Genomic DNA, 57,671 nt, shown 5'->3' on the forward strand with positions numbered 1-57,671 from the left:
TTATCCTATTACTTAGTAAAAGTTGGAATATAAGTTGTAGAGCCGTATACGAGACCCGTACGTACGGTTCAATGGGAGGGGCGAGATTTTATTCTCCCTCTACCCTATTCTGGCTGCAAGAAACAGGTGGCGTTTGCAGGCTGATTATATTATAATATGAGTCACAAGGCGAGGAATGTGGATCGTAGTTTTTATGAAAGGAAAGAATGAAAATGACATACATTAAAACGCTTAATATAAAATCTTTCCGGGGAATATCTTCTCTGCAGTTAGATGATCTTTCACAGATTAATATTTTGACAGGCGATAATAATTCTGGAAAGACAAGTTGTTGGAAGTGCTGCAAAGCTATAGTGATCCCCAGAATTTCAAGATTTGGGGGATGTTGCTGCGGAGAAATAATCCGGGAACGGCTGACCCGCTTCTGTATTCCTATTATGAAGGTTTTTATGATCTTTTCAATATTAACAGCGAAGAGAAATGTATTGAATATACTGTTGAACAGAAAGGCTCAGGGTCAGAAATAGTAGACAGAGAAAATATAAAGCTTCGTGCTAAGATTACGGAAGAGGAATTAACTGAATCAGAATATTGCAAGATTCAAGGTATTGCTTTATCTCACCAAAAAGCAAGCGGCGAATTGGAGGAGTTTACGCATAATGTGAACAAAATGGAAGTTGAAATAATGATTAATGATAAAGCTGTGTCATCAGGCTATGTGTTCGAGGGACAGCGTCGGATTGAAGGGGGCAGCCAGATGTCGTTGGCAAAGCCGGAGCATAATGTGGTGTATATTTCGCCATCCCGGCATACAGGTGCAGAAATTTATCTTACAGACATATTAAAATATCCGGAATTATATGAGGAAATGCTTGAAATATTACGTGATTATGACAAAAATATTATCAGTATCAACTATGATAATGACAAGCGGTATTCCGGAAGAGGAATTTATAAAATCCTTTCAAAATCCTATAAAGAAGCCCTACCGCTTAATGTATATGGTGATGGCATGAAAAAAGCAATTCTTTTGATGAGTGCTGTTCTGAAAGCCCAGAATGGTATTTTGCTGTTGGACGAATTTGAGACAGCTATTCATACCTCAGCCATGGACAGGACATTCCGGTGGATACTCGAAAACTGTCTGAAACTGAATGTGCAGGTGTTCCTGACGTCTCACAGCAGAGAAGCAATCGATAAAGTATTGAAATGTTCCGAAAATGTGAGAAAGCAGACGGCACTTTATACGCTTTATAAAGAAGAAGACAGGATTTCCGTAAGGCGGCTGACAGGAGATAAGGCTTTGGAAGTGCAGGATGAAATGGGATTGGAGTTGAGATAAGATGAACAGTAATGTTATTGCTATTTAGAGGGCACGCATCCGCGTGTCCTCGTGCCGTTTTCGGCACGATAGTCAAAGTGTCTTTTTGTGTCGTCAGCTCAAAACCTGGCTGCTGTAGATAATCAGATATCCCAGCCCGTTTCTCGCTGCCAGAAATTCTCCGATTACCACGCCCACCAGGCACAGCCCGATGTTGACCTTCATGTTGCTGATGATCGTGGGGACGGAACCCGGCAGCACGACTTTGAACAGCGCATGGCGGCGGCTGCCGTGGAGCGTGTAGATCAGTTTGATTTTCTCCTGATCAACGGTGGTAAAACCGGTGTAAAGATTCATGATGCTTCCGAAGATGGCCACGGACATTCCCGCCACGATGATGGTGGTCGGCGTTGCGCCGAGCCAGACGATGAGAAGCGGCGCCATGGCGGACTTGGGAAGGCTGTTCAGCACGACCAGATAGGGCTCCAGAATCTCGGAAAGCCTGCGGCTGCACCAGAGGAGCACTGCCGCGAGGACACTGAGTACGGTCACAAGGAGAAAACTTGCAATGGTTTCATACAGTGTCACTCCAATGTGGAGAAAGATGGAGCGGTCCAGAACCATTTCCCAGAAACACAGGGCGATCCGGGAAGGACTGCTGAAGATAAAGGAATCAATGATTCCGGTATCCGAGCAGACTTCCCAGAGAACGAGAAAGAGGATGAGGATCAGGATTCTGGCTGTCAGAATGAAGTACCTGCGGCGCTTCATCCGGCGAAGATACTGTTTCTGTCCGGGAGTTATTTTAGTCATCTTGATTGAGCTCCTTCCATATTTTGTTGAAAAAGGTCTTAAATTCCGGGGCATTCCGGCGGTTCAGCGGCGTGTCGTTTTCCAGATGGAAAGAAACCGGGACCACACAGGCGATAGACGCGGGACGCCGGGTTAGAACGATGACTCTGTCGGAGAGGCTGACTGCCTCGGACAGATCGTGTGTGACCAGAAGGGCGGTTTTCCCGGAGTTCCGGATGATCTGGCCGATATCATCACTTACCTTCAGGCGTGTCTGATAGTCCAGGGCGGAAAAAGGCTCATCGAGCAGGAGCAGTTCCGGATCCAGAATCAGAGTGCGGATCAGGGCGGCTCTCTGGCGCATTCCTCCGGACAGTTCGGAGGGCCGGGATGCGGCAAACTGTTTCAGCCCGTACTGGGCGAGCAGCTCATTTGCCTTTCTGCGGGATGCGGCGTCAACTTTTCCGCGGATCTCCAGGCCCAGAAGTACATTGCGGTAAACGGTGCGCCATTCAAACAGATGGTCATGCTGGAGCATGTAGCCGATATTTTCGTGATTGTCGGAGAGCGGTTTTCCTGCGAGCAGGATCTGGCCGGATTCGGGCCGCATCAGTCCTGCAATCAGCGAGAGCAGTGTGGATTTGCCGCAGCCCGATGGCCCGACGACAGCAGTGAAACTTCCGGGTTCCAGGGTAAAAGAAATATCGGACAGGGCTTTTGTCTCCCCGTCCAATGTGTGGTAGGAATAGTTTATATTTTTCAGTTCCAGAATTGGTTCCATAGGGTACCTCCCATCCTTTTTTGCATTTTTCGGTTCGTGCCGCAGGAGACGGGATGTTACCGGTATTACCTGCAGGCGTTGACTGTTCTATAATGATAATGTATGAAAATAAGTCAGATCCGGTTACAGCAGGCAGCGCTGTGTTTCCTGCCGGTGCCGGCTGCCGGGGGAAAAACGGCTATGCAAAATACTGCCGTTTTTGTTGTGCGGAACATGAAAAAGAAGTATAATGAAAGCAGGTGAAAACGGACGTAAAAATATCGGAAAAAGGAGGGATATTTATGTCAGGATACAAAATTGTTACAATCGGCCGTCAGTTTGGAAGCGGCGGGCGGGAGATCGGACAGAAGCTCGCGAAGCGGCTGGAGATTCCTCTTTATGATCACCGTCTGGTGAGTATGGCGGCGAAGGAGCTGGGGATCAAACAGTCAGTTGCGGCGAAGGTGGACGAGGAAAGTCTGAATGCCTTTCTGTCGGGATATCAGGTAAATACGACGACTTACTCCCAGTTTATTAATGCAGCTTCCTACATCTATTCGCTGAATGAGGATGTCTATGAAAAACAGAAACAGATCATCCTGACACTGGCGGCAAAAGGCCCGTGTGTGATTATCGGACGCTGTGCAGACTATATTCTCAGGGACAGCTATGAGTGTGTCAACGTCTTTATCTGTGCCAGCCGGAAAGACCGGATTGCCCGTATTATGGAGCGGTATGATCTGACGGAGCGCAAGGCTGCGGCGAAAATCCGCAAGACGGACCGGGACAGAAAATATTATTATGAGGATCACACCGGATATGACTGGGGCAGCATCGATTCCCATCAGGCGCTGCTTAACGTCAGCCTTCTCGGGCAGGAGAAGATCGTAGATATCCTGGAAAAAATGTACCGCGGATAAATACTAAGGGCAGACAGGAGGAATCATGTATGCAGTACATCAGCCATTACCGGTCACCCCTGGGAGGAATGCTCCTGGCGGCGGATGAACAGGGACTTACAGGACTGTGGTTTGAAGGGCAGAAATATTTTGCCCTTCATCTTATTGATGGAGAGACGGAGGAGAGAGAGATTCCGCTGTTCGGAGAGGTAAAGCGGTGGCTTGATATTTATTTTTCGGGGAAGGAACCGGATTTTAAAGTCCCGCTCCACCTGCAGGGGACCGCTTTTCAGAGAGAAGTGTGGGAGATCCTCTGCGGCATCCCGTACGGAAAAACGGTAACCTACGGGGAGATTGCCGGGAAAGTCACACAGAACCGGAGAAATTTACAGATATCTTCGAAAACGCCTTCATATGCATCCGCGCGGACATCTCCCCGTGCTGTGGGCGGTGCTGTGGGACACAATCCGGTTTCTGTCATTGTGCCCTGCCACCGGGTCATCGGGGCGGATGGAAGCCTGACAGGATATGCGGGCGGCACGGACAGGAAGGTGAAGCTTCTGAAACTGGAAAATGTGGATTTGAATTTGCTGAATGAGGAGAAGAACAGATGAGACTTGGAATTAATTTTACACCGAAACACAGAACCCCGGAGGAGTGGGGAGATATCCTCGTTGCGGAAGGATTTTCCGCAGCGTCATTTCCAACCGACTACCGCGCAAAGCAGTCCCTGATCGACGCTTATGTAAAGGCGGCGCAGGAGCGGGATATCCGGATTGCAGAAGTGGGAATCTGGGATTCTCCCTTTTCTCCGGACAAGGAGAAAGCAAAAAAGGCACGTGAAAAGTGTCTGGAGCAGTTCCGGCTGGCAGAGTATATCCATGCAGACTGCTGTGTAAATGTATCCGGCGCAGCAGGGCCGGTATGGTGCGGATGTTACAGAGAAAATTTTTCGGAGGAGCTTTACGGGAAAAATGTAGAGTTTATTCAGGAACTGTGCGACCGGGTAAAGCCGGAACATACCTGTTTTGCCCTGGAACCCATGCAGTGGATGGTTCCGGATTCGCCGGAACAGTATGTAAAGATTCTCAGGGACGTGGACCGGGAAGGGTTCGCGGTTCACATGGATATTGTAAATTTTATCAAAGATCCTTATACTTACACTCATCAGGAAGAACTGATCCGGAGGACGTTTGCCCTCCTTGGGGACAGGATTGCAAGCTGTCATCTGAAGGACTGTACCATGGAGGAAGGACTGACCGTGAAGATCCGAGAGGTGCTTCCGGGAACAGGAAATGCAGACATTCCGGTCTATCTGGAGGAAATCAAACGGTTGGATAAAGACATGCCGGTGCTTCTGGAGCATCTGCCGGAACTGGAGCAGTACAGAAGCGCTGCAGAATATGTGAGGCAGCTGCTCTGAATCCTCTTTATGTGAGAATTATTTTTATAGAGACAGCACAGGAGATATGGCAATGAATGTACAGAAAGTAAACTATCAGAAAGAGCTGGAAAAACTGCTGAATAAGATCACGGAGGAAGGAAGAACGCCGTCGCTTCTGCTGCACAGCTGCTGCGCGCCATGCAGCAGCTATGTGATGGAGTATCTTTCCGAATATTTTTCGATTACGATCTTTTATTATAATCCCAATATCTATCCGGAGAGCGAGTATACAAAACGGATTCTGGAGCAGCAGAAACTGATTGGGGACATGCATTTTACCCATCCGGTTTCCTTCCTGGCGGGGAAGTATGACAGGGAGAGATTTTACCGGATGGCGGAGGGAATGGAACATTTAAAAGAGGGCGGCGCGCGCTGCATGAAATGCTATGAACTGCGGCTTTCCGAGACGGCAAGGCAGGCGGCGGCAGGGGGATTCGAGTATTTTACCACCACTTTAAGCATCAGCCCTCTGAAAAACGCACAGAAACTCAACGAGATCGGCCTTGCTGTGGGCGAAAAATACGGTGTGAAATATCTGGTTTCGGATTTTAAAAAGAAAAACGGATATAAGCGTTCCGTGGAGCTGTCGAACGAGTACGGACTGTACCGCCAGGATTACTGCGGGTGCGAATTCTCCCTGGCACAGCGTGAGCAGGAACGTTCATTTTCCGCCAGGTGACCGCTGCGAAAAATTAACGTTTTACATTTTAAAGTAGACATGTAACACTTTAGTGTGTTAAACTAAGGAGAAAATGCAGAGCACGGGATACTCCCGGGCCTGCTTTTTTGAAAAGACAATAAGGAAGGAAAACAGGAAATGGCACAGTTATGGGGAGGCCGTTTCACGAAAGAGACGGACCAGTTAGTGTATAATTTTAACGCTTCGATCTCCTTTGACAAGCGTTTCTATGCGCAGGATATCCGGGGCAGCATCGCCCATGTGACTATGCTTGCGAAGCAGGGCATCCTCACAGAGGATGAAAAAGAGAAGATTATAGACGGCCTGGAGGGAATCCGCAGAGATGTGGAGAATGGAAGCCTTCCGATTACGGAAGAGTATGAGGATATCCACAGTTTTGTGGAGGCGAATCTGATCGACCGGATCGGGGATGCGGGCAAGAAGCTCCACACCGGACGGAGCAGAAATGACCAGGTTGCCCTTGACATGAAGCTGTATATCCGGGATGAAATTGTGGAGCTTGACGGGCTTCTGAAGGATATGCTGAATGTTCTTCTGAAACTGATGGAGGAGAATACGGAGACTTATATGCCGGGCTTCACCCATCTGCAGAAAGCCCAGCCGGTTACTCTGGCACACCACATGGGGGCATATTTTGAGATGTTCAAAAGAGACCGCTCCCGGATGAAAGATATTTATAAAAGAATGAATACCTGTCCGCTCGGAGCAGGGGCCCTTGCGGGGACGACCTATCCGCTGGACAGGGAATATACGGCGGAGCTTCTTGATTTTGACGGACCTACGCTCAACAGTATGGATTCTGTCTCTGACCGGGATTATCTGATCGAGCTGTTGTCCGCCATGTCCACTGTGATGATGCATCTGAGCCGGTTCTCGGAGGAAGTGATCATCTGGAACTCCAACGAGTACCGTTTCGTTGAGATCGACGACGCCTACAGCACGGGAAGCAGCATTATGCCCCAGAAGAAGAATCCGGATATTGCGGAGCTTGTCCGGGGCAAGACAGGACGTGTCTACGGTGCGCTGATGGGACTGCTGACTACGATGAAAGGCATTCCGCTTGCCTATAATAAAGACATGCAGGAAGACAAGGAGATGGTGTTCGACGCCATTGACACCACCAAGGGATGCCTGGCACTGTTCACGGGGATGCTTCAGACGATGAAGTTCAACAAATCCCGGATGGAGGACAGCGCAAAACACGGGTTTACCAACGCCACGGATGCGGCAGACTATCTGGTGAATCACGGAGTACCGTTCCGGGATGCCCACGGAATTGTGGGGCGGTTGGTGCTGTACTGTATCGACAAAGGAATCGCCCTGGATGACATGAGCCTGGAAGAGTTCAAAGCGATCTCGCCGGTGTTTGAGGAAGATATCTATGACGCCATCAGTATGAAGACGTGCGTAGAGATGCGCAATACCCTGGGGGCGCCGGGAAAGGCGGCGATGGAGAAAGTGATCGCCATCGAGAAGGCTTATTTGGCAGGAGAATAAAGAGATAAATTTCAGAAAGAAAAAGGAGAAGAGAAATGGATCAGAAATTGAAAGTAGGAATTCTTGGAGCAACAGGCATGGTAGGACAGAGATTTATCGCTCTGCTTGAGAACCATCCCTGGTTTGAGGTTGTGACTGTGGCGGCGAGTCCGCGTTCCGCAGGAAAGACTTACGAGGAGGCTGTTGGAGACCGCTGGAAAATGGACACTCCCATGCCGGAAGCAGTAAAGAAGCTTGTGGTGCTCAATGTAAACGATGTGGAGCATGTTGCGTCTACCGTTGATTTTGTGTTCAGCGCAGTAGATATGTCGAAAGAAGAGATCAAAGCCATTGAGGAAGAGTACGCAAAGACAGAGACTCCGGTTGTGTCCAACAACAGCGCGCACCGCTGGACTCCGGATGTGCCGATGGTGGTGCCGGAGATCAATGCAGATCATTTTGATGTGATTCCGGACCAGAAGAAGCGTCTGGGAACAACAAGAGGATTCATCGCGGTAAAACCGAACTGCTCCATCCAGAGCTATGCTCCCTGCCTGGCGGCATGGAAAGAATTCGGACCGAAAGAGCTTGTAGTGACAACCTATCAGGCGATTTCCGGAGCCGGAAAGACCTTTAAGGACTGGCCGGAGATGGTTGGAAACATCATCCCGTTTATCGGCGGAGAAGAGGAGAAGAGCGAGCAGGAGCCTCTCCGTGTTCTGGGCAAAGTGGAGAACGGACAGATCGTGAAGGCAGAGCTTCCGAAGATCACCTGCCAGTGCGTGCGTGTTCCGGTACTCAACGGACATACAGCGGCAGTGTTCATTAACTTTGAGAAAAAGCCGACGAAGGAGCAGCTCATCGAGAAGCTTGTGAACTTCAAAGGATTTCCGCAGGAAGCAGGACTTCCAAGCGCACCGAAGCAGTTTATCCAGTATCTGGAAGAGGACAACCGTCCCCAGGTGACACTGGATGTGGATTATGAGAACGGCATGGGCGTTTCTATCGGCCGTCTCAGAGAGGACAGCATGTATGACTTCAAGTTCATCGGCCTGTCCCACAATACAGTGAGAGGTGCGGCCGGCGGAGCTGTTCTCTGTGCGGAGGCGCTGACTGCGAAGGGATATATTGCGAAAAAGTAAGAATATTCTTGCAAAATATAAAGGAGGATGCTGAAAATGGGAATGACAATGACACAGAAGATCCTGGCCGCCCATGCGGGGCTTGACTCTGTTGAGGCAGGCCAGCTGATCGAGGCAAAGCTTGACGTGGTTATGGCGAATGATATCACCGGACCGATGGCTCTGCCGATCTTAAAACAGATGTCAGATCATGTATTTGACAAAGACAAGGTGGTGTTTGTACCGGATCACTTTACACCGAACAAGGACATCAAATCAGCGGAGAACTCCAAGGCGATCCGTGAGTTTGCAAAAGAGCAGGGGCTGAAATGGTATTTTGAACAGGGCAAATCCGGCGTGGAGCATGCAATCCTTCCGGAGGCCGGAGTGGTCGTGGCCGGAGAGTGCATCATCGGCGCAGACTCCCATACCTGTACATACGGCGCGCTGGGCGCGTTTTCCACGGGAATGGGAACCACGGATGTTGCCACAGGAATGGTAACCGGAGAGATCTGGTTTAAGGTGCCCAGCGCCATCAAGTTTGTCCTGACCGGAAAGCCGGGAAAATATGTGAGCGGAAAAGATATCATCCTTCACATTATCGGTATGATCGGTGTGGACGGTGCCCTCTATAAATCCATGGAGTTCGTGGGAGACGGCATTGCAAACCTGTCTATGGACGACCGTTTTACCATGGCGAACATGGCCATTGAGGCGGGAGCAAAGAACGGGATTTTCCCGGTGGACTCTCAGGCGGAGGCCTATATGAAAGAACACTCCGAAAAGCCGTACACGATCTATGAGGCGGATGAGGACGCGGTGTACGACCAGGTGATCACGGTGGATCTCGCAGAAGTCCGTCCCACAGTGGCATTCCCCCATCTTCCGGGAAATGCAAAGACCATCGATGAGGTGGAGGCAATGGAGCCCATCAAGATCGATCAGGTTGTGATCGGTTCCTGTACAAACGGCCGTATGGAAGACATGCGTAAAGCTGCGGCGATCCTGAAAGGGCATACGGTTCACCCGGACGTCCGCGTCATGGTGATCCCGGCAACGCAGAAAATTTACAAGGAATGTATAAAAGAAGGACTTCTGGATATCTTTGTAGATGCAGGCTGTGCAGTCAATACGCCGAGCTGCGGACCGTGTATGGGCGGCCACATGGGCGTTATGGCGGCAGGGGAGAAATGTGTGTCCACGACAAACCGCAACTTTGTGGGACGTATGGGACATGTGGACTCCCTGATCTACCTGGCTTCCCCGGAAGTGGCAGCGGCAAGCGCGATCGCGGGATATATTGCAAACCCGGAGAAACTGGCAGATATTGAGAAAGCAGGTGAGACGAAATGAAAGCAAAAGGACATGTTTTTAAATACGGAGACAATGTAGACACAGACGTTATCATTCCGGCAAGATACCTGAATTCTTTTGATCCGCAGGAGCTTGCAAGCCATGCGATGGCAGATATCGATCCGGATTTCGTGAAGAAAGTTCAGCCGGGCGACATCATCGTGGCGAATAAGAATTTCGGCTGCGGCTCTTCCAGAGAGCATGCACCGCTCTGCCTGAAGACCGTGGGCGTGAGCTGCATCATTGCGGAGACGTTTGCCAGAATATTCTACCGGAACGCCATCAATATCGGGCTTCCCATCGTGGAGTGCCCGGAGGCGGCAAGGGGCATCGACGCCGGAGATGAGGTGGAAGTGGATTTCGACAGCGGAAAGATCTACAATCTGACCAAGGGAACCGAGTTCCAGGGCCATCCGTTCCCGGAGTTCATGCAGAAACTGATCGCCGCGGGCGGACTGGTGAATTATACAAACAGTAAAAAGGAATCATAAGAGGTAATTATGGAAAACGGGAATGAGAGAGGACGGGGAGCCGCCCTCCTGCCGATCGGCGTATTCCTCATTATCTTTCTGGGCGCCGGCATTGCATTCGGGGATTTCTATGCGATGCCGGCAATTGTGGCTTTTCTTATCGCCCTGTTTGTGGCGTTTGTGCAGAACAGAGGCTTAAGTTTTGAAGAAAAGATGCGTGTGATTGCCCGGGGAGTGGGAGAAGAAAATATTATCACGATGAGCCTGATCTTCCTGTGTGCGGGCGGTTTTTCCGGCGCAGTTACAGCGGCGGGCGGTGTGGACAGCACAGTAAATCTGGGGCTTACTCTGCTTCCGTCCAATTTTGCAGTGGCGGGACTTTTTGTAATCGGATGTTTTATCTCGGTTTCCATGGGAACTTCCATGGGGACGATCTCCACACTGGCGCCGATTGCGGCGGGAATCAGTGAAAAGACAGGATTTTCCCTGGCAGTGTGTATTGCGGCGGTGGTCTGCGGCGCAATGTTCGGGGATAACCTGTCCATGATCTCTGATACCACGATTGCAGCGGTAAAGACCCAGGGCTGCGAGATGCGTGACAAGTTCCGGGAGAATTTCCTTATCGTTCTTCCCGCTGCAGTGGTTACGATTGTGTTATTCTGGGCGGTGACGGGAAATGCCGCTTTCCATCAGACGGGGGATCTCTCCTACAACCTGTGGGAAGTCCTGCCCTATATGGTGGTGCTGGTGGGAGCACTGGCAGGAATCAACGTATTTCTCGTGCTGATCGGAGGAACGGTGCTCTCTGTGATTGTCGGCGTGGCAGCTGGAAATATTCAGATCACAGAGATGTTTTCAGTTGTGGGGGACGGGGTTACGTCCATGTATGACATTACCGTGATTTCCATCATCGTGGCATGTATCGTATCTCTGGTGAAGGAATATGGCGGAATCCAGTTTGTTCTCACCAGGATTAAGAGCAGAATCCGCGGAAAGCGGGGAGCAGAGGCGGGAATCGCACTGCTTGCCGTTGCGGTGGATCTGTGTACGGCAAATAACACGGTGGCGATTGTGATGGCAGGTCCGATTGCCAAAGAGATCAGCGACGAATACGGGGTGGCGCCGAGGCGTTCGGCCTCCCTGCTCGATATGTTTACTTCCGTAGGACAGGGGCTGATCCCCTATGGCGCGCAGCTCCTCTCGGCAGCCACCCTGACGGGCCTGACGCCGTTTGATATTATACCTTGGCTGTTCTACCCCATGCTTATGGCGGTATGCGGAATTGCGGCGATTCTGGTCAAGGGCAGACGCGGCAGATAGCGGAAAATGCGTTGCGCGGACAGCAGAATATGTGATATAATTTTGGCGCAGCAAAGTGATGAAAGAATTAAAGAGGGTAAAATGATGAATCTATTATACAAAAGCACACGAAACGCAGAGAGAACGGTCACGGCTTCCCAGGCTGTCTTAAAAGGTCTGGCAGAGGACGGCGGACTCTTTGTACCGGAGTATATTCCGAAACTTGATGTCTCCATGGATGAGCTGAAGGACATGTCCTATCAGGAGACGGCATATGCGGTTATGAAACAGTTCCTTACCGACTATACGGAGGAGGAACTCAAAAGCTGTATCGAGAAGGCTTATGACTCCAAGTTTGACACCGAGGTGATTGCACCGCTTGTAAAAGTGGGGGATACTTATCATCTGGAACTTTTCCACGGAGCGACAATCGCGTTCAAGGACATGGCGCTTTCCATCCTGCCCCACCTGCTTACAACAGCGGCAAAGAAGAACGGTGTGACCAACGAGATTGTGATCCTGACGGCAACTTCCGGGGATACGGGAAAGGCGGCTCTGGCAGGATTTGCAGATGTGCCCGGGACGAAGATCATCGTCTTTTATCCGAAGGGAGGCGTCAGCCGTGTGCAGGAGCTGCAGATGGTGACCCAGAAGGGGGAGAATACTTCTGTTGTCGCGATTCACGGGAATTTTGACAACGCCCAGAGCGGAGTGAAAGCTCTCTTTGAGGACAGAGAACTGGAGAGAGAACTCAATGAGAAGGGATATCAGTTCTCCTCTGCAAACTCCATCAATATCGGACGCCTTGTTCCCCAGGTGGTGTACTATGTATATGCCTATGCAAAACTGCTTCAGAATGAGGAGATCGCGGACGGCGAGAAGATCAATGTCACAGTGCCGACCGGAAACTTCGGAAATATTCTTGCCGCCTACTATGCGAAGCAGATGGGCGTGCCGATTGCAAAGCTGATCTGTGCTTCCAATGAGAACAAAGTGCTGTTTGATTTCTTCCAGACAGGCGTTTACGATAAGAACCGGGAGTTTATCCTGACTTCCTCCCCGTCCATGGATATCCTGATCTCCAGCAACCTGGAGCGTCTGATCTATACCATCGCGGGCCAGGATGCGCAGAAGGATGCGGAGCTGATGAGACAGCTGAACACAGAGGGGCGCTATGAGATCACCCCTCAGATGCGGGAGAAGCTGTCCGATTTCGTAGGAGGCTACGCGACGGAAGAGGAGACAAAGGAAGAGATCCGCACAACCTATGAGCGCACAGGATATGTGATGGATACCCATACTGCGGTTGCAGCGTATGTCTGTGCGAAGTACAGAAAAGATACGGGGGATAAGACGAAATGCCTTGTGGCGTCAACGGCAAGTCCGTATAAATTTGCCCGCAGTGTGATGACGGCGATTGATGAGAAGTATGCGGCGGAAGATGAGATGGAGCTGATCGATGAACTTCACAAAGTGTCCGGGACAGAGATTCCCCGTGCCATTGAGGAGATCCGGAACGCGCAGATCCGCCATACGAGAGAATGCGATGCCGAAGCGATGAAGGATGAAGTGAAAGAAATCCTGGGTGTGTAGGGACGCTGCTGTGCATAAAAGGAAAGGGGCTGTGAGAAAATGAGAACAGAAACAGGAGGACTGGCGGGGACAGAATGTGAAAAGCTGATCGGGACGGCGCTTCTTGCCCGCGAGAATTCCTACAGCCCTTATTCCCATTTCCGAGTGGGAGCTGCGCTTCTGTGCAGGGATGGGACCGTGTGGACGGGATGCAATATCGAGAACCGCGCCTACGGACCGACAAACTGCGCAGAGCGGACGGCGTTTTTCAAGGCTGTGTCAGAGGGAAAACGAGATTTTTCTGCAATCGCCATAGTGGGCGGAAAAGAGGAGACGGTCTGGTGCTATCCATGCGGTGTCTGCCGTCAGGTGATGGCAGAGTTCTGTGACCCGGATGAGTTTCAGATTATCTGCGGAAAGTCGGTCCGGGAATACCGGATATATACCCTTCGGGAGCTGCTTCCCAATATGTTCTGATGACAGCCGGCAATTACAGGCCGGAGTCAGAAGAAAAATTGTATAACAGGAATAAAAATGCAGGATGAACGAAAAAATCCTGCATTTTTTATGTCTGAAAATGCAGAAAACTTGAAGATAAAGAACGGAAAATGAATCGTTTTAAAAAGAAACTTTCAAATAGAATGGAAAAATGATAAATATTTCGGTTGATTTTTTCCCGGATATTCTGTATAATGGATTTATGTTGGAAAATTTGCCCTAGATTTCCACGTATACTATAGAAAGAAAGAGGTAGAGCGTAACATGTCTAATATTGATTTAACTCAGTACGGTATTACCGGAACAACAGAAATTGTTTACAATCCTTCCTATGAGCTTCTCTTCGAAGAAGAGACAAAGCCGGGTCTTGAAGGTTATGAGAAAGGCCAGGTCAGCGAGCTTGGCGCTGTGAATGTCATGACAGGTATCTACACAGGACGTTCCCCGCAGGACAAATACATTGTAATGGATGAGAATTCCAAAGACACTGTATGGTGGACATCTGATGAGTACAAGAACGACAACCATCCGGCTACCCAGGAAGCATGGAACTCTGTAAAAGACCTTGCAATCAAAGAACTCTCCAACAAGAGACTTTTTGTAGTTGACGCATTCTGCGGTGCAAACAAGGATACACGTATGGCGATCCGTTTCATCGTGGAAGTTGCATGGCAGGCACATTTTGTAACAAACATGTTCATCCGTCCGACAGAGGAAGAGCTGAAGGACTTTAAACCGGATTTCGTTGTATACAACGCTTCCAAGGCAAAGGTTGAGAACTACAAAGAGCTCGGATTAAGATCTGAGACAGCGGTAATGTTCAATATCACAACACGCGAGCAGGTTATTGCAAATACATGGTACGGCGGAGAGATGAAGAAAGGTATGTTCTCCATGATGAACTACTATCTGCCGCTGAAGGGAATCGCTTCCATGCACTGCTCCGCAAACACAGATATGAACGGCGAGAACACAGCGATCTTCTTCGGACTTTCCGGAACAGGTAAGACAACACTTTCCACAGACCCGAAGAGACTTCTGATCGGTGATGACGAGCACGGTTGGGATGACAACGGAGTGTTCAACTTCGAAGGCGGTTGCTATGCAAAGGTTATCGACCTGGACAAAGAGTCTGAGCCGGATATCTACAATGCAATCAGACGTGACGCTCTTCTTGAGAACGTTACAGTTGCTGAGGATGGAAAGATCGACTTTACGGATAAGAGCGTAACAGAGAATACCCGTGTATCCTACCCGATCGACCACATCGAGAAGATCGTTCGTCCGGTTTCCGCTGCACCGGCTGCAAAGAATGTAATCTTCCTGTCAGCTGATGCTTTCGGCGTACTTCCGCCGGTATCCGTACTGACTCCGGAGCAGACAGAGTACTACTTCCTGTCCGGATTCACTGCAAAACTTGCAGGTACAGAGCGTGGAATCACAGAGCCGACACCGACCTTCTCCGCATGCTTCGGACAGGCATTCCTTGAGCTGCATCCGACAAAATATGCTGAGGAGCTCGTTAAGAGAATGAAAGCGAGCGGAGCGAAAGCTTACCTCGTTAACACAGGCTGGAACGGAACAGGAAAACGTATCTCCATCAAAGATACACGTGGAATCATCGATGCGATCCTTGACGGTTCAATCCTGACAGCTCCGACAAAGAAGATCCCGTACTTCAACTTCGAAGTTCCGACAGAGCTTCCGGGCGTTGATCCGGCAATCCTTGATCCGAGAGATACTTATGCAGACGCTTCCGAGTGGGAGGCTAAGGCAAAAGATCTGGCAGCTCGTTTCATCAAGAACTTCAAGAAATACGAGAGCAACGAACTTGGAAAAGCACTCGTTGCAGCAGGTCCGCAGGAGTAAGATCCTGACAGGGATGCCGAATAGGGCATACCGGTAATATAGAGCAAAAAATCTTAGCACCCGGGTGCTGATCAGTTAAAGTGGTCAGCGCCGGGTGCTTTTTGACAGTTCAGATTTATTTCCATTACGGAGGCAAAGTTCACAGATTCTTCGTCTAAAAATCTCTGAAAGAACATAAAGTGGACACATTTTCTGTTTACCATAAATTAAATAACACGGGGGGAGCAGTCTGCATGGTCAGTGATGACGGACAGGTAAGGAGGAAATGGTACACATGAGAAAACGGCGCTTTACAGCGGGACTGACAGCGGCTGTAATGATTCTTTTTTCAGCAGCCGGAAATGTATATGCAGATGAGGGGGATACAGCGGAGCTGGAACAGCAGAAAGCGGAAGCCCAGGCGGAGGCGGACAGTCTGCAGAGCCAGCTGAATACACTTCTGGAAAAGATGACAGAACTGGAAAATGCCCTGATCGACAAGGGCGAGGAGATCCAGCAGGCGCAGACAAATCTGGCGGCTGCGGAGAAAAAGCGGCAGAAGCAGTATGAGGACATGAAGCTCAGGATCAAATATATGTATGAGAACGGAAATGCCACGCTGATTGAGATGATCCTGGAGTCCGGAGATTTTACCCAGATTCTAAGCCGTGCGGAATATGCGCAGAAGATCAATGAATATGACAGGAACATGCTTGAAGAATATGCCCGTACAGTTCAGGAAATCAGTGATTTGCAGGCTGCACTGGAACAGGATATGACGACTCTGGAAGAGACGGAGACTTCCTATGAGGAACAGCAGAGCCAGCTCACTACTCTGATTGAGGAGAAGAGCAGCGAAGTAGAAAATCTGGATGTGCAGATTCAGGAAGCTGCCAGACTGGCAGCAGAGAAAGAGGCGGAGAGGGAGGCGCAGGCAGCAGCGGCATCCCGGGAGACGTCTTCACAGGAACATTCGGATAATTCTTCTTCCGGAAGCAGCCAGACATCTTCGACAGCGGATTCTTCGCCCGGTACAGACTCCGGAAGTGTCTCTTCCGGAAGCAGTTCCTCTTCCGGCGGCTCTGCCTCCTACAATGCCAGTGCAGCATCCATTATCGTCAATGCAGCCTGGTCCCAGGTAGGGGTAGCAGAATACATATACGGCTCCCAGAACCCGGGCGTTTCCTTTGACTGTTCCGGACTGACCCAGTGGTGCTATGCCCAGGCGGGAATCTCAATTCCGAGAACTTCCTCCGAGCAGCTCGCTGCAGGGACAATCGTAACCGACCCGCAGCCGGGGGATATCTGCTGGACCCAGGGACATGTGGCAATCTATATCGGCAACGGGCAGATGATCGAAGCCCAGAAGCCCGGCACACTGGTGTGCGTCAGCTCCGTGCGCGCCACTTATTACGTGCGGTACTGAAAAATCTGTCTTTCGTGTATAGATAAATTTCGTCCCCGGGAGGGATGTCGTGACGCAGGACCGTTCCGCTTTACCTCAAAGATTTGAATGGATGTAACGAAAAAAGCAAATGTACGTGCAGTGGCACTTCATTTGCTTTTTTCTAACATCCAGAACAAATGCTTTTCGGAACGCTCTCACTTGAAGTCCAGCTTTCACGACATCCCTCCCGGGGACTTACTTTATCCAAACCGGAAAGAAGGTTTTTCCGGTAAGATATGCTTGCCGGGAAAACCAGTCTCTTTCTGTATGGATGAACGTAATCCCGGAGAACGTATCATATAAGCAGTCCTTCAAGCGGGAGCGTTCCGAGAATCGTTGGTTCTGTCTGTTAGTCAAAGGATATGGGAGTGCCAATGCACGAGCATATTCTTTGACTAACAGACATTCCAACAGTCGAGGTAGAGCGGAGCGGGTCTGCATTATGATACGTTCTCCGGGATGGATGTCATCTATACACGAAAGATAGATTTTTTCATTATCTACAGGAAAATCTCCTCTTTCTTGTCGCTCTGGCATTTCTTTTTCAGATACCACTCCAGCGGGCGGAGTTTGAGCGGGTTGGCTGCGCGGGCATTCTGTCTGCAGCTGCGGACACATTTCATGCAGCCGATACATTTTTTCTTGTCCGTTTTTTTCGGATCTTTCATGGAGATCGCCCCTGCAGGACAGGCTTTGGCACAGGATTTGCACTCGGTACAGAGACTTACGTCCACGCCCGGGAAAAGGGAATTTTTGCTGTATTTCTTATAAGGACTGTTTCCCGGAACCTGAATCTCAAAGCTGTCGAAAGAATCAGCTTTCCTGATCCTGCGGTTCAGTTCGATTCCGTATTCTCCGATGATTTTCAGATCAGATTTGTTGGGGCGTCTTGCACCTGCAAGCGGGTAGAGGGAGTGCTCTACCGGGAATGCTGCGGCGCCGATCACCTTGAAGCCATGGCTTTCAACGGTTTCCTTCAGTTCCAGAAGCGCATCGTCGTATGCCCGGCATCCGTATGTGACAATGATAGCGGCGGGGGTGTGGTTTCCGCTGATGTTTTCCAGGTATTCCGTAAAAAGCCTGGGAATGCGTCCTCCGTATACGGGAGCGGCAAACAGGGCAAAATCATTATCTGCAAATTTCAGAACAGGTTTTTTTTCTTTATAAACAGAGAAGTCGTGGGAGACGGATTTCAGGTCGATGCTGCGGGCTGCCTCCATGATGACTTTCCGGGTTGTGCCCGTGGGGCTGAAATAGACAAGTTTTAATTCATTCATCTTCATAATGTAAAAACTCCTTTGTATGTAAAATCGGCGGCAAAAGGGCTGCCGCAAAGATAATATAACTATACCATATCCCAGAGGAAAATGCACGACAAACAAGTGAAAAGACCGGACTTGAAAAGACCGGGCTAGATAAGACCGGGCGTAATGAGAGATGTAAAATAGACGCGGTAAAGTAATCTGAAAAAAAGCAGGATGGATATTGTATTATTTGTATTATTGTGTATAATACAAATAAGGAGGGATGCTTATGATTATTCGGATCGATATGATGAGCGATACGCCGATCTATGTACAGCTCAGAAATGAGATCGTTAAAGGGATCGGGAAAGGCGAGCTTGCGGTAGGCGAGAATCTTCCCACAGTGAGGCAGATGGCGGCGGACCTGGGGGTGAATACCATGACGGTCAGCAAGGCGTATCAGGCGCTGAAGGCGGAGGGATTTATCGAGACGGACAGAAGGCACGGCGCGGTCGTGCGTCCCGTCACGGATACCGGGGGACGTTTCCGTGAGAAGCTGGAGGATGAACTGGAACTTTTATGCGCGGAAGCGAAGATAAAAGGTGTGGAGCGGGAGGAGTTTTTAAGGCTCTGCGACGCGGCTTTTGCGGGGATGGAGGCGTGAGTTATGGGAACCGTGATTGTGATTTCGCTGATTTTTCTTGTGATGGATGTGATGGTCGTCGGCATCTTTTATGCTGTGTACGGGAGAAAGTGGAAATATGAAAACGGGATGCTCCTCTGCGTCCATATTCCGGCTTCCGCTGCAGAGGGGGAAGAGATCCGGGGTTTTATGGAAGATCTGAAGAAAAGGACCCGGAGATTCTATCTCTGGAACGGGATCGCAGGTGTGCTGGTGTGCATTCCCAGTCTCTGGTATATTTCCATATTCATGATCCTCTGGACGGTCTGGCTGCTTGAGTTCTGTACAGGAGCTATAGGTCTGGTCTGCATCAGCAACCGCAGGCTGTATGAGATGAAGGTGAAAAACGGCTGGATCGGAAGCGGAGGAAGCCGGATTCTGGCGGTGGATACGAAAGCGGCTGCACTGAGCGGAAAAAAGGGAATCCGGGCCTGGTGGCATATCCTGCCTCTTGGTCTGGTCCTCTCCACGCTTCTGCTTCCCGGGGTGAGGACATATCTGACATCGGAGGACGGAGGGAGCGGGATTCTGGTCAGCACGCTTCTGATCAGTGTGACACTGATGATCCTGCATATCGTACTTGCCCGCACGGGAAACCGGGTGTACAGTGAGGATTCCGAAGTGAACCTGGCGGTGAACTCCCTGGAGAAAAGAACCTGGTCATGGATCATGTTTCTCAGCAGCCTTGTCAATGCAGCGGCCTATCTTCCGATGGCGCACATGATGTCGGAACAGGGAAGCGTGGGAGGAACCGGTTATGCGCTCTGGGGAGCATTCGGATGTCTGTCGGCGGTTATCATTATCGGCGGGCTGCTGTGGCTTGCCCGGAAGAAGAGACAGATCATTTCTGCGGATACACAGCCGGTTTATATCGATGATGACGTATACTGGAAAAACGGATGGTACAGCAATCCAAACGACAGGAGACTGCTCGTCCAGGACCGGATCTGTTCGGTGAATTTCAGCTCCAATATGGCAAAGCCGGCGGCAAGGATTTTTACCGCGGTTGTCGCTGCGGCGTGTGCGGCTCTGCTTATCTGGATGTGCGTGATGTTTGTAAAGATCGATTTTACGCCTACAGAGCTCCGCATAACCGATCAGCGGGTGGAGATCACGTCCTCCCTCTGGGATACGACGCTTGAGAGGGATGCGATCGAAAATGTGGAACTGATCGATGAACTGCCGGATGACGATTTCCGGCGGACAAACGGTCTGGACGACGGGAGAAATCTGATCGGTCAATTTGAGGGAAAGCAGTCAGGAGAATGCTGGCTTTATGTCCGGCTTGGAATTGCGCCGATTCTGAAAATTGAAACGGACAATCTGACGGTATTTATCAACAGCAGCACAGAGGGCGAGGTGCAGATGTGGTATGAAGAGCTGCATGGCAGGATGGGCTGAATTCCGTAATCTGAAAATTGTTTTTTTGAAGGGTTTTTAGCAGATTTTTTACATGAAAAAAGAACCAGTTGTAAAAACGGATCGATTGGAGTATAATAGCTTTAGGTAAATAACCTGGGATGTGCGACAACCCTGTAATTTTGAACCTACATTATTTTGAAAGGGATTCCTACATTTCTGTAATATGCCAGGCCTCCGATATGCAGTGGACGGCAGAAAAGCAGATGCGGTTGCCCACCTAGCATTGGCTAGGACTCAAAATACAGGACCGGCATTTTGGGGGACAACTAAAGATAAAGGCGGTCGTCTTGTACGGCCGCTTTTTCCGTTAAGCATATATATCTGTCAGGTAAATATCCGGTCATGCATATCCGGAGGCCGCAGGCCTGCGCCCGGCAGGTAACAGAGGCAAACAGGATCGGAGAGGAGAAATCTGCTATGAAGAAGAAAGGGATTGTTTCGGAGATAAGGAAGGCTGCGGCTGTGATCGGTTCGCATCATACGGGAGCGTATGCCGCCCAGGCTGCGTATTTCTTTGTGCTGTCTCTGATTCCGATCTTTCTGCTTCTTCTTACGATGGTACAGTTTACGCCGGTGACAAGAGATGATGTCCTGAATGCGGTGCTGCAGGTGTTTCCGGATACGGTGACGCCGCTGATCCGCTCCATTGTAATTCAGGTGTATGCCCAGAGCGGCACCATCATTCCGGTTACCATCCTTGTGGCTCTGTGGTCTGCGGGGAAGGGCGTGCTCTCCGTGACATCGGGATTAAACTGTATCTACGACAATACAGAGACACGAAATTATATTTACCTGCGGATACGTGCAACGATTTATACTGTGATTTTCCTGCTTGCCATCATGCTTTCCCTGGTGCTCTCCGTATTCGGAAACAGTATCAGCGTAATGCTGTATGAACATGTGCCTTTCCTGAGCAAAGTGGTGGATTTTATTATCCGGATCCGCACGGTGGTTTCCCTGATCGTGCTGACGTTATTCTGGGATCTGGTGTATAAATTCCTTCCGGACCGCTCCCACCGGGCGAAGACGACGCTGCGCAGACAGCTTCCGGGAGCGGTGTTTACTGCCTGCGGGTGGCTGCTGATCTCCTTTGTCTTCTCGGTCTATCTGGATATATTTACCGGGTTTTCCAGTATGTACGGGAGTCTTACCACCATTGTGCTGGTCATGCTCTGGCTGTACGGCTGTATGTATATTATTCTGCTCGGCGGGGAAGTGAACGCCATGCTGGAAGGATCACTGTAAACGTGCTGCCTTCGCCGGGAATACTGCGGACTTCCACAGAGCCGCCGTGAAGTTCCGTGATCTTCCGGACAAGGGAAAGGCCGAGCCCGTTTCCCTCAGTGGCGTGGGAGAGGTCTGCCTGATAGAACCGCTCGAAAATGCGGGCGCATGTGGCTTCGTCCATTCCTGTACCCTGATCCCGGATTTCAAAAAGAAAATGACTGCCGCAGATTTCCGTGCGGACTGTGATGATACTGTTTTCGGGAGAAAATTTGACCGCGTTATCGATCAGGTTTACCCAGACCTGTTTCAGAAGAGACCGGTTTCCGGAAAGAGTGGATTCCCTGATATCGAGATCGAAAGTGATATTTTTCTTACTCCATTTCTGTTCCAGCAGCAGGATCGCCTCCCGGATCTGCTCACCCGCCTGAAAGACGGTTACATCTGTCAGACAGGAGAGACTTTCCACTTTGGAAAGGTTCAGCACATTGGATGAGAGGGCGGTAAGCCGGCTGCATTCTTCAATGATGATATCCAGATATTCTTCTCTTTCTTCCCTGCTTAAATTCCCCTTTTTCAACAGTTTCGCAAATCCGAGAATCGAGACCATGGGTGTCCGGAACTCATGGGAGAAGTTGGCGATAAAGTCGGAGCGCAGAATCTCGATTCCGGCAAGTTCGGCAGTCATCTGGTTGAACGATTCGGACAGTTCCCGAAACTCTCTCGGGTGCTTCAGATTGATTTTGGTGTTGAATCTGCCTCCCGCCACGTCATGGATTGCCCGGATCAGAGTGTTTACCGGACGAAGCGGTACGCGGCTCAGGACAAAGGTCAGTACAGTGCCTACACAGATGCTGATCAGCCCGGACTGTATGAGAAAAGGAATCAGCGGCGAATCCGGTTTCCCGACGATAAAGCCGAGTCTGACGCCCAGGAGGATGACGGCATTGCTCAGCACCATGGTGAGCAGGAGCAGCAGGAAGACCAGACCGGTTCCTGTCAGCAGAATACGGAAACTGGAACAGGTATATTTTTTCATAACTCTGCGCCCTCCCTGATCTGTGCTTTATAGCCGAGGCCGCGGATGGTTATGATGTCGAAATCGGGATTTCCCTCAAAACGTTTCCGCAGGCGGTTGATATGGACGCTGACTGTGGATTCCAGGGAATCTGAGGACGGCCCCCAGATGTCTTCCAGAAGCTGGATGCGGGTGAAGATTTTATTCGGATATGAGAGCAGCTTGTAGAGGAGAAAGAATTCTTTTCGGGGAAGAGTCTGGGACATCCCTCCGCAAAGGACAGTCAGAGAATCATAGAGAAGCCTTGTGGAGCCGACAGTCAGCTCCCGGTCTGCTGCAATGCGGGCACGCCGGAGCAGGGCGCGGATGCGCAGCAGAAGTTCCTCTTCGTCGGCAGGTTTCGTCATATAGTCGTCCGTTCCTGCCAGAAAACCATGTTTGATGTTGTCCGGCAGCTGTCTGGCGGAGAGCATGAGAATCGGAAGATCGCACCGGGACTCCCGCAGAAGTGCGGTGAATTCGTACCCGTCCATTCCCGGCATCATAATATCAAGTACAACAAGGTCAACAGGAATATTTTCCATTATTTCCAGTGCTTCGGAAGCGGAAGCGGCCGGATGGGGGCAGTAGCCCGCGTCTTTGAGCAGAGCGCAGAGATAGCGCCGGACATGTCTGTCATCGTCTACAATTAAAATCTGAAACATCTGAAATCCTCCTGAACTGAAAAACTTACTGTTTTGAAAATTGGAAGAAGTATAGCATATAAACGTGAAAATAATGTTTCCTGCCGGGAATTTCACAGATATTTCAAAAAGACGGAAGAAAAGCCGGGGGATATGCTGCTGCGGCAAAAGAGGAAGCCCCTGCCTTTTTTCCAGTAATCTCATATTGTCCTGTCCGGCATACAGCCGTTACAATCAGTCTGGTCGGAAAATAAAAAAACTGAAAGGACTGAAACAAAGAATGAAAAGAGTAAGAGCCTCTCTGGCAGCATTGATTACTGTATGTGGACTCTTATTAGTCGGAATGAAAGTCGTGACGGCGGATGACAGGGGGCTGGAGATTGCCCTCAGCGACGCATTCGTCCGGGACGGAGATGAAATCGGGCTGACGGCAGCCCTTACGGGATACGGCGATCTTGATAAGGGCGTCAATGCAGTTATGGGAACACTGGAGTATGACAGGGATGTTTTCCGGGAAATCGGGGAGCAGGATTTTGAGACGCTGAATTCCTGGGAAAAGCTTTTTTATAATCCGGAAAGCGGGCGTTTTGTCCTGATTAAAAAGGCTGGAAGCAGGGCGGATGAAGCGATATTCCGTGTAAAAATGCAGGCGGACGAGCAGATTCCGGCGAGGGAGACATATATTGCGGTGAAAGATATCTCCCTGTCCGAGGGAAAAGAGGATATCTGGCCGGAGGATATCTCTGAGAAAATACAGTCGATTGCAGCGGCGGACGGCGGAGATACCGGACCGGAAGAACCGGAATCGCCGGAAGAACCGGAGACACCGGAGACACCGGAGGAACCGGAATCGCCGGAAGAACCGGAGACACCGGAGGACAACGGAAGCGGCGCGGAGGAGCCGGGAGATGAGGAAGACGGCGGCGTGGAACCGGAATCGCCGGAAGAGCCGGAATCGCCGGAGAAGCCGGAATTGCCGGAGGAGCCGGAAACACCGGAGACACCGGAAGACACCGGAAGCGGCGCGGAAGAGCCGGAGAAAGCAGAAGACGGCGGCGCTGTCCGGACAGGAGATGCAGATCACGGTCTCTTCCTGTTTACGGGTGCTGCCCTGGCAGCGGTGCTGGCTGGGGGATCTGTTCTGTATATCAGGAAAAAGAAGGAGCTGCCCCGTGGAAGAGGGACAAAGATTCTTACCGGACTTGTCATATGCGGAACTGCCGGTGTACTTCTTGCAGGGAGCGTCTACGCATTCCCGGGCAGAGGGGATCTGAATGGAGACGGAGTGGTTGATTATACTGATGTGGAGATTCTTGAGAAGCATCTGGTCGGCCTGGAGCTCCTACCGGAGAAGATGGAAATGTACGCAGACATGAGCTATGACGGTGAGCTGAGTGTTACTGACCTGTCGATTCTGATTCACAGGGTTGAAAAAACACTGGATTATCAGGCGGAGCTTTCGTCGGTTACGGAGAAATTTTTCTATGAAAAAGGAGAAATAGCGGAACTGAAATTTCATGCTGAGGTTTCTCACGGAGCTGCGGTTGAGCGCGTAGTGCTTGACGGTGTGGAATATGAGACAGAACAGGAGACTGGCTCTGTCTATACGGTCCGTGTCGAAGCGGGAGACACCGCCGGAATCCGGGAATACGGGATCTCAGAGATTCTGCTTGACAGCGGTCAGAGCGTAAAGACGGATTACCGGGAGAAAATTGAGGTGCTCAGATCCGCTCCGTCCGTGGAAGAATTTCAGGCAGAAGAACTGACGGATTCGGCACAGATGAAGGTTACATTTCGTCTGGCGGATGAGGACGGCGCATTAACATCTGCGGTGATGGAAGTGTTCCGGGGCGGAGAGGATGCCGGGGACAGCCGGGTGCTGGTGCAGACGGAAGAACTGTCCGGAGGATACAACGAGTTTATTCTCGATCTGGAGGAAGATACCGCCTATACGCTGCATATCAATGCCGGATATGACCGGGCGTCCGGGAAACTTGAGCCCCCCGGGGATCATACGGGAAGCCTGTCCCTTGTGAAAGAGATACAGCTGAACCTGGATTACAGGTTTACTTTCGGGGGGCTTGCATCAGCGGCACAGGATGGTACTCCGACGCAGAAGTTCGGGAAAAATGAACCGATTCTTCTTACATTTGAGAGCACGAATGCCACCGGATTTTCTGTGGAACGGGTGAAGATAAACGGGAAAGAATACCGGGCGGAACAGACGGAGACGGGCTACCTGGTCACTGCAGACGGATTCCCGGAGGCGGGAGAAAAGAAGATTGCAGTGGAGGAAGTTGTCCTGGAAAACGGAAAAGTCTTTACTCCTGATTCGGATAATGTAGTGTTTGTGTCCATACAGAAGGAGATGCCCGCCATTACAGGTCTGGCAGCTTTTGAGGAGGCGGAAAAAGGAGAAATTCGCGTCTCGTTCCGGCTCTATGATCCTGACAGCGCTTTATCCGGGCACAAGATTGTGATCCGGAACGCGGAGGGAAACACGGCAGGAGAACTGGATTTTGGTGCAGATGACCTGACAAGGGAGGGCATGGAGGGTGAAGCCGGTGCCGGTGCGGCAGAATATGCGTCATCCGGTGCCTTTGACCGGGCAGTCCGGCTGACGGACACGGGCCTGACTTCATCCTATACGGTCCAGATCCTCGGGGACTGCGATGTGTCCTATGACGGAACCGGTCTGGAATCCCGGAAAGTACTGGCAGAACTGAGTATCCGCGCCCTGCCCCGGGCGATTATCGCAGGCGGCAGAAGCGAGAACTATTATGTGGAAAAAGGCGGGAAAACAGGGATTATCTATGAGATTCTGGACAATGTGGACGCAGAGATCCGTGCCCTGATAGTAAACAACCGGGAGTTTGCGGCGGAAGATGCCGGAAACGGGGAGTGGAAGGTGACGGCAGATGCGCCGGAAACAGCGGGAAAGACGGAGTTTGTTCTCTCCCGGATTGTATTTGCGGATGGCACAGAGGCTGCAGTTTTGGCACAGGAGAACAATCCGGAAATCGAGGTACTCAAATCTGCGCCGGAGGTTTCCGGGTTTGTCACAGAAGATATTCTTGAGAAAGGACAGGTGAAATTTCAGTTTGCCATAGACGATGCGGATCAGGCGTTCCGTGAAGGAAAGGCAAGGCTGGTGAGAAAATCGGACGGGATTGTGCTGGAAGAAGAAACGATTGCTGCCGCCGGGGATCAGGAAATCCTGTTTTCCGTGGCGGAGCAGACGGAGTATGATTTTCAGGTGATGGCGGACTGGAACCGGTCGGAGGACGGAAGTATAAGCATATCTGAGGACCGGATACTGGAGCGCCCGGTCTATGTGGTGCGGGATTACGGACTTCAGATCTCCGATCTTACGACTCTGGGGGAAGATGGAACGGAGCAGATCTATTTTGAGCCGGGAAGTGCGGTGCGAATCCGCTTCCATGCCCGCACGGCTACCTCTCTTGCGGTGGAATCCGTGCAGGTGGGAGAAGCGGTGTACAATCTTGCAGAAGCGGGGGAAAATCTTTATGAATTTACCGTGGAAGGTGGAAAAAATGCAGGAATAAAGGAAATTGTCCTGGAGCGCGTGAGTCTGGAAAACGGAAAAGAGCTGGAGACAGGAAAGACAGGCAGCGCAAACCCGGGAGATGCAGGAGGAAAACCGGCGGTTCGTTTCGAAGTGCTCAAAGAGGTTCCGGAAGTGAGAAACCTCACGTGGGAGAAGACTGCGGATGACAGGCTGAAGATCCGGATCGAACTGACAGACCGGGACGGTGCAGTGGAGAATGCCCGGGCGGAGCTCGCGGAAAAAGACGGGAGAGTTCTTCTTACGGAAGACATATCTGCAGGGGAAAACGAACTTTCGGCGGCACTTACGGTAAAGGAAGATTATACTGTGAAAGTGACAGCGGACTATGACCGGGACAGCAATGTTCTGGATGACCAGTCCAATGTATACCGCGATATCCTGCTTTATTCTTCCGATCTTGCAGCGTCAAGGGATGCCCTGGAACTGAAAGATGTGACAGAGACAGAACTGTATTATTCAGGCGGTGCGGGAAACAGGACAAAGATTGAGGTTCTCGATGTCACCGGCGGACTTCCGGATGACCCGGAGAATTATTATGCGGTAATCAGGATGAAGAACCTGCCCGATTTCTATGCAGGTATCCGCGAATTCCGCCGGGAGAACGGCAGCCGCGCAGATGGCAGCGCCGGGCGAAACAGTAACGCCGGAGCGGACAGCGGCAGGGTTTACGCGGTACTTGACCAGGAAAATATGGTGCTCTACGGGGAGGACGGCACCCGATCTCAGGAGTATGCATTCCCTGTGGCTTACCGGGACGGACAGGGAGAGTATCCGCTGATCAAAAGTGCGGAAGATCTCTTCCGGCAGATGGCGGATAACCCGAAAGGAAAGTTTGAACTCAGTGAGGATCTGGATGCTTCCGGGCTGTCTGACAGCGCGGCGGCAGTGGCAGGGACATTTACGGGGGAACTTGACGGAAACGGATACCGGATCCGGAATCTTCCCACCTCCATATTTGCGACGTTAAGCGGAGCGCATATTCACGATCTTGTAATTGAAAACGCGCAGATTACGGCGCAGAGGAGCGGGATCCTTGCGAATGTGATCCAGAACCGGACGGTCGTGGATCGGGTGTTTATCATAGATTCCACAGTGTCGAACAGTGTGGATGAACTCGGTACATTTGCAGGAAAACTGTTGAATTCCACGATCCGTGAGAGTGCCGCGTCGGATGTGTCTGTCAAGGGGCTGGTGGCGGTCGGCGGATTAGTCGGAAGGACGGAATCCGGCGCCCTGATCGAGAACTGTTATGTGACGGGAAAAGTGCAGGGTACCTACGACCATCCGTCCCTCGGGGCGAGAGTGGGAGGCGCAGTGGGATGGCACGGCGGGGGAACCATCAGTCGGTGCTATACGCAGGCGCAGATCATCGCTCCTGCACGGAAAGGAAACGGAGGTATTATCGGAGGTCCGAATACGGGCAGCCCGTCCATTGAGTACACGCTGAGCATGAGCAGCGGGGCCGGATACCGGATCGCGGGATTTGACGTTCTTGACGGCGTGAAGGAAGTATACGAGTATTCCGGCTCGGAGAGTGTAACCAGTATTACAGACAACAGCCGGGATAATGTGAAGGAGACGGACCGGATTTATGAAAGCGGTTTTTATGAGGAGATACTGGGATTTGACGGGGATATCTGGGATCTTGACCTTGCGGATCATGGAAAGAGACCGAATCTGAAGAATGCCCCGGTAGATGAAAACAAATATAATATTCCGGATTACAGTGCCCTGCGCAGAAAAGCCGGGTACCGTGCGGAGCGGGAGAAGATCTATGCCAATATGGCGAGACTGATGCCTTTTTCCGATTCACAGATGTGGATCGAGTACGGAAACATGATCTCCGATACGGATCCGCTGGCAGCGGGAACCGTACAGTACGTTCTGCCTCTGGATGAGAACGGGGCCCTGGTAGCCGGCATAGAAAAGAGTGCGCCCGGGCAGGTGAAAAAGATCCGGGTTGTCTTCAGCGACGAGGCTGTGAAGGAGTATGGTGTGGCTTATCGGAAGTTTTTGGGCGGAGTTGCCGCAGTGTACGGAATAGAAGGAAGTGAGCTGCCTTACCAGTTCCATCGTTTTGCAGTGGAGACGGACAGTGAAATGCTCCGGGAGATTGCAGAAAGGGCAGCGGGACTGGATTACCGGACGGACCTTGCCGCGCTGACGCCGGAGGATGAGAGCAGACTGTACGCTGACTATTACAGTGAAAATGTAAGCGCCAGGCTGCAGGAGATTATCAGGAATCTGGCAGTTTCCCAGGCGGACTATCCGTTTTACTCCGGCTCGGAGGCCGTGCGCGCACTGGCAGAAGAGCGTATAAAAGATGAGGAGAGGCTGAAGAAGCTGCTCTATGCATACAACTATTACGACAAATGGTACCGGATTGATTACAGCGGGGTGGATTTGAGCAGTCTGATGTTTTTCAGCGGGGAACTTCTCGCCGGGGACATGACGGCCGCGAATCTGACGGATCAGCTGTTTGCGGCGCCGCAGGCACAGAGAGACACCGGACAGACGGTAACCTTTTACAATAATGTACTCAAAGACTATACCGGTCAGGAAATCATGGATTTCCTGGAAGAACTCTCGGAGCGGATTGCCGGGTATGACGACCCGAATGAATGGTTCCGGAAAGGCTTCGGAGGAGTCCTGAAAGAGGAGCCATCCTTCACCGATACCGGAAAGATCCGTTACCGGATCTGGGATAACCTGAAAGGACTTGAGGACCGGAGAAAGAATATCGTTCTGCCGATCCTGACAGCGCCCCAGGAAGATATGTATCTCGTCTCGGTGCCGTCCCAGATCATCCTGGGGAGCATGAACCGCTATGAGACCTACCTGAACAAGGACGGAAATGAGCGGGAGAGAATGTATGAGATTATGTCTGTATATGCGGAAAAGATGGGAATCTTCTATGGCGTGTCGTCACAGTGGATCAGCAATGCCGCACAACAGCTTAACAGTTTCGTAAATATTCAGTATGATACGAGACTCTCTTTCCCGCAGAGTGAAGCTGCAGACGCAGGAATGCAGGAAAAAGGCGTCACCAGAGATCCGGTCATGAAATGGGTCTATGAGGCAGTTGACATGCTGAACGCCCTGAACGGAAGCGCAGCGGTAGCAGACGGTACGAATGTGATCTGGATGTGGGATGCGGCGCTTGGCACCAGCGACTATTCTTTCTTTACCTTCAGCCATGAGACCGCCCACAATCAGGACGGCAGATATTTCTACGGAGGTGCGGGAAGAAGAGAAGGAACCGGAGGCGAGGCGCATGCGGACGGCAATATCGCCCAGGAGATGCGGGACGGATGTATGGTGTTCAACATTTCCAAAATCAACGATATCGGCGTGGAGATGACCGGTAATTTCAGCTATGAAAGAATTGATTCAGCAAAGAAAGTACACAGCTTCTACCGGGAGATGTTCGAGACCGGATATGTGCTTGACTATCTGGCGGCACAGGCACTTCTTTCCCTGACGCCGGAACAGCAGGCCGCGGTGGCTGTGAAAGCAGAGCATACGGCGGCGGGAACGGCATCCATGACGACGACATACAGGAGAATGACGGCCGATGAGATCCGTGGAATGCAGCTTACCGATATGGCTGACCTCTGGGATAATAAGATCTCTGTCCGGACTGGAAAAACATTTCCGGAGCAGGTGGGGACGGCAACAGACGGAAGTTACGGCTTTGAGTCCTTCTACAGCATGAACTGGTATCAGTCCCACAACGATGCGGGATCGCCGGATACACATTCCTTCAAGAGACTTGGACAGGAGATGCTCGGGCTTGGCGGTTATGAGGAAGGGTATATGATCTATATTTCTGCTCTTTCGGAAAATGACCTGGATGCGCTTCGGAAGATTACAAAGGACGATTCCATTACCTGGAGGTCTTACAAACTGGGGCGTTACGCGGATGTGGAACAGAAACTTGACCGGATCCCGTATTTTGACAAGGATACGGTAATTGCACAGTTCAGGGCGGCATTTGAGGCGGATGCGGGAAATGGAAACGCGGATCAGAGTGTGGAGACGAAACGGATGCTCTACGGTATGATTAAGAGGGTGACCGGAGATTTCAGCGACGGAGGAATCTACAGCAGTCCGGCGGCTGTTCCGGTGACATCGGCGGAAGAGCTGATCCGGCTGGCAAAAGAGAACCCATACGGGTACTATGAACTGCACAATGACATTGATTTTACGGGAGTGAAAGCGGAAAACGGAAGCTATATTCCCGGAAGATTCATCGGAATCCTGGATGGAAAAGGGTATCGGATGACCGGCATGTCCTACCCGCTGTTCGGAGATCTGCAGTATGCCCAGGTGAAGAACCTGACGATTTTCGAACCGTCCTACGGGGCGTCTGCCGAGGCAATGCTGGCAGTGAAGTCAAAGAAAGTGACTGCCGGAAATGTGACGGTGGAAAATGCGGATCTTACACTTCCGCTTATTAAGACAAAGACGGAAGGATACTATGAGTACGGCGATATGACCGTGACGACGGGGGACAGGCGGATTACTACGGCGGAAGAATTTCTCGCCATCGGGGATTCTGCCGTTTCCCTGAAAAAGAAATATATTCTGGAAGACAATCTGGATTTTACCGGGATATTTGATGGCGGTTCCGGACCCTATGCGGTGGCGGGAACATTTGCGGGAACGCTGGACGGAAACGGGTATACGATCACCGGGCTGGATGCGGGGCTGTTTGAAAAGATGAACGGCGCAGAAGTGAAAAATCTGACCATCGAAGGAAGCAGCCTTGTGCTGGATCAGCAGAAGGGAGCCCTTGCCGGGGAGATAAAAAACACGGCGGTGGAAAATGTGACAGTCAGAGATCTGGTAATCAATAATAACGCCAATCAGGCCGGCGGACTTGCCGGAGTGATTACAGGCAGCACGGTGAAACGGATCGCTATCGAGAATATTTCCCTCACAGCGGACAATACCATCGGCGGAGTGGCAGGACAGTTCGACGGAAACCTGATCGAAGACTGTTTTGTAACGGGGAGAATCGAAGGGAAGATCCGCCACCAGATGGGCGCCAGGGCAGGCGGTATCACCGGATGGATGGGCGGAGGAACGATCCGGAACTGCTATGTGAAGGTGGAGATCGCCGCCCCGGACGCGACGGGAAACGGAGGAATCATCGGAGGGCCTGCCAATGGCAGCGTGACCATTGAAAATTCCGTAAGCTTAAGCACCGGTGTTAATGCAAACCGGATTGCCGGGTGGGATGTGCTCGGCGGGAGCAGCAATGTCTATGAGCTGGAGAGTTCGGACAGCCGGAGCAGCAGGAATGCAGGAAATGAGACAAGAATACTGTCTGTTTCAGACATCAGGGCAGGAGAGAAAGCCTTCTATACCGATGACCTGGGATGGAGCGGGGAGGTCTGGGATTTTGCCGGGGTCCCCGCAGGAGGCACCCCGGTGCTGAGAAAATAAAAGTTTTACTTTGATCGCCAGATGTGGCGCCAGTACTTCAGATTCAGTGCGATCAGGCACGCTGCGGTGGCGAGATCGGAGAGAAAATATCTGAATCCGGTTGATCCCGCAGGGATCAGTCCCGGGAGAAAGAAGATGGAAAACAGTGTGGCTGCACCGAGAACAGCCTGCAGTTTTTCCATCTTCTGTTTTTTATACATGTCCAAGGAAGTGCAGAAAAGCAGTACAAGACCGATTCCGATAAATGCAAGCCAGTAACAGGGGAGGTCGCTGTACAGTCCGGATGAATAGCCGTCCCATCCGGCGTTGAGAAAAATGTATGAAGCTGCCCGGCCGACATGCATTTTCGAATTCCTCTGTGCTTCTTTTAATTTCTTCTGCTGTGCTTCCTGTTCCCGCGTGTATTTTTCGGGATCGGTAAGTTCCCCGATGCTCATTTCAAAGAGGGCGGCAAGCTCTGCAAGATTTGCAGCGGAAGGTTCGCTTTTTCCCGCCTCCCATTTTGCTACCGCCTGCCGGCTGATCCCGAGCTGCCCGGCCACATATTCCTGAGACATTTTCAACTGTGTGCGTCTTTCGCGGATGTTATCTCCCAGTGCCATATGAGGCACCTCCTTTCCTGGTCCGTGTGCGGATGTATCATCTTTCACCAGGATTATAACGCAGAAAGCCGGTTGCGCGCTACCAACTATTGCGCAACCGGCGGTTGCTTTGCTGTTTTTTCGATTTGGAATTGAAAATTTTGCAGAAATCCGCACGGAAGGATTTTACTATAATTTTATCATGGCGTATTATTGGGGATCCTTGGAAATCAGCCCGACTGGATTGTCAGATCTAATGCAGAGTCCGGAGATGGTTACAGTGATATCCTGATTGAAATCCCGGAGGAAAAGACTGGGTGTGTGATTGAAGTAAAATATGCAGAAAATCAGTCATATGACAAAGCGTGCCACAGAGCCCTGCAGCAGATCCGAGAAAAACGATATGCGGATGAATTAAAACAGAATGGGATAGAGACTGTTCATCTGTATGGAATCGCCTGTTGGAAAAAAGAATGCCGTATTGTACATGAAACAGCAGATTGACAGGATATTTTAACGATTCATGAAAAAGGCAGGATAAGAGAAGGGCAACTGAAATACCGCCCTTCCTCTCCCTGCCTTTCATCATAACTCTCCGGTGTCTCCAAATTTGCCCTTGATTCTGGAATCTGTGTAAAAGAATCCTGCAATGACAAATATGATCCCGATACACTCGCCGACCGCCACAGAAAGCAGGGGATCACACCGCATAATAAGAAAAATCAGATTCGCGATGATCTCCGCCAGGAAAGCATATTTTCCCAGAGAGATAAAAATGTCCGGTGCAGTCTTCTGGGCGTAATCCCACCGTTCTCTGGATCTCCTTGCAGCAGGGGTATTATACCCGCTGCTTTTATCCATATCTGAGGCGGGGTGCTTCTTTAGCAGCCATCCGACCAGAACCATAACAAAAGGGCAGATGAAGTTTAATATTAAGAGTGCATACATGTCAGAATTCCTCCTATTAATTATCTGATATCAGGCAAATCCGATCCATATTCCTGCCAAGTCGGGTTATATTCCGAATTCTTCCGCATAGGTGACGGCTCCGTGCAGGGGACGGGCATCATCCCTGAGACGGACAGCCATAAAGTTGGCAGACGGCATGCCGTCAGGTACTTCAACTCCGAGCTGCTCTGCAGGAACGTATCCGAACCGCGGGTAATAGAGTTCACTTCCAAGGACGAGAGCATACTCGAATCCCATTTCTCCGGCGATTCTGTGACCCTCCGCGATCAGCGCACTTCCGATTCCCTGTCGCTGGTATTCAGGTTTTACGGACAGAGGGGCAAGAACCAGCACTTCGTCTGTACCGACCAGTGCGCGGGTAAATAAAATATGTCCTGCCAGGCAGCCGTCTTTCTCTGCAACCAGAGACAGCTCCGGGATAAATGATTCTCCCTTTCGCAGGGCGGCGACAAGGTCCTGTTCATTGCCGTCCGCATGTTCCGCCGTGGCGAACGCTTCTTTTATCAGGCGGTATACTTCTTCATAGTCTTTTTCAGTCTCTTTTCTGATTATCATAAATATTATTCCTCGCCAAATGCTTTCCGGTATATCTCATTTTCCGGTTCGATAGAAACATTATATCACACCGGTGCGAAAAGAGGAGCAGCTTTCGGATTAAAATTACGGAAAGAAATGAAGCGGTTAATATTTTTCGTATACTACGGAACGGCAGTCTGCATCCACCCTGCGGACACCGGAAAATCTGCCTGCCGCCACGTCGTTCCGGAAGATCCGTCCCAGTCCGGCGGGAGGATTGTCGCAGAGATCGGAAAAGCGGAAATAGCCTTTCGGGAGCTTTTCCAGTCTGCCGGGTACGTCTTTATAAAGTGCGTGAAAATCTGTCATATCAGTCACCTCGTTAAAATAGTCTGCAGTTCAAGAAGTTTTTTATAAATAGCATTCAGCTTTTCATCCGTGTCATCCAGGTCTTTGAATTCCTCCAGTGAAAGCCCCGGGATTATGCGGTTTGCAGCCGAATTGTCCGAGCGCGGAATGTCCTGCGGAGGATTATCCGAAGCGGCAGAGGAAGAAGCCTCCCGGATGAGCTTACACCTTGCGGCCTTGATGCACAGCCGGGTGATAAATGTCCCTCTCGGGCGCGCATATCCGAGCTGCTCTCTGACACTTGCGAGGACCCGGGAAAAGACATCCTCGCCGATCAGAAACGAGATGGTGGAGGATTCCCTTGATGCATCCGCGCTGTCACCGGAATAGTCCAGATGTTCTGCTTCTTCCAGAACGGTTTTCCACTGGGGAATATTCATCGCCGCGTCCTCATAACAGATACGGAGTGCTTCGCTTAATCCCCTTTCGATCCGGGGATCTTTTCTGACGATCTCATTCAGTGAGATGGCGTCTTCTCTTGAGAGTTTTATTGATTTTGTTAGTAACTGGCTCATATGTCATACCTCCAAACAATACCTTTTAACACTGTTTAATATATTTGAAGCATAACACGGAAATTTGAATAAGTCAATATAAAATAATATAAAAGTATATTTTATAATATACTGTGCTGTTTTTCGGATATAATACGGTTTTTCCGGTTTTTATGTGATTTTTATGAAGTGTACCGGTCTGCATTATATTTTCAAAAAGTTTTCAAAGTTATGTTGACAATAGTACGATATCGGACTATTATAGAAAAGTACGAAATCGGACTAAGGAGGAAGAATCATGGATGCGCATCAGGAATCAGAAGTGCAGGAATTTAACCGTCTATATAAAGAGCTGGATGAGCTTTATCACGATATTGCGCTGAAGCTGGGAATATCGGACAGTGCCCTTGCCGTGCTCTACACGGTCTGTGTACAGGGGGACGGATGTCTTCAGAGAGATGTCTGCCGGGAGGCCTACATCAGCAAACAGACAGTGAACTCTTCCGTGCGCAGGTTGGAGAAGGACGGGTTTATTTATCTGGAAGAGAGTACCGGGCGGGATAAGCATATCTGTCTGACGGCCATGGGAAAAGCATTTGTCGAGGAGAAGATCCGTCCGATCCTGGACGTGGAAAACGGAGCATTTCTGGAAATGACGGCGGAAGAAAGAACGATGTTTATTCTGCTTTCGCGGAAATATGTGAAGAACTTTCAAAGAAGAGTAAAAAAGATGTTGGAGGAGCTGACATGAAAACGATACTGCGGTTTTTAAAACCGTACCGGATACTCTGTATATTTACCATTTTCGCCATGATCCTTGATGTGGCGGGCGGGCTGGTGGTTCCGAGGCTGACGGCGGATATGATCAATATCGGTGTGGAGAACGGCAGCCTGGAATATATTATCCAAAAAGGCATTGCCATGCTTATCGTGACGCTGCTGGCGGGAGCGGGGGCGCTTCTCGGAAGCTGGCTGTGCTCGGATCTGTCGGCAAAGATCGGGCGGGACATGAGAAATGCCGTCTATGAGAAGTCGCTGACGTTCTCTTCCCATGATTTTGAACAGTTCGGCACCGGTTCCATGATTACCCGGACATTAAATGATATCAATATCATTCAGCAGTCTGTTGTGTGGTGTATCCAGATGGTTCTTCCGGTTCCGGCAGTCTGTGTCATGGGGATTGGTATGGCATTCGCCATTGACCGGGTGATGGGATTCCTTCTGATCGGTGTTACTGTTCTGATTATCGTGCTTGCCGTTCTTGTGACGAGAAAGGCGTCGTCGATCTTCGGCAGGCTGCAGAAGCTTCTGGACCGGATGAACGTGGTACTCCGGGAAAATCTTACGGGAGTCCGTGTGATCCGGGCATTTAACAAAGAACATGACGAGGAGCGCAGGATGCGAAAATCCTTTGAAGAATACGCGGTGACGTCGGTGAGCGCCAATCTTCTGTTTGCGGGACTGGAGAGCACGGCGTTTTTCGTGATCAACATCTGTATCGTGGCGATCCTTTGGCTTGGCGGAAACCGGATCGGAGCAGGCTTCATGGAGATCGGCGATATTACGGCACTGACGGAGTACTCGATCCTGATTCTCTTTTATATTATCATGGCTCAGATGGTGATTATCCTTCTTCCCCGGGCGAAAGTCTGCATCGGCAGAATCGAGGAAGTGCTGGAAAAAGAGCCGGAGATTCAGGATGGAACGGTGAAGATGCAGGAGAAAACGGATAGGAGCGCAGCGGATGCGGCCTGCTTTGAACATGTTACTTTCCGTTTCCCGGATGCGGATGAAAATGCCCTGACAGATCTGAATTTTGTGTGCAGGCGCGGGGAGACGACGGCGGTGATCGGCGGAACGGGGAGCGGAAAATCCACGATCGCAAAGCTTCTCCTGCGGCTCCACGACGTAACGGAGGGCACCGTGCGGGTGGATGGATGCGATGTGCGGGATATCAGCCAGCATGAACTGAGGGAGCACATTTCCTACGTGCCGCAGAAAGCATGGATGTTCTCCGGGACAATCGCTGACAATCTTCACCACGGGAACGGCGAAGCTTCTGAGGAGGAGATGCGGCATACCCTTGCCGTCGCCCAGGCGGATTTTGTGGGCAGTCTTTCAAATTCCCTGGACGCCCATGTGGCGCAGGGAGGGACGAATTTCTCCGGCGGGCAGAAGCAGAGGCTCTCGATTGCCAGAGCGCTGATGAAGAAGGCGGATCTGTACATCTTTGATGACAGTTTTTCTGCCCTGGACTTTAAGACCGACGCGGCTCTGAGAAAGGCACTGAAAAAAGAGGTAAAGGATGCGGCGGTGCTGATTATCGCCCAGAGGATCAGCACGATCCTGGATGCGGACCAGATCATTGTTCTGGACGAGGGACGGATCGCGGGCATCGGAAAACATGAGGAACTGATGAAAACCTGCCCGGTTTACCGGGAAATTGCGGATTCACAGATGAAGGGAGGCGGAAAAGTATGAGTGAAAATACGGTGATCGGTGATGAAATGGAGTATGCAGTGCCGGACAATGCCCTGAAAACGGTGGCCCGGCTGTGGAATACCATGGGAAGACAGAGAATCCGTCTGATTATTGTTTTTATCAGTGTGATATTCTACACCATACTTTCTGTGGCGGCTCCGGTCTACAGTGCTGGCATCGTGGACCTTCTCTGGAGGGAAATCCGGGAGGCGGTTTCAGGGGAGAGCCCGTTTCAGGTGACGTGGGAACACGGGGGCAGAGAGATCCTGATTCTTTTTGCGATCTATACGGCGACGGGGATTTTCTATACATTTCAGAGTTTCCTTATGGCAAGCTTTGCGGAACGTCTGAGCCTGGAACTGCGGACACAGATCAGCCGGAAACTGGACCGCCTCCCGCTGTCCTACTACGACAATCACAGAACGGGCGAGATTTTAAGCCGTGTCACCAATGACCTGGATAAGATGTCCGAGGTGATGCAGACCGGGCTTTTGAAACTGTTTACCGCAGTGGGGATGGTGGTCGGTTCCCTGATCATGATGTTCCGGTTCCATGTGGGACTGACGTTTGCATTTCTGCTCTTTACGGTGCTGGCTCTTCTGTCCACAAAACTTTTTGCGGCAAAGACGCTGCGCTACGCCATGTTAAGGCAGCAGGCGGTCAGCCGTGTCACCGGACAGGTGGAGGAATCATACAGCGGGCGCACGGTGATCAGGGCGTTTAATCTGGAGGAAACCAGTACCCGGGATATGCGTGAAGCGGTGGAAGAACTGGCGGAGGCTTCCCGGAAAGCGGATTTTATGATGAATGCGGTAAACCCGTTTATCCGTCTTGTGAATCGTCTGGGACAGGCGGTAATCGCGGTGATGGCAGGAAAACTGCTGTTGGACGGTGTGCTGACGGTGGGTGTGTTTCAGGCATTTTTCCAGTATGTGTATCAGGCGTCGGAGCCGTTGACGGAAGCTGCCTATATGATCAATTCCCTGCAGTCGTCCATTGCATCGGTGGAACGGATCTTTGAACTTCTCGATGAAAAGGAGATCCGCAGAGATCCGGAACAGCCCAGTGTGGTCAGCCAGGCAGATGGAAGCGTGGAATTCCGGCATGTGCGTTTCGGTTATACGCCGGATAAGATGCTGATGAAGGATATCAGCTTCCAGGCCCGGCCGGGCGAGAAGATTGCGGTAGTGGGAAGCACGGGAGCCGGAAAGACCACGCTGATCAACCTGCTGATGCGTTTCTACGAGGTAAACGGCGGTACGATCTGTCTGGACGGCGTGGATACGGGGAAGATGTCCTACGAAGGACTGCGGAGAAATTTCGGAATGGTCCTGCAGGATACCTGGCTTTTCGAGGGAACAGTGGCGGAGAATATCGCATACGGGCGTCCGGATGCATCCAGGGAGGAGATTGTTGCGGCTGCAAAGGCGGCCAGAGCGGATTTCTTTATCCGGACGCTGCCAAAAGGGTATGATACCGTGCTCAGCGGCGATGCGGAAAATATTTCCGCAGGGCAGAGGCAGCTACTGACCATTGCCCGGGTATTCCTGTGCGACCCGCCCATTCTGATCCTCGATGAAGCTACGTCAAGCGTGGATACAAGGACGGAGATGGAGATCGGAAAGGCGATGAAAGCGCTGATGAGCGGGCGCACCAGCTTCGTGATCGCCCACCGGTTATCTACGATTGTCGATGCCGACCTGATTCTTGTCATGCAGAACGGAGACATTATAGAGAAGGGAAACCACCGGGAACTGCTTGGTGCGAAAGGGGCTTATGCGGAACTGTATAACAGCCAGTTTGCGTGATTATGCGTGTGAAGGCAATCCGGTTTTCCACCCTTGACGCCATATGTCGGGAACTGCACTGTCAGCCGGGGGATATACTGGAATATCGGGAGGAAAATACAGATAATTAATTTTATTTATATTATTTTTATTGGACATGGGAGTGCAAAGGTGATAAAGTAAGGATACCAAAGGAGAGGATTGTATAAAGATTGTACGAAGGGAGGGAAAAGAATGGCATTGACTCGGGAAGATATACTGGCTATATCAAAAGTTCTGGATGAAAGATTAAAACCTCTGGAAACACAGTTAGGTGGAGTAGATCAGCGTCTGGACGGAATAGACGGACGTCTTGACAGAGTAGATCAGCGTCTGGACGGAATAGACGGACGTCTTGACGGAGTAGATCAGCGTCTGGACGGAATAGACGGACGTCTTGACGGAGTGGATCAGCGTCTGGACGGAATAGACGGACGTCTTGACGGAGTGGATCAGCGTTTTGATGAAATGCAGGTAACGATCCGGGAAGTTGAGAATACGGTTTTGGAAGAACTGGATCGTGTGCAGGGCTTTTTAGAAAAACGATTAGACAGGTTGCAAGCGAATTATAAAGAACTGGAACAATATTATCGCATTAAGAACCTTGAAAATGAAAATTCAGCTTTGCTTTTACAGATGGTTCTTGATCTGAAAAAGGAAGTAGACAATTTAAAAAGTAAGATTGCATAGAATATTAAACTCAAGACAATCCTTTTACAGGGCTGCCGCATGACAGGATATATGATCCCATCCGGGACATGATTCTTTCATGGGCAGCCTTATCTTTTATAATCCATTCAGCGACTGTACAGGTTTACCGCAGTTCGCTTTTCCGGTACAGCCGGTATGTGACCGGGAGCAGCGCTCCATACAGGATCAGATACAGGACAAAGAGAACAGGCACGGCTCCTGTGACAAAAACGCCGATTTCCAACAGGTTATAACTGCTTACCGCAGAGGGAATCTGCAGAAGCTGGTCGGGAAAGAAACCCAGAACCCCGGTGAGAATATTCATACTTGTGAGGATGGAGGGCACGAACAGGATGATAAAAGGGATCGTCACGGCAAATACAGCGGAGCGGGTCTTGGCGGAGATGAGCATGGCAAGTCCCAGTACAAACAGGATTCCTACATATCCGCCGAAGATGGTCAGCAGATATTCCTGGAAACAGGTAATGTTGTAAAAGCTTTTCCAGCCCCTGCCCGCCTGGATGGCGCATCCGCCGCCGCCTGCACCCAGAGAGAGCAGGACGACCAGGGAGTAGCCGAGAATCATGATCCAGTAAACTGCGGATACGATCACGAATCCGGCGCCGATCTTGGCGCGGACCGCACGGTCTCTCCCGAAACGGCAGGAGAAATAGATGGAATCTGCCTTCAGCGTGAATTCTCCGGGAAAGATGCCGGATACGAGAAAACCGGCGATCAGCACGGTGAACATGATCAGAGTGGGCGCATACTCAAGAAGGGAGCGCCACCCGTCGGAATATTCATAGTATAAAGGCGTGTCCAGCGCATCAAACTGCCGGATCAGGTAGTCTTTCTCCGCCTGTGACCAGCGCTCGCTGATACCATTCGATGAAAGCCAGGTCTTCAGGCTTTCTATCCGGTTTTCATAGAGCTTTCCGACCTCGGATTCACTGACCTTGTCTGCCCGGTAGTAGTCATACTCCTGAAAGTCGGAAAAAGCAAAGTTGATCATCTCGCGGATGTCTGAGAAGCCCTGTTTTTCGGAATAGGCGATGTTATTCTGGGTCACGTCAGTGGAGAGGTATTCCGGAGACTGATTGATCCGGCTGTTCTCCTGCAGGACTTTTTTTAACACATCTTCGGTTACACGGCCCGCCCATTTATTTTTCTCTTCGCGCAGACGGACTGCTGCTGCGGGACCGCTGAATGAACTGCCGTTTTCATCCGTATAGGAAACACTGATGACAGCAAAATAGCTGACCACGGCAAGCGTAATGGCAAGGATGAGGAGGGCGATCTTATTTACCGGTTTGGAGAGAACTTTTTTGATTTCAAATAGCAGCATCATTTTCACCAGCCTTTTCACCAAAATAATAGAGAAATACATCTTCCAGAGAGGCCTCTTCTTCGACAGCGTCAGGGAGAGGCTTTTCCCCGGAAATAATCCGAAGCTGAGCCCCGTAAGGCTCGGAGCGGATGTTGGATACTTTGTATTTTTTCATGAAGGAGGAGACTTTTGATTTCTCCACGAAGCACCTCCATACTGTTTCCGGCATGGATTGGATCAGGTCTGCAGCGGTTCCGCGGTGGAGAATCCCTCCGTCTTTCATTAAAAGTATATCGTTCGCTATATATTCCACGTCCGATACGATGTGGGTGGAGAGGAGCACCAGACGGTCCTCAGAGAGCTCGCTGATCAGGTTGCGGAAGCGGATGCGCTCGTTCGGGTCCAGACCGGCGGTGGGCTCATCCAGAATGAGGATCTTCGGGTTGTTCAGCATGGCCTGGGCGATGCCGGCACGGCGCTTCATTCCCCCGGAGAGTTTCTTCATCTTTCTGCCGGATACCTTTGAAAGTCCGGTCTTTACCGTCAGTTCCCGAACCCGCTTTTTGGCTACTGCCGGACGGATGCCCTTGAGAGAGGCAATGTAGAGCAGGTAATCATTTACGGTAAATTCAGGGTAAAACCCGAACTCCTGAGGCAGGTATCCCAGTATTTTACGGTAGTCCCCATCCATGAGGAAGATATCTTTTCCATTGAAGGTGATCTTCCCCTCTGTGGGCGTGAGCAGCGTGCAGAGCATCCGCATGAGCGTCGTTTTTCCTGCACCGTTCACACCGAGCAGACCATATACGCCTTCTGTCATGGTGAGGCTGATGTGGTCCACTGCAGTGAGATCGGCGAATTGTTTTGTCAGATTCATTATTTTCAGTTCCATCCGTTACCTCCATAGTTGTCGTTGTATTATCTGTTACCTCTATAGTTGTCATTGAATTTGTCGTTGAGCGGGTGTTTTAAATGCTTTTATATTTCATATCATGCGATTCTTTAAATTTGGTATCCGGCGATTCCTTCCCAGACGGAAGAACACTGCCGGACCGAGCGGCGGACGGCATAGATGAGAAATGCCGCCGCCCCTGCGAAAAGCCCGATCCATACAGGAGTGGTAAGAACTGTGTAGATCCGCTCATCCAGGATGATAAACCACCATACTGCGCACCAGATGATACACATGCCAACGGAGAACTCCTCGCTGAACATCCGTCTGCTGCAGAGGGTCCCGAAGCAGATGCAGGCAGTGACCGTCATGGGAAACAGAAACTGTGTCAGCAGGCGGGTCAGTGAGATTTCCAGTGAGAGTGCCGCCGCCGTGCAGAATACGGTGAGAAGCGCTGTATCCGCGATCCCGAAGAGGAGCATCCGCGCCGCATAGATCTGCCGAAGAGAATAGTAGGCGGCGGACTCTACTTCCATGCACTGGTTGGTCCGGTTCTTCCACAGCTCCGGGATGAGCAGGATGACGAACAGGGATGACGCCACCCCCATGCTCCGGTATATATATCGGCTCTGATCTGCCAGAGGAATAAGCATCCAGAGCAGAAGCAGTATCATACCCTGCAGGAGCCACCAGCGCTTACGGATCAGCCGGAACTGGATATACAGGAATGAACGCCGGGAGAGGACGGTATGTTCCTCTTCCTTAAAAAAACGGTCCTTTGACGCCGAGATGGTCTCGCAGATCTTTTCTTCCTGCGGAATGGCAGTGGTATCCTGTTTGTACTGTTCAAGCATTTTCGAGATATCAGTCCGCATCATTTTTTGTATCCTCCTTTCGGGTGAGAAGTTTTTTGAGTTCCTGTCTGGCATGGCGCAGACGGTATTTTGCAAGGGGCAGTCCGATATGAAGGGCAGAGGCGATTTCCGACACTTTCATTTCCCGGAAATAATACATATCGGTCACTTCAAAGAGCTCATCGGGAAGCTGTTCAAGAGCCTGGCGGATGAGCAGACGGTCGGTTATGCTGTCTCCGGAAGAGGGAAAGCTGTCCCCGGATGAAAATCCGGCTCCTTCGGAGAGAAATAAGCCGTCCGCCGGATCTGTCGGAATATCACGGGTCTTCTTATGATAATCCCGGCAGAGATTCCCGGCGATGGTGTACAGGTAGTTTAAGACCTTTCCTATATGACGGTATCGGGGGAGCCCGGCGAAAAAGCGCACGAAAGTCTCCTGGGTCAGGTCTTCGGCGTAACCGGAATCCCCGCAGTGATACATACAGTATCGAAGAATGTCTTCGTAGTATCTGCGGACAAAGATTTCAAAAGCACTGTCGTCGCCTTTTTTCATTTTTCGGATCAGCAGAAAATCAGTCTCCACAGCAATCCCCTTTCCCGGTAATGAAGTTCAAAACGTTTTACCCTTCTATTATGTATAACTTTCGGACAGAAGAAAAGGATAGCGAAAACTGTTTAAAAATATTTTTAAATACCTGTTGACATTGGTGCTTTGTTTTCCTATAATCTGTTTAAAGAAAATTTGAAATACCTGGTGGCAGATCCAGAGACGGATAGTGTCCGATAATATTTGTAAAGCTGATGAAGATTAAGAAAATAAAGATAAGGAAGTGATGTCAATGGCTGTACATGAGGTGCTCGCTGCGCTTGCGGATGAAACCCGGCGGAATATTCTGATGAAGTTGAAAGAAGGAAGGATCAGCTCCGGAGATCTTGCCCATGCCCTGAATATGACGCCCCAGGCTTTATCCTATCATCTGGCAAAGCTCAAAAAAGCGGATCTGATCTATGAGACCCGCTACAAGAATTTTATTTACTATGAGCTTAATCTTTCGATTCTGGATGAGACAATCATGTGGATTACAAAACTGCGGGAAGAACAGGGGAGTGAGGAAAATCTGCCGGAGAAAGCCCGAAGCTGAAACAGGAAAGAAACTTAAAAAGTGATGGAAACAGGGAGGAGATCTGACATGAAAAACAGAAAAGCAGTTTACTATATTATTCTTATGTTTCTGCCATTGGTGCTTGTGCTTATTGCGCTGCCGTTTCTGCCGGAGCAGATTCCGGCGCATTACGGTGCTGACGGAACAGTGACCCGATGGGGAAGTAAATTCGAGACACTGATATTCCCGGTGGTAACGATTATCTTCGGCGCAGTCATGCTTGTTGTGGCGCAGGCTGCGGGAAAGAATGAGGAAGATGGGAAAAATAACGAGAAGGTGACGGTGATTGCAGGACTTGCGAGCCTTGCCGTCTTTGATGTAATGACCTGCTTTTTCCTCTATACGGATTTTAATCAGGTGGAAGATCTGGGGGACGTGCCGTTCGGGAACAGTCAGATCCTGTTTACTGTTTTCGGTGCAGGAATGATTGTCCTGGGAAATGTGATGCCGAAGCTGCGGATGAACTCGGTGGCAGGGCTGCGGACGAAATGGAGTATGAAAAACGAGACTGTATGGAAGAAATGCCAGCGCTTCGGGGGAATTTCGTTCATTGTTGGCGGAATCTGCATGATTATCGCATGCTTTCTGGCGGAGGACGATGCATGTCTGGCAGTTTCCCTGGGAATATTATGCGTGCTGATTGTGGTTGACGTATGGTATACTTATCTGGCAGCGAAAGAGGATAGGTAAAAAAGCTGCAAAGAAAGTTTATTGTATTGGGGAAAACAGACATGATAAAGACAGCGGTATGTGACGATGAAAAAGGGGCAGCCCTTGCCTGTGAGAAAATCGCGCGTGAAACACTGCAGAAATGCGGCTGCAGTTTTGAGATCACCATTTATACACAGAGCCGGAACCTGCTTTCTGACATTGCAGACGATGGTTACTTTTACGATCTGCTCCTTTTGGATATCGAGATGCCGGAATTAAGCGGGATGGAGATGGCAGAGAAGATCAGGAGGTATCTTCCGAACGTGCGGATAATCTTTACGACATCTCATTTGGAGTATGCCATCGACGCTTTTGAACTGTCCATCTTCCGATACGTCCCAAAAAATGAACTGGAGACGCGGCTTGCGCCTGCGGTGGCGGAGGCTGCCCGGCTGATCAGCCTGGAGAGCGGGAAAGAGTACCTGATTCAGACGGGAAACCGGATGGAGAGGATCCCGTACCGGGATATCTGTTATATAGTACGCGATGGGAAAAATTCCTGTTTTATTACAGAAAGAGGTGTGTCAAAGGTCAGAAAAAGTCTTCAGAAGGTCTATGAAGAACTGGATAATACAGAATTCATTTTCATCGACAGGGGTTGTATAGTCAATCTGATCCATGTCATGCGGATCAGCGGAGGTATGGCGGTACTGAAAAATGGCGAGGAGCTTCCCATCAGCCGGTCACATGTGCAGGAAGTCCGGGAGCAGATCAACCGTTTCTGGGGGAGCCGCATATGATGGGATGGGTAGAAGTTATAGCATATTTTCTGACAAACGAAATACGGGTCATACTGGGACTCATGTTCACGGCGATCCTGACTGACCGGGTTTATGCCGGAAGCAGGGGAATTCATACTTACCCAGGAAAAGCGGGCAAACAGGCGGGGGTGGCAGCAGGGCTGATTGTTACGATCCCTGTGGTACTGGGAGCTGCGCCTGCTGCAGGCAGTGCGCTGGAGGCAGCGCTGATCTGCCTGATTCTCTGCTGCCTGCGGCAGAAAAACGGACAGGCAGCAGGTCTTCGGATGCTCCTGTTCTTTGCATTTTTCTATGAACTCGGCATTGCGCTGTGGGATTTCCTTATTTCAGCATGGTTGGGTGTTCTTTTTGGTTCACCACGTTTTCTCCGGTCAGACTGCATGGAGTACTACGCAGCGCTTTTGCTCGTCCGTCTTGTCATGATCACGTATGCTGTGGCTTTCCGGCATACGCTTCGAAAGAACCGGGATGAGGTCGGAGACAGAGCGACGGGGGAGAACGGTCTTATGCGCCCTGCGGCAATGGTCACTGCCTTCAGTCTCCTGGGTCTGGTATCCCTGTCGGAACAGACGGTTATCCGGTTCTCTGATGATGAACTGATGACATGGATCTTTCTTGACCTGATCCTGATGTTTGCTGTTATGATGGCGCATATGGAACGGCAGAGAGCTATGGAAGAGGAAATTTCCAGACTGCGGGAGGAACAGGCAGGGCGGATATAAAGTCCTTGACCGGGATGAAGTGAAAGAGATTCTGAAAGAAAGTATGTAGGAAGTATCGAAAAGGCAGGGCTGCATGATGGAAAAACATATTCTTAAGATGCTTGGTATTGTGTGTGCTGTTACTGTCGGACTGTCAGGCTGTGCAGGCGGCGGACAGATGGAGCGTAATCAGGATTCTGTTCCGGACGCAGCTCCGGCTGGATCCGCCACAGCTGCTGATGAAACAGAGAAGGCGCAGCAGACAGAAAATGGGAACGCAGAGAATATTACTGCCAAAGATAATACTGCAGAAGATAATGCTGCAGAGGATGATACTGTGGAGGAAGAGAATATGGACGGAAAAATGATTGTGGAGGTTGGCGGCAGCCGTTTTACCGCCACATTGGAAAGCAATGGAGCCGTGGACGCTCTGGTAGAGATGATGGAAGAGAATCCTGTCACCATTCAGATGAGTGATTATTCCGGTTTCGAAAAAGTGGGATCTCTGGGGACGAACCTTCCCACAAGCAACAGGCAGACAACAACACAGGCAGGAGATATCGTGCTGTATCAGGGCAATCAGATTGTTATGTTTTACGGCTCGAATTCCTGGAGTTATACAAGGCTGGGAAGAATTGACGATCTGACCGGCTGGGAGACTGCGCTTGGAGACGGTGATGTAACGGTGACGTTTTCCGTTGACGAATAAATACAGAACTGTTCGCAGTCAAAATCCTGCAGTTTGCGGACAGCTCCGCAGACAGACCTGATATGATGTAAGATTGACGCATAGAAAGAACCATCCAATATTCAACAGCAAGGAGGATTTTACTATGCGTCATTTTTATACCCGTCTGACACTCGGCATTGTGTTTCTTGTATGTCTGGTTTTCAGCATTATCACGCTGAATATCCCGTTTGCACTGCTGTACGTTTTTCTCAGCGCTGCCATGCTGCTTTCAGCACATTCTCTCTGGAAAAAAGGCAGAGACGATCAAAGCAGAGACGATCAGAACAGGGACAGGAGCAGTCAGGAGAAGAATATTCAGGAGAAAGACAGCCGGAGGTGATATATGATGGATGGCAGCTCTCTTCTTTTTCTGAAAAATCTGAATGTCTGGTATGACTCCGGCCATCCGGTGCTCTCTGATTTTTCCCTGGAGCTGGGCACAAATGAGGTGATCGGCCTGATCGGATTAAACGGAGCCGGGAAAACGACCTTTATCAAAACTCTGGCAGGGCTCCTGCCGGGGTACTGTCTGGAACGTGCTGAATGGGAGGGACAATCTTTCTCATTCCGGAAGGAAAACTTCAAGCGCAGCCGTTACGTTGTCTTTGCAGAAGACAGATCCTTTCAGTATTTTACATTCCGGGAATATCTTGCGTATGCGGCGGCGTCCTACGGTGTGCCGCTCCCGGATGTCTCTTATCTGGTGAAAGGTTTTCATTTTGAAAATTATACCGATGTTCTTCTGAAGGAGCTGTCCACGGGAAATCGGAAAAAAGCGTATCTGATCACGGCATTTGCCCTGCGTTTGAAACTTCTGCTGTTGGACGAACCGGTCAATGGCCTGGATTTCCAGAGCACGGAGTTTTTATATCAGCTCATGAGTGGCTACCGGGAATACGGGACGATTCTGTTTTCTTCCCATATCCTGGAAAGCATCTGTCTGACCTCTGACCGGGTTCTTGTTCTGGAACATGGAAGGATCAGCAGGAGTTTCACCGGCGCCGAAATTGCCGCCGGACATATCCGGGAGGTGCTCTCTGGCGATGAAAATGTTTAAGGCTCTCTCAAAGCAGCTCTTTGGCGCAAAGTATGAAAGCATCAGCAAAAGCCTGGCGGTGGCTGTAATCGTATTCGCAGCGGTCCGGGGGATGGAAGTACAGTTGGAAATTGCTCCGCCTGTCCTCTGGCTGGCATCCGTATTTGTGGCTGCATCCGCCATGTGGCAGACGCTTGCCGGGCGTCGGCATATGGAGACGGTGCAGGGGATGCTTGTGCTGCCTTATGAGAACCGCCGGTTTGTGTTCTTCTATGTGACTGTGCTGGGAATGCATGCCCTGATCACAAAAACACTGCCGGTCTGGGCGCTGTTTTCGGCGGTCGCAAAGTGGAGCTGCCCGGATATGCTGACAGCTTTGCTCTGCGGCTGTATGGCGTGTACTGTATCGGCAGCGGTATACAGGATGTGGCGGAAATACCATATTGTTCTTCCACTTCTCTGGAGTGCGGGCATTCTGGCAGTGCTTCTGTTGACGCGACGGATTGTACCTGTTCTGGTGACGGCGCTGCTGAGCATCGCGGCTGCGGCGGTGTATCTGCGTTCTGCAGACGCCTTTGACTTTTACAATGCCGCCTCGGCGGAGAAAACAGCCCGGCGAAGATCAGGGCGCGGGAATATAGCTGTTTATCTGATACGATATCTGATGGCAAACAAAAATTATCTTGTCAATACCGCGGGACTGTGTGCGTTCGCCGTTTTTCTGCCCCTGCTGTTTCGCCAGATTCCGGGAATGAATATGTTTCCCTTCGGTCTTTCGGTGCTCTGTCTGAATACGCCGCTGTGTACGCTGCTGTCCTGTGACCCGGATCTGGAGCGGGCGGTCCGCGCCCTTCCCGGACAGTCCCGATGGTTTGGAAGAAGATACTGTCTGTTTCTTTTTGCGGTCAACGGTGTTGTCTCGGGGATTTATCTATGTGGCTGGCAGATCCTCAATGGCGGAAACATGTGGCTCCATGGGGGAACGGTCATACTGTTCGCCCTGTCCGGAGCTGTTCTCTCGGTTATTCTGGAATGGAGACATCCGATCCGGGGCTGGAAGACAGAGAGCGATCTTTGGCACCACCCACGGAAATATATCGTCCCGCTGATCATGCTCCTGCTCGCCGCCTTTCTTGACTGGATGACCCGATGAATTTTCTGCTTGACTTGTCGGCGTATGTGAGGTAGAATCATGGCAGATAATGAGGAGAGAGGTGGAAAGATGAAGAGATAATCTGTTTTTGAAAGCATGAGACCAGATCATGATATCACCCGGTACGGGGGATATTTGTTTTATGCTGTCAAAACGGATGTGCTCTTCACAGCCTCTTATTTTTGTGCGGAAATTCAGCGGGATATTGTGCTCAGGCGGATCCTGCGGTGAGGTCCGGCACAGGAAAAATGCACATCCTTCTGGCAGCCTGCAGGGAGGGATGTGTATGTCACAGATTCAGGTAAACAATCTTACTTTTTCTTATGAGGGGAGCCCGGATCTCATTTTCGACCGGGTGTCTCTTGTGCTTGATACAGACTGGAAACTGGGATTCGCAGGGAGAAACGGCAAAGGAAAGACGACTTTTCTGCGCCTGCTGATGGGAGATTATGAATACCAGGGAACGATCCGTACAGGTATCCGATTCGATTATTTTCCTTATCAGATAAAAGCAGGGGATATGGAGCGCAGGGCGGCAGAACTTGCGGAGCGGTGGAAACCGTTTTGTGAGGAATGGCGCGTGATCTGCGAGCTGGACCGGCTCGGTGTGGATGCAGAAGTGCTGTACCGTCCGTTTGGGACGCTGAGTCCCGGGGAGCAGACAAAAGTCATGCTTGCAGTGCTCTTCGCCGGGGAAAATGAATTCCTTCTGGTGGATGAGCCCACGAATCATCTGGACGGGCAGGCGCGGGAGACGATACAGGAGTACCTTTCCGTGAAGAAAGGATTTATCCTCGTGTCCCATGACCGGACGCTTCTGGATGCCTGCGTGGACCATATGCTTGTGCTGAACCGGAGCACCATCGAGGTACAGCAGGGGAATTTTACAACATGGGAGGAAAACAAACTGCGCAGGGACAGTTTCGCGCGCAGAGAAAATGAGAAGCATCTGCGGGAGATATCAAAGCTGAAGAAAGCTGCTGCAGAGAATAAAAAATGGGCGGAGAAAAATGAGAGTACAAAGATCGGTTTCGACCCGGTAAAAGAGCATGACCGCTGCAAGGCAACAAGGGCTTATATCGGGGCAAAGACAAAGAAGATGCAGAGCCGGGTCCGGAATATGGAGGTTCGGATGCAAAGAGAGATCGAGGAAAAGGAAGGTCTTCTGCAGGATATCGAGAATCCGGCAGAACTGAAGCTGACTCCCCTCATCCACCGGAAGGAGGTGCTCGTCCGGACAGAGAAATTCGGCATGCGGTACCGGGATGCAGGAGAACCGCTGTTCCGGGATCTTGATCTTGAGATCCGGCAGGGGGAGCGGGTATTCCTTCACGGAGCCAACGGGTGCGGGAAATCCAGTCTTATGAGAGCCATTCTGGCTGCTTCGGGAGAAGGCGGGGAGATGTCATGGGAGGAAACCGGGCGGATCACCCTGGCGTCAGGGCTTGTCATCTCCCGTGTGAGCCAGGATACTTCTTTCCTGCGGGGGAGTATCGCAGACTTCTGCCGGGAGAGAAATCTTCCGGAGAGCCTTTACTGTGCGATTCTGCGTCAGCTTGATTTTGGGCGGGAGCAGTTTACAAAGTCCATGGAGGATTACTCGGAGGGGCAGAAAAAGAAAGCGCTGATCGCAGCGTCTCTGATGACGCCCGCCCATCTCTATCTGTGGGACGAGCCGCTCAACTATATTGATGTGTTTTCACGGATCCAGATCGAGGATATGATCCTGCGTTATCAGCCGACGATGCTTGTGACAGAGCATGACCGCAGGTTCCGGGAGAAGATCGCCACCAGGGTTGTGGAGATCGGAAACGCGGCAGGATATGGAAAAAACGCATGAAAAAACGCTTCATGAAAAAACGGGAAAGGAGAATGAGGAAACCATTGTGGAACCGAAAAGAAAAACGTATAATATCTTCGTAGATTAATAGCTGTACAACGTTCAATACTGTACAGACGTTCAATAACTGTACAGATGTGTTTGAGAACAAAGATGAAAGGACACAGGATTTATGAAGTTAAAAAATGTACTGATCGCGGTGACGGATATGGAACGGTCGAAGCGTTTTTATCACGATCTTTTCGGTCTGGATGTGATACTGGACGGCGGAGATAAAGTGATTATGACCGAAGGGCTTGTCCTGCAGTCGGCTCCGGTGTGGGAAGAAGCAGTCGGCGGGAAGGTGATCTTCCGGAATCATGCTGCAGAGCTTTATTTTGAGGAGAATAACATGGACTCGTTTGTGGAAAAACTGGAGAAAATGGAAAGATCCGGTGGAAAAGTCGAGTATGTGAACCGGCTGACAGAACATCCGTGGGGACAGAAAATTGTCCGCTTCTATGATCCGGACGGGAATCTCATCGAGGTCGGATCGGGAAGGTAAAGAAAGGAGGCGCGGATATTATGCAGATTTCAAGCAGATTTACGATCGCTATACACATGATGGCCTGTATGGAGAATTTTAAAAATGATTATAAGATAACCAGTGATTTTCTGGCGGGAAGCATCAATGTGAATCCTGTTGTGATCCGGAGAATCCTCTCACAGCTCAGAGATGCAGGGCTGATCGAGGTGAAGCGGGGAACCGGCGGGGCGGCTCTGGCAAAAAAGCCGGAGGAGATCACGTTTCTGGATGTGTACCGGGCTGTGGAGTGCATTGAGGAGAATACGCTATTCCATTTTCATGAGAATCCCAACCCCAACTGCCCGGTGGGCAGGAACATCCACAATATCCTGGACGATAAGCTTCTGCAGGTGCAGAAAGCAATGGAGCGGGAACTGGAATCCATCACACTGGCGGATGTGATGAATGATCTGAAAAGATATATTTGAAAGAAGGCATAGAAAATGTGGCTTTTGTATGCAGCAGGCTCTGCGTTTTTTGCGGGTGTGACTTCGATCCTGGCAAAGTGCGGGATCAGAAAGACGGACTCCACGGTGGCGACGGCTGTGCGCACAGTGGTGATCCTTATTTTTTCATGGCTTATGGTATTTGTGGCAGGTTCCTGGGACCAGATCACGTCGATTAGCCCGGAGACGTTTCTGTTTCTGGTTCTCTCCGGCGCGGCCACCGGGGCGTCCTGGCTGTGCTACTTTAAGGCTCTGCAGATCGGGGACGTCAATAAGGTGGTGCCGGTTGACAAATCCAGCACGGTCCTTACGATTATCCTGGCGCTGATCTTTCTGCACGAGGGAATTTCGCTTCCGAAAGCGGCTGCGGTAATTGTGATTGCTGCGGGAATTTTTCTGATGATCGAGAAGAAGGATGTAAAAGAGCCGGAGAAAAGCAAAGGAGGATGGTTCCTCTACGCGGCGGGCTCTGCATTTTTTGCCAGTCTGACTGCGATCCTGGGTAAGATCGGTATCATAGGTGTGGAGTCCAACCTGGGAACCGCCATCCGTACCTGTGTGGTGCTGGTCATGGCCTGGCTGATGGTGTTTGTGACCGGAAAGCAGAAAGAAGCAGGCAGGATCGGGAAAAAAGAGCTGGCATTTATCTGCTTTTCCGGGGTGGCAACCGGGGCGTCCTGGCTGTGCTACTACCGGGCGCTCCAGGAGGGACCGGCCAGTGTGGTGGCGCCCGTGGATAAGTTAAGCGTACTGGTGACGGTGGTATTTTCCTACTTTGTATTCGAGGAGAAACTGGGGAAGAGAGAGGCTGTGGGCCTTCTCCTTCTGACCGCGGGGACCATCGCCATGGCGCTGCTGTAGGTCAGAGCCTTCTCCGGTTGTAGACCAGGTGCAGATACATGGCGTCATGTGCCCGGGTGGGATTGTGTGAGGCGATGGCCTCCGCGATCTCCCGGTGCGTCTCGATGGTCTCCCGGCGCAGTTCGCTTCCGGTCAGATCGATAAAGAGCGGGATGGAAGAATTGATCACCGGGATCAGACGGGGAACGACGATGTTGCCGCTGCTCATGCCGATAGCGGTATGAAAGGCAACGTCTTTCTCCGTGTGATCCTTTCCTTCTTTCAGAAGCTGCTCTGTTTCATCGCACAGTTTCAGGATCTTTTCTATTTCTTCCCTGCCTGCGCAGGATGCGGCCATGGCGGCGATGGGCGGCTCAAGGAGAAAACGGATTTCCAGAAGATCGGCCGCCAGTTTCTTCTTATCATCGATGAAGGTAAAGCCAAGCGGATCCTCCACGATCCCGGGAGCGGAGGAGATGTAGGTCCCGGAGCCCTGGCGGATGGTCACAATATTGCGGGAGGCAAGAAGCTTCATGGCCTCGCGGATGGTGCTTCGCCCGGCACCGAGCTTCTCCGCCAGTATGGATTCATTGGGCAGACGGTCTCCCGGCTGCAGCTGTTCCTCTAAGATGTAGTGGATGATATCATCCGACAATTTTTCCGGCAGGCTCTTTTCATTTCGGTTTTTTGTATCTGAATTTATCATATGATTCCCCTGTGATTTAAAAATAGTATAGGATCAGAATAGTACAGAATGATGGAAATGTCAAAATAAATTAAATGTAAAAATAAGTAGACCGGTCTTGATTTTTCTGTGGAAAAGAGATATGCTGAATACATCGGATGAATTCGCGCGAAAAATGCGGAAAGGTTGCTCGAACAGTCCGAAAAAGGATGGGTGAGAAAGAAAACATCGGATGATTAAAGAGCGAAATATCAGATGAATCAGGAGGAAAACACCATGGAACTGAGAAGTCAGAAACTGAGAAAAATTGCACCGGAACTGGATCCGCTCCGTCTGGGGACCGGGTGGAAGCCGGAAGATCTGTCAAAACCCCAGATCTTGATCGAAAGTTCTTTCGGGGACAGCCACCCGGGGAGCGGACATCTGTTGGAACTGGCAGAGGAGGCGCGAAAAGGAGTGGCTGACGCCGGAGGGCACGGAGCGCGCTATTTCTGTACAGACATCTGCGACGGAGAGGCGCAGGGGCACGACGGGATCAATTACTCCCTGCCGTCCAGGGACATGATGGCGAATATGATCGAGATCCATGCAGGCGCCACGCCTTTCGACGGCGCTGTCTATATTGCAAGCTGCGACAAAAGTATGCCTGCACATCTGATGGCTCTGGGGCGGATCAATATCCCCTCCATCGTTGTGACCGGCGGTGTGATGGACGCCGGACCGGACCTGCTGACACTGGAGCAGATCGGAAAATACAGTGCCATGTATGAGCGGGGAGAGATTACGAAAGAGGAGATGGACTATTACAAGCACAATGCCTGCCCGTCCTGCGGGGCATGTTCCTTTATGGGGACCGCTTCCACCATGCAGATTATGGCGGAGGCACTGGGGCTGATGCTCCCGGGAAGCGCCCTGATGCCTGCCACAAGCCGGGATCTGCGGGAAGTGGCGTGCAAGGCGGGAAAACAGGCGGTATGGCTTGCGGAGCATGACCTGACTCCGGACAAGATTGTTACAATGGAATCTTTTGAAAATGCCATCATGGTACATGCGGCCATCTCCGGTTCTACCAATTCACTGCTTCACATTCCTGCCATTGCCAGAGAGTTCGGATTTGACCTGGATGCAGATACATTTGACCGTCTCCACCGGGGCGCCCATTATCTGCTCAATATCCGTCCTGCCGGCGAGTGGCCCGCCCAGTTCTTCTACTATGCAGGAGGCGTGCCCAGGATCATGGAAGAGATCCGGGATATGCTTCATCTGGATGTAATGACGGTGACCGGAAAGACACTGGGAGAAAATCTGGAAGAACTGAAAAAGAACGGATTCTATGAGAAATGTCAGGGCTATCTGGATCAGTGGAACCTGAAACGGGAGGACGTGATCCGTCCCTTTGACCGGCCTTTCGGAACCGACGGCAGCATCGCTGTTTTAAAAGGAAATCTGGCTCCGGACGGAGCGGTCGTAAAACATACCGCTGTCCCGAAGGAAATGTTCGAGGCTGTATTGAGGGCAAGACCGTTTGACTGTGAGGAGGACGCCATACATGCGGTTTTAACCCATGAGATCAGACCGGGGGATGCGGTGATTATCCGCTATGAGGGCCCAAAAGGGAGCGGGATGCCGGAGATGTTCTATACGACGGAGGCCATTGCCTCCGACCCGGAACTGGGAGCGAGCATTGCCCTGCTGACAGACGGGCGTTTCTCCGGGGCGTCCAAAGGCCCTGCCATCGGGCACATTTCCCCGGAGGCGGCAGAGGGAGGTCCCATCGCACTGGTGGAAGAAAACGATCTGATCGAGGTCAGTATCCCCGGACGTATCCTGCGGATCGTGGGGGTAAACGGGGAGCGCATGGATGAAGAGGAGGTCGAAAAAATTCTGGAAAAAAGGCGGGCTCAGCTGGTCCCGAAAGAGAGCCGCTTTGCCCGCGGAGTGTTGAAGCTGTTTGCCGAAAGAGCTGTCTCGCCGATGAAAGGCGGATATATGGAATGAGTCAGGGAATATTCCACCCGGGGCGGTACCTCGGGATAGACTGTGTGGGTGACGATTCCGTCGGATTCCATAGAGCGGAGGCTGTCAGTCAGGACTTTCTGGCTGATGCCCTCCAGATCTCTGCGGAGTTCGTTGAAACGCCAGGGGCGCACAAGCAGGTTGCGCAGGATCAGGAGTTTCCACTTGCTTCCGATCAGCTGCACAGTCGTAGCCACAGGACATGCGGGAAGTTCGTCTTTTGTCAGTATTTTTATCACCTCACTGTTTTCCGGTACTTATTTTGTGCCATGGACCGCCTGTTCTGCATTTGAGATCTCTTCATCTGTGGCATCCGTATATTTCCGGATTTCCGATACAGGTAGTCCGTTTTGAAGCATCTGGGTGATGAGGGAAGTACGTCCCTCTTTAATTCCGGTTTTGATACCAGTTTTGATACCGGCCTTTTTGCCGTCCTTATAGATATCTTCGATTGCCTGACACATATTGATCCTCTCCTTTTGATCTGGAATCTCTACCTTAAAAACCAGAATTTTGCATTTCCTATTTTAACTTTATCCCCCTTTTCCGTTATTTCGGTCAGAACGGTACGGTTCAGTAAAGGCGGTTCCATTTCAGAAAAGTACTGTGTGCCACGCCCAGTTTCTGGGCGGCTTTCCTTGCGGAGATCCGTCCCTCGCGATAATTCTTCCTCAGGGCGAAAAAAGCGTCGGGAACCTCCATTTTCTGTCTGCCGAACTTTACTCCCTTGGCTTTCGCCGCGGCGATTCCTTCCGCCTGACGCTGCCGGATGTTGTCCCGTTCGACCTGGGCTACATAGCTCAGGATCTGAAGAACCAGATCAGCGACAAACATGCCGGTAAGATCCTTCCCTGAATTGCGGGTATCCAGAAGCGGCATGTCCAGCACCACGATGTCTGTCTGTTTTTCCTTGGTGATGATTCTCCACTGGTCCAGAATCTCTTCATAGTTGCGGCCGAGCCGGTCGATGGACTTGACTACAAGTGTATTGCCCGGCCGGAGTTTACGCAGCAGTTTCTGATACTGGGGACGGTTGAAATCTTTGCCGCTCAGTTTATCCATATAGATACATTCTTCCGGCACACGGAATTCCCGAAGGGCGATCATCTGCCGGTCTTCATTCTGATCCTTTGTAGATACACGTACATAACCATATACAGTCTTTTCCATAGCTTTCTCCTCCTTTGAATTTTTTTTAGTATCTGTTATTATGACATTTTTATGAAATCGGGGTAAAGTGACCGCATTTCTTTATGTCTCAAAACTGTAACTTTCCGTGAGACATATCTGTGACCTTTATTTGATATTCTTTTCCTGTACAAACAGAACGGTAATTTGTGATACAATAACTTCTGCGCGCGCTGCAGTCCGGGAGAGAAATGTGTGCCGGAAAAAGCGGCAGCTGACCGGAGAGAAAGCTTCGCCGTGAAATACAGTGCCGTCCGGAGAGAAAGCAGGCTTTCGGCGGCAGAACGGAGTTTGATATGGAACGGATATTAGTAGTGGAAGACGATCTGGCTTTAAGTGCCGGTCTGTGTTTTGAACTGGATACATCGGGATATGTCTCGGTCCCGGCGTACAACTGCGCAAAAGCGAGGTTCCTTCTTGACGACGCGGAATTTTCCCTCGTGCTTCTGGATGTCAACCTTCCGGATGGAAACGGATTTGACCTG

54 protein-coding genes, 1 other RNA gene and 2 pseudogenes (1 of these 57 running past the window's edge) are annotated in these 57,671 nt (G+C 50.8%); 39 read left to right on the plus strand and 18 right to left on the minus strand.

Annotated elements, in window-relative coordinates:
• Positions 1-337 precede the first annotated feature (337 nt).
• The gene (locus B5F07_RS08180) at positions 338-1,342 is read left to right on the plus strand and encodes an AAA family ATPase (protein WP_242972475.1); all 1,005 of its coding nucleotides are present in this window, start codon (positions 338-340) and stop codon (positions 1,340-1,342) included.
• 93 nt (positions 1,343-1,435) lie between these two features.
• Here B5F07_RS08180 and B5F07_RS08185 read toward each other — a convergent pair whose 3' ends face one another.
• Complete coding sequence (locus B5F07_RS08185; protein ID WP_442911411.1) at positions 1,436-2,092, minus strand: ABC transporter permease; 657 nt, start codon at positions 2,090-2,092, stop codon at positions 1,436-1,438.
• Between the two features lie 34 nt (positions 2,093-2,126).
• Positions 2,127-2,894 (minus strand): ABC transporter ATP-binding protein, encoded by a 768-nt coding sequence (locus B5F07_RS08190; RefSeq protein ID WP_087160793.1) that lies wholly within the window; start codon positions 2,892-2,894, stop codon positions 2,127-2,129.
• 281 nt (positions 2,895-3,175) lie between these two features.
• Between B5F07_RS08190 and B5F07_RS08195 the strand changes: the two genes are divergently transcribed.
• The 13 genes from B5F07_RS08195 (at position 3,176) to B5F07_RS23275 (ending at position 16,979) form a co-directional block, all read left to right on the plus strand.
• Entirely contained in the window at positions 3,176-3,793 is a 618-nt protein-coding gene (locus tag B5F07_RS08195) for a cytidylate kinase-like family protein (RefSeq protein WP_087160794.1), read from the plus strand.
• Between the two features lie 29 nt (positions 3,794-3,822).
• A complete protein-coding gene (locus B5F07_RS08200; RefSeq protein ID WP_087160795.1) occupies positions 3,823-4,386 on the plus strand; it encodes a methylated-DNA--[protein]-cysteine S-methyltransferase in 564 nt (187 codons plus the stop codon).
• Entirely contained in the window at positions 4,383-5,195 is an 813-nt protein-coding gene (locus B5F07_RS08205; RefSeq protein ID WP_087160796.1) for a sugar phosphate isomerase/epimerase family protein, read from the plus strand. Before B5F07_RS08200 ends, B5F07_RS08205 begins: the two co-directional genes overlap by 4 nt.
• Before the next feature lie 52 nt (positions 5,196-5,247).
• On the plus strand, positions 5,248-5,895 hold the full coding sequence (locus tag B5F07_RS08210) for an epoxyqueuosine reductase QueH (protein WP_087160797.1): 648 nt from the start codon (positions 5,248-5,250) through the stop codon (positions 5,893-5,895).
• Between the two features lie 138 nt (positions 5,896-6,033).
• Positions 6,034-7,413: an argininosuccinate lyase gene (argH, locus tag B5F07_RS08215; protein ID WP_087160798.1), complete on the plus strand. Its 1,380-nt coding sequence runs from the start codon at positions 6,034-6,036 to the stop codon at positions 7,411-7,413.
• Between the two features lie 35 nt (positions 7,414-7,448).
• The gene (gene asd, locus B5F07_RS08220; RefSeq protein ID WP_087160799.1) at positions 7,449-8,534 is read left to right on the plus strand and encodes an aspartate-semialdehyde dehydrogenase; all 1,086 of its coding nucleotides are present in this window, start codon (positions 7,449-7,451) and stop codon (positions 8,532-8,534) included.
• Positions 8,535-8,570: 36 nt separating this feature from the next.
• The gene (leuC, locus tag B5F07_RS08225) at positions 8,571-9,866 is read left to right on the plus strand and encodes a 3-isopropylmalate dehydratase large subunit (RefSeq protein WP_087160800.1); all 1,296 of its coding nucleotides are present in this window, start codon (positions 8,571-8,573) and stop codon (positions 9,864-9,866) included.
• On the plus strand, positions 9,863-10,357 hold the full coding sequence (gene leuD / locus B5F07_RS08230; RefSeq protein WP_087160801.1) for a 3-isopropylmalate dehydratase small subunit: 495 nt from the start codon (positions 9,863-9,865) through the stop codon (positions 10,355-10,357). Before leuC ends, leuD begins: the two co-directional genes overlap by 4 nt.
• Before the next feature lie 9 nt (positions 10,358-10,366).
• A complete protein-coding gene (locus B5F07_RS08235) occupies positions 10,367-11,656 on the plus strand; it encodes a Na+/H+ antiporter NhaC family protein (RefSeq protein WP_087160802.1) in 1,290 nt (429 codons plus the stop codon).
• A gap of 84 nt (positions 11,657-11,740) precedes the next feature.
• The gene (thrC, locus tag B5F07_RS08240; RefSeq protein ID WP_087160803.1) at positions 11,741-13,228 is read left to right on the plus strand and encodes a threonine synthase; all 1,488 of its coding nucleotides are present in this window, start codon (positions 11,741-11,743) and stop codon (positions 13,226-13,228) included.
• A gap of 39 nt (positions 13,229-13,267) precedes the next feature.
• Entirely contained in the window at positions 13,268-13,684 is a 417-nt protein-coding gene (gene cdd, locus B5F07_RS08245; protein WP_087160804.1) for a cytidine deaminase, read from the plus strand.
• A gap of 285 nt (positions 13,685-13,969) precedes the next feature.
• Positions 13,970-15,574: a phosphoenolpyruvate carboxykinase (ATP) gene (pckA, locus tag B5F07_RS08250; RefSeq protein ID WP_087160805.1), complete on the plus strand. Its 1,605-nt coding sequence runs from the start codon at positions 13,970-13,972 to the stop codon at positions 15,572-15,574.
• A gap of 274 nt (positions 15,575-15,848) precedes the next feature.
• Complete coding sequence (locus B5F07_RS23275) at positions 15,849-16,979, plus strand: C40 family peptidase (protein WP_275533112.1); 1,131 nt, start codon at positions 15,849-15,851, stop codon at positions 16,977-16,979.
• A 521-nt stretch (positions 16,980-17,500) separates the two neighbouring features.
• Here the strand turns inward: B5F07_RS23275 and B5F07_RS08260 are convergent.
• On the minus strand, positions 17,501-18,283 hold the full coding sequence (locus B5F07_RS08260) for an EFR1 family ferrodoxin (RefSeq protein WP_087160806.1): 783 nt from the start codon (positions 18,281-18,283) through the stop codon (positions 17,501-17,503).
• A 250-nt stretch (positions 18,284-18,533) separates the two neighbouring features.
• Here B5F07_RS08260 and B5F07_RS08265 point away from each other — a divergent pair, with 250 nt between their 5' ends.
• The 4 genes from B5F07_RS08265 (at position 18,534) to B5F07_RS08280 (ending at position 21,593) form a co-directional block, all read left to right on the plus strand.
• On the plus strand, positions 18,534-18,908 hold the full coding sequence (locus B5F07_RS08265) for a GntR family transcriptional regulator (RefSeq protein WP_087160807.1): 375 nt from the start codon (positions 18,534-18,536) through the stop codon (positions 18,906-18,908).
• A 3-nt stretch (positions 18,909-18,911) separates the two neighbouring features.
• Positions 18,912-20,327 (plus strand): hypothetical protein, encoded by a 1,416-nt coding sequence (locus tag B5F07_RS08270; protein WP_087160808.1) that lies wholly within the window; start codon positions 18,912-18,914, stop codon positions 20,325-20,327.
• 108 nt (positions 20,328-20,435) lie between these two features.
• Positions 20,436-20,614: non-coding RNA, 6S RNA (gene ssrS / locus B5F07_RS08275), on the plus strand.
• A gap of 151 nt (positions 20,615-20,765) precedes the next feature.
• Positions 20,766-21,593 carry a YihY/virulence factor BrkB family protein gene (locus B5F07_RS08280; RefSeq protein ID WP_087160901.1) on the plus strand — a complete coding sequence of 276 codons (828 nt, stop codon included), beginning with the start codon at positions 20,766-20,768 and terminating at the stop codon, positions 21,591-21,593.
• Here B5F07_RS08280 and B5F07_RS08285 read toward each other — a convergent pair.
• Positions 21,544-22,611 carry a HAMP domain-containing sensor histidine kinase gene (locus B5F07_RS08285; protein WP_087160809.1) on the minus strand — a complete coding sequence of 356 codons (1,068 nt, stop codon included), beginning with the start codon at positions 22,609-22,611 and terminating at the stop codon, positions 21,544-21,546. The genes B5F07_RS08280 and B5F07_RS08285 overlap by 50 nt on opposite strands.
• The gene (locus B5F07_RS08290; protein WP_087160810.1) at positions 22,608-23,294 is read right to left on the minus strand and encodes a response regulator transcription factor; all 687 of its coding nucleotides are present in this window, start codon (positions 23,292-23,294) and stop codon (positions 22,608-22,610) included. The genes B5F07_RS08285 and B5F07_RS08290 overlap by 4 nt, the downstream gene beginning before the upstream one ends.
• A 259-nt stretch (positions 23,295-23,553) precedes the next feature.
• Between B5F07_RS08290 and B5F07_RS08295 the strand changes: the two genes are divergently transcribed.
• Positions 23,554-32,313, plus strand: coding sequence for a ZmpA/ZmpB/ZmpC family metallo-endopeptidase-related protein (locus tag B5F07_RS08295; protein ID WP_140397992.1), 8,760 nt, complete (start codon positions 23,554-23,556; stop codon positions 32,311-32,313).
• A gap of 5 nt (positions 32,314-32,318) precedes the next feature.
• Here B5F07_RS08295 and B5F07_RS08300 read toward each other — a convergent pair whose 3' ends face one another.
• Positions 32,319-32,915, minus strand: coding sequence for a helix-turn-helix transcriptional regulator (locus B5F07_RS08300; RefSeq protein ID WP_087160812.1), 597 nt, complete (start codon positions 32,913-32,915; stop codon positions 32,319-32,321).
• 186 nt (positions 32,916-33,101) lie between these two features.
• Between B5F07_RS08300 and B5F07_RS23690 the strand changes: the two are divergent.
• Positions 33,102-33,398 (plus strand): annotated as a pseudogene (locus B5F07_RS23690) (PD-(D/E)XK nuclease domain-containing protein); the annotation flags it as partial.
• An 81-nt stretch (positions 33,399-33,479) separates the two neighbouring features.
• On the opposite strand, the gene B5F07_RS08310 reads toward B5F07_RS23690, so the two are convergent.
• From B5F07_RS08310 to B5F07_RS08325, 4 genes are all read right to left on the minus strand, one after another.
• Positions 33,480-33,842 (minus strand): SdpI family protein, encoded by a 363-nt coding sequence (locus B5F07_RS08310; protein WP_087160814.1) that lies wholly within the window; start codon positions 33,840-33,842, stop codon positions 33,480-33,482.
• Between the two features lie 66 nt (positions 33,843-33,908).
• Positions 33,909-34,418, minus strand: coding sequence for a GNAT family N-acetyltransferase (locus tag B5F07_RS08315; RefSeq protein WP_087160815.1), 510 nt, complete (start codon positions 34,416-34,418; stop codon positions 33,909-33,911).
• 126 nt (positions 34,419-34,544) lie between these two features.
• A complete protein-coding gene (locus B5F07_RS08320; RefSeq protein WP_087160816.1) occupies positions 34,545-34,748 on the minus strand; it encodes a hypothetical protein in 204 nt (67 codons plus the stop codon).
• Between the two features lie 5 nt (positions 34,749-34,753).
• Positions 34,754-35,302: a hypothetical protein gene (locus B5F07_RS08325; protein WP_087160817.1), complete on the minus strand. Its 549-nt coding sequence runs from the start codon at positions 35,300-35,302 to the stop codon at positions 34,754-34,756.
• A 277-nt stretch (positions 35,303-35,579) separates the two neighbouring features.
• Here B5F07_RS08325 and B5F07_RS08330 point away from each other — a divergent pair, with 277 nt between their 5' ends.
• The 5 genes and pseudogenes from B5F07_RS08330 (at position 35,580) to B5F07_RS08350 (ending at position 40,278) form a co-directional block, all read left to right on the plus strand.
• A complete protein-coding gene (locus tag B5F07_RS08330; protein WP_087160818.1) occupies positions 35,580-36,032 on the plus strand; it encodes a MarR family winged helix-turn-helix transcriptional regulator in 453 nt (150 codons plus the stop codon).
• Positions 36,029-37,762: an ABC transporter ATP-binding protein gene (locus tag B5F07_RS08335; RefSeq protein ID WP_087160819.1), complete on the plus strand. Its 1,734-nt coding sequence runs from the start codon at positions 36,029-36,031 to the stop codon at positions 37,760-37,762. Before B5F07_RS08330 ends, B5F07_RS08335 begins: the two co-directional genes overlap by 4 nt.
• Positions 37,759-39,570, plus strand: coding sequence for an ABC transporter ATP-binding protein (locus B5F07_RS08340; protein WP_087160820.1), 1,812 nt, complete (start codon positions 37,759-37,761; stop codon positions 39,568-39,570). Before B5F07_RS08335 ends, B5F07_RS08340 begins: the two co-directional genes overlap by 4 nt.
• Before the next feature lie 5 nt (positions 39,571-39,575).
• Positions 39,576-39,680, plus strand: a pseudogene (locus B5F07_RS08345) (helix-turn-helix domain-containing protein); the annotation flags it as partial.
• A 103-nt stretch (positions 39,681-39,783) separates the two neighbouring features.
• A complete protein-coding gene (locus tag B5F07_RS08350) occupies positions 39,784-40,278 on the plus strand; it encodes a hypothetical protein (RefSeq protein WP_087160822.1) in 495 nt (164 codons plus the stop codon).
• Positions 40,279-40,402: 124 nt separating this feature from the next.
• On the opposite strand, the gene B5F07_RS08355 is transcribed toward B5F07_RS08350, so the two are convergent.
• From B5F07_RS08355 to B5F07_RS08370, 4 genes are all read right to left on the minus strand, one after another.
• Entirely contained in the window at positions 40,403-41,626 is a 1,224-nt protein-coding gene (locus B5F07_RS08355) for an ABC transporter permease (protein ID WP_242972469.1), read from the minus strand.
• On the minus strand, positions 41,610-42,497 hold the full coding sequence (locus B5F07_RS08360) for an ABC transporter ATP-binding protein (protein WP_087160824.1): 888 nt from the start codon (positions 42,495-42,497) through the stop codon (positions 41,610-41,612). Before B5F07_RS08360 ends, B5F07_RS08355 begins: the two co-directional genes overlap by 17 nt.
• Positions 42,498-42,607: 110 nt before the next feature.
• Positions 42,608-43,375 (minus strand): hypothetical protein, encoded by a 768-nt coding sequence (locus B5F07_RS08365; RefSeq protein WP_242972470.1) that lies wholly within the window; start codon positions 43,373-43,375, stop codon positions 42,608-42,610.
• Complete coding sequence (locus B5F07_RS08370) at positions 43,362-43,934, minus strand: RNA polymerase sigma factor (protein WP_087160825.1); 573 nt, start codon at positions 43,932-43,934, stop codon at positions 43,362-43,364. The genes B5F07_RS08365 and B5F07_RS08370 overlap by 14 nt, the downstream gene beginning before the upstream one ends.
• Before the next feature lie 256 nt (positions 43,935-44,190).
• On the opposite strand from B5F07_RS08370, the gene B5F07_RS08375 reads away from it, so the two are divergent.
• The 12 genes from B5F07_RS08375 to B5F07_RS08430 all read left to right on the plus strand — a co-directional run bounded on the left by B5F07_RS08375 (position 44,191) and on the right by B5F07_RS08430 (position 53,318).
• Positions 44,191-44,493 carry a metalloregulator ArsR/SmtB family transcription factor gene (locus B5F07_RS08375; protein WP_087160826.1) on the plus strand — a complete coding sequence of 101 codons (303 nt, stop codon included), beginning with the start codon at positions 44,191-44,193 and terminating at the stop codon, positions 44,491-44,493.
• A gap of 48 nt (positions 44,494-44,541) precedes the next feature.
• Complete coding sequence (locus B5F07_RS08380) at positions 44,542-45,204, plus strand: SdpI family protein (protein ID WP_087160827.1); 663 nt, start codon at positions 44,542-44,544, stop codon at positions 45,202-45,204.
• A gap of 41 nt (positions 45,205-45,245) precedes the next feature.
• Entirely contained in the window at positions 45,246-45,965 is a 720-nt protein-coding gene (locus tag B5F07_RS08385) for a LytR/AlgR family response regulator transcription factor (RefSeq protein WP_087160828.1), read from the plus strand.
• The gene (locus B5F07_RS08390) at positions 45,962-46,708 is read left to right on the plus strand and encodes a hypothetical protein (RefSeq protein WP_140397993.1); all 747 of its coding nucleotides are present in this window, start codon (positions 45,962-45,964) and stop codon (positions 46,706-46,708) included. Before B5F07_RS08385 ends, B5F07_RS08390 begins: the two co-directional genes overlap by 4 nt.
• Positions 46,709-46,781: 73 nt before the next feature.
• Positions 46,782-47,396, plus strand: coding sequence for a cyclophilin-like fold protein (locus B5F07_RS22320; RefSeq protein WP_242972471.1), 615 nt, complete (start codon positions 46,782-46,784; stop codon positions 47,394-47,396).
• Positions 47,397-47,520: 124 nt separating this feature from the next.
• Positions 47,521-47,757 carry a hypothetical protein gene (locus B5F07_RS08400; protein ID WP_087160830.1) on the plus strand — a complete coding sequence of 79 codons (237 nt, stop codon included), beginning with the start codon at positions 47,521-47,523 and terminating at the stop codon, positions 47,755-47,757.
• 6 nt (positions 47,758-47,763) lie between these two features.
• On the plus strand, positions 47,764-48,474 hold the full coding sequence (locus B5F07_RS08405; protein WP_087160904.1) for an ATP-binding cassette domain-containing protein: 711 nt from the start codon (positions 47,764-47,766) through the stop codon (positions 48,472-48,474).
• Positions 48,461-49,606 (plus strand): hypothetical protein, encoded by a 1,146-nt coding sequence (locus B5F07_RS08410; protein ID WP_087160831.1) that lies wholly within the window; start codon positions 48,461-48,463, stop codon positions 49,604-49,606. The genes B5F07_RS08405 and B5F07_RS08410 overlap by 14 nt, the downstream gene beginning before the upstream one ends.
• 286 nt (positions 49,607-49,892) lie before the next feature.
• Positions 49,893-51,446 (plus strand): ribosomal protection-like ABC-F family protein, encoded by a 1,554-nt coding sequence (gene abc-f, locus B5F07_RS08415; RefSeq protein WP_087160832.1) that lies wholly within the window; start codon positions 49,893-49,895, stop codon positions 51,444-51,446.
• Between the two features lie 172 nt (positions 51,447-51,618).
• Positions 51,619-51,990, plus strand: a complete 372-nt coding sequence (locus B5F07_RS08420; protein WP_087160833.1) for a VOC family protein — start codon at positions 51,619-51,621, stop codon at positions 51,988-51,990.
• 20 nt (positions 51,991-52,010) lie between these two features.
• Positions 52,011-52,439: an Rrf2 family transcriptional regulator gene (locus B5F07_RS08425; RefSeq protein WP_087160834.1), complete on the plus strand. Its 429-nt coding sequence runs from the start codon at positions 52,011-52,013 to the stop codon at positions 52,437-52,439.
• A 15-nt stretch (positions 52,440-52,454) separates the two neighbouring features.
• Positions 52,455-53,318: an EamA family transporter gene (locus B5F07_RS08430; RefSeq protein WP_087160835.1), complete on the plus strand. Its 864-nt coding sequence runs from the start codon at positions 52,455-52,457 to the stop codon at positions 53,316-53,318.
• 1 nt (position 53,319) lies between these two features.
• Here the strand turns inward: B5F07_RS08430 and B5F07_RS08435 are convergent, their stop codons facing one another.
• Complete coding sequence (locus B5F07_RS08435) at positions 53,320-54,003, minus strand: FadR/GntR family transcriptional regulator (RefSeq protein WP_087160836.1); 684 nt, start codon at positions 54,001-54,003, stop codon at positions 53,320-53,322.
• 255 nt (positions 54,004-54,258) lie between these two features.
• On the opposite strand from B5F07_RS08435, the gene ilvD reads away from it, so the two are divergent.
• Complete coding sequence (gene ilvD, locus B5F07_RS08440; protein ID WP_087160837.1) at positions 54,259-55,980, plus strand: dihydroxy-acid dehydratase; 1,722 nt, start codon at positions 54,259-54,261, stop codon at positions 55,978-55,980.
• On the opposite strand, the gene B5F07_RS08445 is transcribed toward ilvD, so the two are convergent.
• The 3 genes from B5F07_RS08445 to B5F07_RS08455 all read right to left on the minus strand — a co-directional run bounded on the left by B5F07_RS08445 (position 55,884) and on the right by B5F07_RS08455 (position 57,168).
• A complete protein-coding gene (locus tag B5F07_RS08445) occupies positions 55,884-56,228 on the minus strand; it encodes a winged helix-turn-helix transcriptional regulator (protein WP_087160905.1) in 345 nt (114 codons plus the stop codon). The two genes, ilvD and B5F07_RS08445, sit on opposite strands and share 97 nt — an antisense overlap.
• A 27-nt stretch (positions 56,229-56,255) precedes the next feature.
• On the minus strand, positions 56,256-56,462 hold the full coding sequence (locus B5F07_RS08450) for a hypothetical protein (protein WP_087160838.1): 207 nt from the start codon (positions 56,460-56,462) through the stop codon (positions 56,256-56,258).
• Between the two features lie 109 nt (positions 56,463-56,571).
• Entirely contained in the window at positions 56,572-57,168 is a 597-nt protein-coding gene (locus B5F07_RS08455; RefSeq protein ID WP_087160839.1) for a recombinase family protein, read from the minus strand.
• A 314-nt stretch (positions 57,169-57,482) separates the two neighbouring features.
• Between B5F07_RS08455 and B5F07_RS08460 the strand changes: the two genes are divergently transcribed.
• A protein-coding gene (locus tag B5F07_RS08460; protein ID WP_087160840.1) for a response regulator transcription factor crosses the window boundary here: on the plus strand, positions 57,483-57,671 show its start. The gene runs 501 nt beyond the window's last position; only the first 189 of its 690 coding nucleotides appear in the window; the start codon lies at positions 57,483-57,485; its stop codon lies beyond the right edge, outside the window.

The organism is Lachnoclostridium sp. An169 (genome assembly GCF_002160525.1).
In the GTDB taxonomy this organism is placed as follows: Bacteria; Bacillota; Clostridia; order Lachnospirales; family Lachnospiraceae; genus Mediterraneibacter; species Mediterraneibacter cottocaccae.

Coding starts and splice junctions, on each gene's coding strand:
- B5F07_RS08185 (WP_442911411.1), bottom strand. CDS start 2,092: ATGAAGCGCCGCAGGTACTTCATTCTGACAGCCAGAATCCTGATCCTC.
- B5F07_RS08190 (WP_087160793.1), bottom strand. CDS start 2,894: ATGGAACCAATTCTGGAACTGAAAAATATAAACTATTCCTACCACACA.
- B5F07_RS08195 (WP_087160794.1), top strand. CDS start 3,176: ATGTCAGGATACAAAATTGTTACAATCGGCCGTCAGTTTGGAAGCGGC.
- B5F07_RS08200 (WP_087160795.1), top strand. CDS start 3,823: ATGCAGTACATCAGCCATTACCGGTCACCCCTGGGAGGAATGCTCCTG.
- B5F07_RS08205 (WP_087160796.1), top strand. CDS start 4,383: ATGAGACTTGGAATTAATTTTACACCGAAACACAGAACCCCGGAGGAG.
- B5F07_RS08210 (WP_087160797.1), top strand. CDS start 5,248: ATGAATGTACAGAAAGTAAACTATCAGAAAGAGCTGGAAAAACTGCTG.
- argH (WP_087160798.1), top strand. CDS start 6,034: ATGGCACAGTTATGGGGAGGCCGTTTCACGAAAGAGACGGACCAGTTA.
- asd (WP_087160799.1), top strand. CDS start 7,449: ATGGATCAGAAATTGAAAGTAGGAATTCTTGGAGCAACAGGCATGGTA.
- leuC (WP_087160800.1), top strand. CDS start 8,571: ATGGGAATGACAATGACACAGAAGATCCTGGCCGCCCATGCGGGGCTT.
- leuD (WP_087160801.1), top strand. CDS start 9,863: ATGAAAGCAAAAGGACATGTTTTTAAATACGGAGACAATGTAGACACA.
- B5F07_RS08235 (WP_087160802.1), top strand. CDS start 10,367: ATGGAAAACGGGAATGAGAGAGGACGGGGAGCCGCCCTCCTGCCGATC.
- thrC (WP_087160803.1), top strand. CDS start 11,741: ATGAATCTATTATACAAAAGCACACGAAACGCAGAGAGAACGGTCACG.
- cdd (WP_087160804.1), top strand. CDS start 13,268: ATGAGAACAGAAACAGGAGGACTGGCGGGGACAGAATGTGAAAAGCTG.
- pckA (WP_087160805.1), top strand. CDS start 13,970: ATGTCTAATATTGATTTAACTCAGTACGGTATTACCGGAACAACAGAA.
- B5F07_RS23275 (WP_275533112.1), top strand. CDS start 15,849: ATGAGAAAACGGCGCTTTACAGCGGGACTGACAGCGGCTGTAATGATT.
- B5F07_RS08260 (WP_087160806.1), bottom strand. CDS start 18,283: ATGAAGATGAATGAATTAAAACTTGTCTATTTCAGCCCCACGGGCACA.
- B5F07_RS08265 (WP_087160807.1), top strand. CDS start 18,534: ATGATTATTCGGATCGATATGATGAGCGATACGCCGATCTATGTACAG.
- B5F07_RS08270 (WP_087160808.1), top strand. CDS start 18,912: ATGGGAACCGTGATTGTGATTTCGCTGATTTTTCTTGTGATGGATGTG.
- B5F07_RS08280 (WP_087160901.1), top strand. CDS start 20,766: ATGAAGAAGAAAGGGATTGTTTCGGAGATAAGGAAGGCTGCGGCTGTG.
- B5F07_RS08285 (WP_087160809.1), bottom strand. CDS start 22,611: ATGAAAAAATATACCTGTTCCAGTTTCCGTATTCTGCTGACAGGAACC.
- B5F07_RS08290 (WP_087160810.1), bottom strand. CDS start 23,294: ATGTTTCAGATTTTAATTGTAGACGATGACAGACATGTCCGGCGCTAT.
- B5F07_RS08295 (WP_140397992.1), top strand. CDS start 23,554: ATGAAAAGAGTAAGAGCCTCTCTGGCAGCATTGATTACTGTATGTGGA.
- B5F07_RS08300 (WP_087160812.1), bottom strand. CDS start 32,915: ATGGCACTGGGAGATAACATCCGCGAAAGACGCACACAGTTGAAAATG.
- B5F07_RS08310 (WP_087160814.1), bottom strand. CDS start 33,842: ATGTATGCACTCTTAATATTAAACTTCATCTGCCCTTTTGTTATGGTT.
- B5F07_RS08315 (WP_087160815.1), bottom strand. CDS start 34,418: ATGATAATCAGAAAAGAGACTGAAAAAGACTATGAAGAAGTATACCGC.
- B5F07_RS08320 (WP_087160816.1), bottom strand. CDS start 34,748: ATGACAGATTTTCACGCACTTTATAAAGACGTACCCGGCAGACTGGAA.
- B5F07_RS08325 (WP_087160817.1), bottom strand. CDS start 35,302: ATGAGCCAGTTACTAACAAAATCAATAAAACTCTCAAGAGAAGACGCC.
- B5F07_RS08330 (WP_087160818.1), top strand. CDS start 35,580: ATGGATGCGCATCAGGAATCAGAAGTGCAGGAATTTAACCGTCTATAT.
- B5F07_RS08335 (WP_087160819.1), top strand. CDS start 36,029: ATGAAAACGATACTGCGGTTTTTAAAACCGTACCGGATACTCTGTATA.
- B5F07_RS08340 (WP_087160820.1), top strand. CDS start 37,759: ATGAGTGAAAATACGGTGATCGGTGATGAAATGGAGTATGCAGTGCCG.
- B5F07_RS08350 (WP_087160822.1), top strand. CDS start 39,784: ATGGCATTGACTCGGGAAGATATACTGGCTATATCAAAAGTTCTGGAT.
- B5F07_RS08355 (WP_242972469.1), bottom strand. CDS start 41,626: ATGATGCTGCTATTTGAAATCAAAAAAGTTCTCTCCAAACCGGTAAAT.
- B5F07_RS08360 (WP_087160824.1), bottom strand. CDS start 42,497: ATGGAACTGAAAATAATGAATCTGACAAAACAATTCGCCGATCTCACT.
- B5F07_RS08365 (WP_242972470.1), bottom strand. CDS start 43,375: ATGATGCGGACTGATATCTCGAAAATGCTTGAACAGTACAAACAGGAT.
- B5F07_RS08375 (WP_087160826.1), top strand. CDS start 44,191: ATGGCTGTACATGAGGTGCTCGCTGCGCTTGCGGATGAAACCCGGCGG.
- B5F07_RS08380 (WP_087160827.1), top strand. CDS start 44,542: ATGAAAAACAGAAAAGCAGTTTACTATATTATTCTTATGTTTCTGCCA.
- B5F07_RS08385 (WP_087160828.1), top strand. CDS start 45,246: ATGATAAAGACAGCGGTATGTGACGATGAAAAAGGGGCAGCCCTTGCC.
- B5F07_RS08390 (WP_140397993.1), top strand. CDS start 45,962: ATGATGGGATGGGTAGAAGTTATAGCATATTTTCTGACAAACGAAATA.
- B5F07_RS22320 (WP_242972471.1), top strand. CDS start 46,782: ATGATGGAAAAACATATTCTTAAGATGCTTGGTATTGTGTGTGCTGTT.
- B5F07_RS08400 (WP_087160830.1), top strand. CDS start 47,521: ATGCGTCATTTTTATACCCGTCTGACACTCGGCATTGTGTTTCTTGTA.
- B5F07_RS08405 (WP_087160904.1), top strand. CDS start 47,764: ATGGATGGCAGCTCTCTTCTTTTTCTGAAAAATCTGAATGTCTGGTAT.
- B5F07_RS08410 (WP_087160831.1), top strand. CDS start 48,461: ATGAAAATGTTTAAGGCTCTCTCAAAGCAGCTCTTTGGCGCAAAGTAT.
- abc-f (WP_087160832.1), top strand. CDS start 49,893: ATGTCACAGATTCAGGTAAACAATCTTACTTTTTCTTATGAGGGGAGC.
- B5F07_RS08420 (WP_087160833.1), top strand. CDS start 51,619: ATGAAGTTAAAAAATGTACTGATCGCGGTGACGGATATGGAACGGTCG.
- B5F07_RS08425 (WP_087160834.1), top strand. CDS start 52,011: ATGCAGATTTCAAGCAGATTTACGATCGCTATACACATGATGGCCTGT.
- B5F07_RS08430 (WP_087160835.1), top strand. CDS start 52,455: ATGTGGCTTTTGTATGCAGCAGGCTCTGCGTTTTTTGCGGGTGTGACT.
- B5F07_RS08435 (WP_087160836.1), bottom strand. CDS start 54,003: ATGATAAATTCAGATACAAAAAACCGAAATGAAAAGAGCCTGCCGGAA.
- ilvD (WP_087160837.1), top strand. CDS start 54,259: ATGGAACTGAGAAGTCAGAAACTGAGAAAAATTGCACCGGAACTGGAT.
- B5F07_RS08450 (WP_087160838.1), bottom strand. CDS start 56,462: ATGTGTCAGGCAATCGAAGATATCTATAAGGACGGCAAAAAGGCCGGT.
- B5F07_RS08455 (WP_087160839.1), bottom strand. CDS start 57,168: ATGGAAAAGACTGTATATGGTTATGTACGTGTATCTACAAAGGATCAG.